26 protein-coding genes and 5 pseudogenes are annotated in these 42,590 nt (G+C 64.3%); 14 read left to right on the top strand and 17 right to left on the bottom strand.

Features of this window, described 5'->3' with window-relative positions; genetic code table 11:
• Positions 1-375 (top strand): hypothetical protein (locus HNR01_RS27400; protein WP_210313650.1); only part of this gene is annotated, 375 nt, incomplete at its 5' end.
• Between the two features lie 341 nt (positions 376-716).
• Here the strand turns inward: HNR01_RS27400 and HNR01_RS26355 are convergent.
• The 3 genes and pseudogenes from HNR01_RS26355 to HNR01_RS26345 form a co-directional block, all read right to left on the bottom strand.
• A pseudogene (locus HNR01_RS26355) lies at positions 717-824 on the bottom strand (IS630 family transposase); the annotation flags it as partial.
• Between the two features lie 334 nt (positions 825-1,158).
• The gene (locus HNR01_RS26350; RefSeq protein ID WP_183670861.1) at positions 1,159-2,856 is read right to left on the bottom strand and encodes a methyl-accepting chemotaxis protein; all 1,698 of its coding nucleotides are present in this window, start codon (positions 2,854-2,856) and stop codon (positions 1,159-1,161) included.
• A gap of 144 nt (positions 2,857-3,000) precedes the next feature.
• Positions 3,001-3,816, bottom strand: coding sequence for a GAF domain-containing protein (locus tag HNR01_RS26345; protein WP_246417679.1), 816 nt, complete (start codon positions 3,814-3,816; stop codon positions 3,001-3,003).
• Between the two features lie 519 nt (positions 3,817-4,335).
• Between HNR01_RS26345 and HNR01_RS26340 the strand changes: the two genes are divergently transcribed.
• Positions 4,336-6,648 carry a putative bifunctional diguanylate cyclase/phosphodiesterase gene (locus HNR01_RS26340; RefSeq protein ID WP_183670859.1) on the top strand — a complete coding sequence of 771 codons (2,313 nt, stop codon included), beginning with the start codon at positions 4,336-4,338 and terminating at the stop codon, positions 6,646-6,648.
• A 241-nt stretch (positions 6,649-6,889) separates the two neighbouring features.
• Here the strand turns inward: HNR01_RS26340 and HNR01_RS26335 are convergent, their stop codons facing one another.
• Together HNR01_RS26335 and HNR01_RS26330 are read right to left on the bottom strand one after the other, a co-directional pair.
• Positions 6,890-7,933, bottom strand: a complete 1,044-nt coding sequence (locus HNR01_RS26335; protein WP_183670857.1) for a YihY/virulence factor BrkB family protein — start codon at positions 7,931-7,933, stop codon at positions 6,890-6,892.
• A 325-nt stretch (positions 7,934-8,258) separates the two neighbouring features.
• Positions 8,259-8,483 carry a DUF421 domain-containing protein gene (locus HNR01_RS26330; protein ID WP_246417678.1) on the bottom strand — a complete coding sequence of 75 codons (225 nt, stop codon included), beginning with the start codon at positions 8,481-8,483 and terminating at the stop codon, positions 8,259-8,261.
• Between the two features lie 314 nt (positions 8,484-8,797).
• Here HNR01_RS26330 and HNR01_RS26325 point away from each other — a divergent pair, with 314 nt between their 5' ends.
• Positions 8,798-9,613: a hypothetical protein gene (locus HNR01_RS26325; protein ID WP_246417677.1), complete on the top strand. Its 816-nt coding sequence runs from the start codon at positions 8,798-8,800 to the stop codon at positions 9,611-9,613.
• Here HNR01_RS26325 and HNR01_RS26320 read toward each other — a convergent pair.
• Positions 9,598-9,813 (bottom strand): hypothetical protein, encoded by a 216-nt coding sequence (locus HNR01_RS26320; RefSeq protein WP_183670853.1) that lies wholly within the window; start codon positions 9,811-9,813, stop codon positions 9,598-9,600. The genes HNR01_RS26325 and HNR01_RS26320 overlap by 16 nt on opposite strands.
• Positions 9,814-10,256: 443 nt before the next feature.
• Here HNR01_RS26320 and HNR01_RS26315 point away from each other — a divergent pair, with 443 nt between their 5' ends.
• A complete protein-coding gene (locus HNR01_RS26315; protein ID WP_183670851.1) occupies positions 10,257-12,125 on the top strand; it encodes a GumC family protein in 1,869 nt (622 codons plus the stop codon).
• A gap of 178 nt (positions 12,126-12,303) precedes the next feature.
• A complete protein-coding gene (locus HNR01_RS26310) occupies positions 12,304-13,635 on the top strand; it encodes a polysaccharide biosynthesis/export family protein (RefSeq protein WP_210313646.1) in 1,332 nt (443 codons plus the stop codon).
• A gap of 205 nt (positions 13,636-13,840) precedes the next feature.
• Here the strand turns inward: HNR01_RS26310 and HNR01_RS26305 are convergent, their stop codons facing one another.
• From HNR01_RS26305 to HNR01_RS26295, 3 genes are read right to left on the bottom strand one after another with little or no spacing between them, the layout of a single operon-like run.
• The gene (locus HNR01_RS26305; protein ID WP_183670847.1) at positions 13,841-15,028 is read right to left on the bottom strand and encodes a glycosyltransferase; all 1,188 of its coding nucleotides are present in this window, start codon (positions 15,026-15,028) and stop codon (positions 13,841-13,843) included.
• Positions 15,025-16,509, bottom strand: coding sequence for an oligosaccharide flippase family protein (locus HNR01_RS26300; RefSeq protein ID WP_183670845.1), 1,485 nt, complete (start codon positions 16,507-16,509; stop codon positions 15,025-15,027). Before HNR01_RS26300 ends, HNR01_RS26305 begins: the two co-directional genes overlap by 4 nt.
• 19 nt (positions 16,510-16,528) lie before the next feature.
• On the bottom strand, positions 16,529-17,323 hold the full coding sequence (locus HNR01_RS26295) for a glycosyltransferase family 2 protein (RefSeq protein WP_183670843.1): 795 nt from the start codon (positions 17,321-17,323) through the stop codon (positions 16,529-16,531).
• A gap of 854 nt (positions 17,324-18,177) precedes the next feature.
• Here HNR01_RS26295 and HNR01_RS26290 point away from each other — a divergent pair.
• Positions 18,178-18,798, top strand: a complete 621-nt coding sequence (locus HNR01_RS26290) for an FkbM family methyltransferase (RefSeq protein WP_183670841.1) — start codon at positions 18,178-18,180, stop codon at positions 18,796-18,798.
• A 135-nt stretch (positions 18,799-18,933) separates the two neighbouring features.
• Here HNR01_RS26290 and HNR01_RS26285 read toward each other — a convergent pair whose 3' ends face one another.
• A complete protein-coding gene (locus HNR01_RS26285) occupies positions 18,934-26,355 on the bottom strand; it encodes an RTX toxin (protein WP_246417676.1) in 7,422 nt (2,473 codons plus the stop codon).
• Positions 26,356-26,808: 453 nt separating this feature from the next.
• On the opposite strand from HNR01_RS26285, the gene HNR01_RS26280 reads away from it, so the two are divergent.
• The 6 genes from HNR01_RS26280 (at position 26,809) to HNR01_RS26255 (ending at position 33,045) form a co-directional block, all read left to right on the top strand.
• Positions 26,809-27,636, top strand: a complete 828-nt coding sequence (locus HNR01_RS26280) for a CDP-diacylglycerol diphosphatase (RefSeq protein WP_183670837.1) — start codon at positions 26,809-26,811, stop codon at positions 27,634-27,636.
• A 153-nt stretch (positions 27,637-27,789) separates the two neighbouring features.
• Entirely contained in the window at positions 27,790-28,872 is a 1,083-nt protein-coding gene (locus HNR01_RS26275; RefSeq protein WP_210313644.1) for an acyltransferase family protein, read from the top strand.
• Between the two features lie 116 nt (positions 28,873-28,988).
• Complete coding sequence (locus HNR01_RS26270; protein WP_183670833.1) at positions 28,989-30,380, top strand: O-antigen ligase family protein; 1,392 nt, start codon at positions 28,989-28,991, stop codon at positions 30,378-30,380.
• A 175-nt stretch (positions 30,381-30,555) separates the two neighbouring features.
• Positions 30,556-30,858 carry a hypothetical protein gene (locus HNR01_RS26265; protein WP_183670831.1) on the top strand — a complete coding sequence of 101 codons (303 nt, stop codon included), beginning with the start codon at positions 30,556-30,558 and terminating at the stop codon, positions 30,856-30,858.
• A gap of 411 nt (positions 30,859-31,269) precedes the next feature.
• Positions 31,270-31,965 carry a serine O-acetyltransferase gene (locus HNR01_RS26260; protein WP_183670829.1) on the top strand — a complete coding sequence of 232 codons (696 nt, stop codon included), beginning with the start codon at positions 31,270-31,272 and terminating at the stop codon, positions 31,963-31,965.
• 108 nt (positions 31,966-32,073) lie between these two features.
• The gene (locus HNR01_RS26255; RefSeq protein ID WP_183670827.1) at positions 32,074-33,045 is read left to right on the top strand and encodes an NAD-dependent epimerase/dehydratase family protein; all 972 of its coding nucleotides are present in this window, start codon (positions 32,074-32,076) and stop codon (positions 33,043-33,045) included.
• A gap of 165 nt (positions 33,046-33,210) precedes the next feature.
• On the opposite strand, the gene HNR01_RS26250 is transcribed toward HNR01_RS26255, so the two are convergent.
• Entirely contained in the window at positions 33,211-35,511 is a 2,301-nt protein-coding gene (locus HNR01_RS26250) for a calcium-binding protein (RefSeq protein WP_183670825.1), read from the bottom strand.
• A 444-nt stretch (positions 35,512-35,955) separates the two neighbouring features.
• Between HNR01_RS26250 and HNR01_RS26245 the strand changes: the two genes are divergently transcribed.
• Positions 35,956-36,582, top strand: a complete 627-nt coding sequence (locus HNR01_RS26245; RefSeq protein ID WP_183670823.1) for a hypothetical protein — start codon at positions 35,956-35,958, stop codon at positions 36,580-36,582.
• A gap of 104 nt (positions 36,583-36,686) precedes the next feature.
• Here HNR01_RS26245 and HNR01_RS26240 read toward each other — a convergent pair.
• The 6 genes and pseudogenes from HNR01_RS26240 to HNR01_RS27785 form a co-directional block, all read right to left on the bottom strand.
• Positions 36,687-37,103, bottom strand: a pseudogene (locus HNR01_RS26240) (integrase core domain-containing protein); the annotation flags it as partial.
• 10 nt (positions 37,104-37,113) lie between these two features.
• Positions 37,114-37,593, bottom strand: a pseudogene (locus HNR01_RS26235) (IS5 family transposase); the annotation flags it as partial.
• Between the two features lie 5 nt (positions 37,594-37,598).
• Positions 37,599-38,792, bottom strand: coding sequence for a glycosyltransferase family 4 protein (locus tag HNR01_RS26230; RefSeq protein WP_183670821.1), 1,194 nt, complete (start codon positions 38,790-38,792; stop codon positions 37,599-37,601).
• 103 nt (positions 38,793-38,895) lie between these two features.
• On the bottom strand, positions 38,896-39,564 hold the full coding sequence (locus tag HNR01_RS26225) for an exopolysaccharide biosynthesis polyprenyl glycosylphosphotransferase (RefSeq protein WP_183670819.1): 669 nt from the start codon (positions 39,562-39,564) through the stop codon (positions 38,896-38,898).
• Between the two features lie 903 nt (positions 39,565-40,467).
• Positions 40,468-41,064: pseudogene (locus HNR01_RS26220) on the bottom strand (IS3 family transposase); the annotation flags it as partial.
• Positions 41,065-41,646: 582 nt separating this feature from the next.
• Positions 41,647-42,199: pseudogene (locus HNR01_RS27785) on the bottom strand (DDE-type integrase/transposase/recombinase); the annotation flags it as partial.
• 259 nt (positions 42,200-42,458) lie between these two features.
• On the opposite strand from HNR01_RS27785, the gene HNR01_RS26210 reads away from it, so the two are divergent.
• The coding region (locus HNR01_RS26210) for a 2-dehydropantoate 2-reductase N-terminal domain-containing protein (protein ID WP_376770937.1) at positions 42,459-42,590 on the top strand (132 nt) is incomplete at its 3' end.

Genomic DNA, 42,590 nt, shown 5'->3' with positions numbered 1-42,590 from the left:
GATCTCGGTGCATGGTCGGTTGGGGATGAAACCGTCTCCCCGGTCCGTCTGCCTCATGCCCGCCCTTCAGCGGGTTTTGACTTACATGGCAGACTTACCCCGCCCGGCTCAGCCGCGGCGGGGTTTTTCGTTTCAATCTCCCCGCGCCGCCGCGAGCATCCGCTTCCGCACCTTGGCCATGCAATCATCATTGCTGGCGCCTGTCGCCATGCCTCTGTCCTCGCTGAAGGATCCGCCTATCCTTCGGATGTCTATAGATCAGTGGTGGTCGGGCTCATTACTCTGTACTTCTTCCGCCTCCCCCTCATCTGCAAGCCGGTCCTCGAGAACGCTCGCGTTCTGCTCAAATTCGTCAGCCATGCTGCGAAGTTTTGAAGCAACGTGATTTCGTTGGTCGGATAGGATATCTGCCAACTCCCGGCAGAGCTCGGCCTTTGCTCGAAAATAAGTCGCGAGGATCTTCATATCGCTTAAATGCCGACACTGGCGGCAAATGCGAGTCACAAGATTGCGTAGCACCGTCTAGGTCCAGCAGTCGGGCCGAAATAATGCAGCCCCTGCCGTGCGCTGGCGGATCCCTCGGCGCTTGGTCAGCGCACCTGGATCTCGCGCTCGCCGACGATGATCTTCGCCGCCTCTGTCGGATGCCGCTCGACGATCCGCTTGATTCCGTAGGGCCGCAGCTTGTCCCAAGCCGCGTCGCTGCCCAACATCAAGGTGGACACGCTAACCCCGAACCGGGCTGCCGCCGGATGACAGGACGCGCCCTCCGAAACAGCAGAGACGACACGCTGGCGGAGATCGACGGACAAGGGTGAAGGCATCGGCATCCCCCTTCACCCCTCGACATCCCGACTCTCCAACCGTCCCAAACCGCTCGGGCATGGCTCTAGGGGTCAAGAGTTTGCATGTCGGTTGTTCGGCTGTGCGCCATCAGCAGACATTCGCCCTCGTGCGGCAGGTCCGCTGTTGCTTCGTAAGCAGACTTATCTGCGGAAGTGTGGCTTCCAAACGTTTAAACTCGCGGCTGAGCGATAGGCCGGCGACAGCCCCCCTAGCGCCTCAGCACTCTGAGCGTTCGCAGCCGATATGGAACTCTCAACGGCGCGCGGCAGAGGCCACAAGGCGCCGCAAGCATGTTCCTGGTCTTAAACTCCCTCAGCCCGTCAGGGCCTGCAGGCTGGTGTTGATCTCGCTGACACCCTGGGCGGCCGTCTGCATGCTGGACGAAATCTCCTGAGTGACGGCGCTTTGCTCCTCGACCGCCGAGGCCACACCGGTCACCGTCTCCCGTACCGACTCAAGCGCTTGTACAATCGAGAGCAGAGCAGCAACTACCTCTTCCGCGATCCCCTGCATCCCATGGATGTCTTGGGCAATCCGACTCGTCGCCTGCGTCACCTGATTCGACAGGTTCTTCACCTCGCCGGCAACCACAGCAAAGCCGCGCCCGGCTTCGCCAGCCCGCGCCGCCTCGATCGTTGCATTGAGGGCCAGCAAATTGATCTGCTGCCCAACACCCTGGATGAGTTGCACGACGCCGTTCATCGAGGCTGCGGCGTCCTTCAGCTTCGCTGTGGAGCGGTCCGCGACGATGGTCTGATCGTGGATGGCGTCCACCTCGCCGCGCGAGCGAGCCAGGCTCTGGGCGATCTCGCCAATCGAAGCACTCAGTTCCTCCGCTGCCGAGGCGACAGTCTGTACGTTCATCAGCGTCTGGCCTGAGGCACCAGTCGCCGCGTGCTGAGCCGCCGTCTTGGCGGTGATGTCAGTCGCGTACTTCACGACCTTGAACGGCTGACCATCCGCATCGAAGATCGGGTTGTAGCTGGCCTGGATCCAGACGGCTCGTCCGCCCTTGCCAAGGCGCTTGAACACGCCGGCCTGGTACTCACCGCGCCGGAGCGCCTCCCATAGCTGCAGGTACTCCGCTGACTGGGCGTGAGACGGCTCGACGAAGGTCCGATGGTGCTGACCACGGACCTCGTCTAGGCGGTAGCCGACGACGCCGAGGAAGTTTTCATTGGCGTCGAGGATCGTGCCGTCCATGTCGAAGTGGATGACGCCCTGGGACCGGTTAATGGCCGCAATCTGTCCTGCCACGTCTGCGCGGCGCAGCCTGTCCTGCGTGACATCGGTCGCGAACTTCACGACTTTGTAGGGCTTGCCCTGGCTATCGCAGATTGGATTGTAGATCGCCTGCAGCCAGATCTCCCGTCCGCCCTTGCCGAAGCGCTTGTACTCGGCGCGCTGGAACTCACCGCGCGCCAGCGCTGCCCAGAAGTCGCGATAGGCTTGGCTGCCACACTCAGCGGGGTCGACAAACAGGCTGTGGTGCCGGCCTTGGACCTCCCCTAGGCTGTAGCCCACGGTGTTGAGGAAGTTGGCGTTGGCCGTGAGGATGGTGCCGTCGAGAGCGAACTCGATCGAGGCCCGCGAGCAGCTGATGGCCTGAAGAACGGCTGCCTGATCGGCACTGCGCTGTTGCTGTGCGGTGACATCCACCGAGAGCTGGATGATCTTCGTCGCCCGGCCGGCACGGTCGAGGACCGGGCAGTAGCTGACCTGCAGCCAGACCTCGCTGCCGTGTTTGGTGAGGTGCCGTGAGCATGATGTCCGAGCTTCACCCTGAACGACGGCCGCCCAAAGTTTCTGCTGGTCCCCGCTTCTTGCCTCGTGCGGATCTAAAACGGCTTCGAGCGAGCGGCCACGCAGCTCGTCGAGTGAATAGCCGAGTAGATTGAGATAGCGCGGGTTGGCGCCTGATACTGTGCCGGCCGGCGTCAACTCCACCATGCCCTGCGCACAGCCTACCGCGTGCAGCACGGCATGATCGCCGCGAGAGAACAGCGACATGCATCCATCCTAGAAGCGGCGTTTTCGATTGAGCCACGCCCCTGTGAGGGACCGGAGCGCCGCTCTGCCGCCAGGCGGTCTGCTGTTGCCTAAGATGGGCAATCAGGCCCTAAAAGGTAGTTAACTGCCAAATTGATCTTTGATCTAATCAAGTTTTCGCACAAGTTGTACACCTGGGGCGGCTGCGCCGTGGCCGATAAAGAGAACTCCTTCGCCTTCCAAGACCTCCTTAACTTTAGTTGTCGTGGAGCGGCTGCTCGGCCGGCTTTGATCATCAGCCTCTACTCGCTTGATCGTGTTTGCTGAGAGACCGGTTTTCAGGCTGAGCTCGTCGATGGACCAACCGAGCATCGCCCTGGCGGCACGAACCTGCACGCCGGTGATCACAGAAGATACTGCGGAACTGCGTTCGAGCTGCCGGGAATCAGGCGGTATCCGACCCTGTCCAGATGCAAGACTTGTCAGCCAGATTTCATCTGTAACAATTTGAGCCAGTCGCGCTAGCAGCCACCGATCCTCATCGCTGAAGGTGCGTGGCTGTCTGCCGATAATGCACAGTGAGCCGATCCTGATTTCCGGTGCGACGACGAGAGGCGCGCCAGCATAGAAACGGATGAACGGCTCCCCGGTCACCAGCGGGTTCAAGGCGAAGTCAGCATGCGCGCGGGCATCGGAAACCACGAACACGCTGTTGTGCAGGATTGTGTAGTTACAGAACGCCTGCTCCCGCGGTGTGCCAGGGACGTTCAGGCCGCATTTGGCCTTGAACCATTGCCGGTCTTCATCAAGGAGCGAGATGAGTGCGATCGGGACATCGAAGAGCGACTGAGCGAGCTGAGTGATGCGGTCGAAGGCCGGAGCGGGCGGTGTGTCGAGCAACTGGAGACGATGGAGCGCTGCAAGGCGCCGGCTCTCGTTCTGCCTCGGCGGCATCGGTGATGTGAATGCGGTCTTGATCATAACATGCACAGCCGGTCCGCTTTGACGGGCGGCTCTGTGTTAAGGCCGCTGCTCAAAACGGAGAATGGGTACGATCAGACGCGGGAACGATGTCCCTCCGCTGACAACGAGCGGGTCCTTGTAGATGGAGAAGCTTGGCTAAGTGACGCCTAGGGCCGCATGGCAGTGATGCGGAGCAGTCGGCGTCACAGCAGATTGTGCGAAAAACATCCAGAGGCAGCTCGACGCGTGTCACTTATTGGCGCGAAGGCTCGTGAGTTTGCCACCGCACAAATTTTAGTACCTGTTCCGCAGCCTGCAGCGGCCATGGCCCTTCGCGGCGTCATCATCGTTGATATAATACATAGATCAAGACTGAACAGCCTTGCTTGGCTCACTGCGTCATCATGCACTATAGAGAAGCAAGTTTTAACCAATAAAACAGACTCTCTTTTAAGGCTGCGGCTATCACGATCTCCAGCGGAGGTCGAGATGCAGTCAATACTAACCTGTGTTACGCAGGCGCATGACCCTCGGCTGATGCTTGTGGCAGGTTTTATCTGCGTCGCGGGCATCTACGCCTCCTTCGCCGTCGCCAACCAAGCAGGTCGGTCGGAGGGTGCGGCACGCCGCAACTGGGCCGGCATCAGCATCGTCGCCGCCGGCTGCACTGCTTGGGCGACCCACATGATCGCGCTACTCGCGTTCGATCCAGGCATGGCGGCAGGCTTCGAGCCGATCATGACCACCTTGTCCCTGCTGGCCGGAATCGGTGGAATCGGCCTCGGCATGGCGCTCGTCGTCGGCCGGCGGCATCGTCTCAGGCGGCTCGCAGCCGGGCTGATTCTCGGCCTCGGTATCACGGCCCTGCACTATCTCGGCCAAGCCTCCTACCAAGTGACGGGGCAGGTTGCATGGGACATGTCCCTCGTTGCCGGATCCTGCCTGATGAGTCTCGCACTGTTCGGCCTCGCGCTGGTGCTGGCAGGTGAACGCAACCGCGGCCTGCGCCGATTGGGCGCTCCGCTGCTGATCGCTGCCATCGTCGTCCTGCACATCGGCGGCATGTCCGCGGTAACCCTGATCTTCGATCCGGAGGTTGCGCTTCCGGTGACCGCCGTCGCGCCCGCCACGATCGCGCCGGTCCTCGCGGCCATCTCTCTCGCGTTGGTGATCTTGGCTTTCGTCGGTCTGCGCTTGACCCTGCATGCGCGGGCGCAAGCGCGGCAGGATCAGCAGCGCCTGCGCAACCTCGCCAACATAGCTCTGGAAGGCCTTGCGGTCTGCAACGGCGAGGTCATCGCGACCGCCAACCACAGCCTCGAACGGCTGTCCGGCCTGACGCAGGCCGAGCTGACCGGCCGCCACCTGTCGGCGCTGCTGCCGGGCCTCGTGTTGGCCGATCTTCCGGAGCAGGAAGAGCGTGACACTGAACTAGCCGCCGCCGACGGCCAATCCCTGCCTGTGCGCGTGCTGCGCAAGGACGTGCTGCTCGGCCGTAAGTGCCAGACCGTGGTTGCGATCCGCGATCAACGCGAGCGGCTACACACCGAGGCGCGCATGCGCACACTGGCCTTCACGGATGCTCTCACGGGGCTCCCGAACCGAGCCCGCCTCGGCGACGTGCTGGCGCAACGCGCGGCCGTCCTCCGAGAGAGTGGGCGAGGCTTTGCCGTCCTCATGCTCGATCTGGACCGGTTCAAGTTCGTCAACGACGTCCTCGGCCACGCCATGGGCGATGCCCTGCTCCGCAAGGTCGCGGAACGGCTGCGGTCGGTCATCTCCGAAGTCGACATGGTCGGGCGCCTAGGCGGCGACGAGTTCGCTGTCCTTGCGCTCAGCGTGCAGGAGCGCGGCGGACCGCAGTGCTTGGCCGCGCGCATCGTCGAGGTGATGGACCGTCCCTTCCTGTTGGACGGGCAACTGGTCAATGTCGGCGCCAGCGTCGGCGTCGCCCTGGCGCCGCAGGATGGGTCCGATCCGGAACAACTCCTGCGCAATGCTGACCTCGCGCTCTACCAGGCCAAGGCGGAGGGCAAGGCACGGTTCAGGATCTTCGAGCCCGCCTTGGCCGAGCGGGTCGAGGCGCGCCGGACCCTAGAGACCGACATGCGCCGTGCCTTGAAGGCTGGCGAGTTCGAGCTGCATTATCAGCCGCTAGTCGATGCGCATTCCGGGCGAGTGACGGCAGCGGAGGCCCTGGTCCGCTGGCGCCATCCCCGCCGCGGGCTTGTCTCTCCGGCCGACTTCATCCCGCTCGCCGAGGAGACGGGCCTCATCATGCCACTCGGCGCCTGGGTACTGCGAACCGCGTGCAGCGATGCGACGCGATGGCCGAATGCGATCAAGGTCGCGGTCAACCTATCCCCTGTCCAGTTCCGCGATGACAGGCTGCCGGAGGCTATCGAGGACATCCTTCGAGAAACGGGTCTGCCCGCCCGTCGGCTGGAACTCGAGATCACGGAGGGCGTCATGTTCGACGACGAGGAGCGAACGCTGATGATGTTGTCCCGCCTCAAGGCTGCCGGCGTCGGCCTTGCCATGGACGATTTCGGCACCGGCTACTCCTCGCTAAGCTACCTGCGCCGGTTCCCCTTCGACAAGATCAAGGTCGACCGCTCGTTTGTCCGCCAACTACCCGCCGACGCTGAGAGCGCTGCCATCGTTCGGGCCATCATCACCATGGGCTCGTGCCTTGGCATGACGACCACAGTCGAAGGCGTCGAGACGGCCGAGCAGTACGCGTTCGTGGCGTCGGAACAGTGCAGTCAGGTGCAGGGCTACCACGTCAGCCGCCCGCTGCCGTCAGCGGACTTCGTCGCATTCCTAGTTGGCCAAAAAGCAGCGGCTTAGGTCGGTTTGGAGTGTCGTGATGTCACCACGAGTCGAGCCCGCACGTCCGACGGCGTCCAGCTCGCAAACAGTGCAACAGACGAAATGGTCGCGGCCGGCTGCGTCCGCTGCCTCCTCAGGCGACATCCCAACTGGCAGAGCAGAAGGTCCGGAAGGGGTCAGGAGTAGGGGTGGGGCATAGCTAACGTCTCATGAGAGGTCCGCACGTCCCAACACACGTGCTGAGTGCCAGCGAACGGCCTCACCCCTGCGGTGGACCTACGGTGTCAGCCGCAAATGCACGCCGTGATCCGAGCGGCTTGGGTCGCCCCGTGGTGCTGTCGCGGGCCGTCTGACGCTCCATCTCGGCGTTCAGCTCCGCTCCGAGAAGCGCGATCACGACCGAGAGCCAGATCCAGGTCATGAAGCCGACACCGGCGCCGAGCGAGCCATACACACGATTGTAGCTGTCGAAGCTCGCCACGTACCATGAGAACAGGACGGAGGCGCAGACCCAGGAGAGTGCGGCGATGACGCTGCCCCAACTGATCCAGCGCCATTTTGCCTCGCGCCGGCTAGGGCCGTAGCGGTAGGTCAGGGACAAGCTGAGGCTGACAAGGATGAGCAGGGCCGGCCAGCGCACGACGCGCAGCGCGGTATCGGCGAGTCCTCCCAAGCCGATGCGGTTCAGCACGACCGGCAGAACCACCACCATGCTGGTCGCGGCGAGTACGAACATAACACCGCTCAAGGTGAACAGACAGGTCGTCGCGTAGAAGCGAGCCAGCGAGCGCTTCTCGCGCTCGCGGTAAATCACGTTGAGCGCGTCGAACAGCGCGCTAACGCCTGAGTTTGCACTCCAGAAGGCGGTGATCAGGCTGAGGAGAGAGGCAGTGCTGAGCGCGCCGGTACTCTGCCGGGCGATGCGCACGAGTTGTTCGGACAACAGGTCGAGCACGCCGTTCGGCAACACGCCGGTGAGCAGACTCAGGTGTTGCGCGATGGCTGCCGGATCCGAGAACAGGCCGTAGAGCGAGACGATCGTGGCCAGTGCCGGAAAGATCACGAGCAGGGCGAAGAACGCGACGCTGCCGGCCGTGGCCAAGACCCGGTCACGCGGCAGGGAAAGAATGACGCGCCAGACGATGTCACGCCAGCCGAGAGCCGGGATCTCACTCGGCTGCTCCGCCATGCGGCCACGGCCGGGCTCCTGCGATCGCATGCGTGCGATGCCGATGCTTCTCTCGTCAGGCAGTCGCGTGCTGACGGAGCGCCAATCCTCGCCGTCCGCCTCGTCCTGGTGCATGAGGCGCCTCTTCGAGCCTGCAACTCCTCAAGTTCATCCTGAGCCAAGATAGAGGCAAGCGCCTGCCGCATCGGCCTCGGTGTAGCCTATCAAATTGCCGGCGCGTCAGTCTGATTTGCGCCATGAGCCGACCTTGGGCCGACAGGGGCTGAGTCGCCGCTTTCAACCCCATCCGGACCTTCGAAGGCAACCCTTCGAAGGTCCGGATAGGATCGAGAGCTCGCGCACCGTTTCAATGGCAACGCTCCAGGAGCCGACCCTGTAACCTCGATCTACAAACAGCTGTCTATCAGTCGACGACAGCCATTCTGAGTTGCGCGCCGTCTCACGTCATCGCAGGTTGATCCCTGAGCCTGCCGTTCGGCTGTTCATCATGGCGGATCATACTGATGGAGCCGTCGTCTCCCAGTGAGGCAAGCCGCACGTTGGCTGGATTGTTGATGCCTTGCTGCCGGAGCGGGCTCACCAACTCGCCATGCGTGATCGGTCCACGCAGGGCGAACTCCAGCGGGGAGCGCTTTGGTATGAACAGCGGGCGCGAATCGGGCATTAAGACGTCCGCGATGCTCAACCGCCTCTGGTCGCCGGATCCTACCATCGCGCAGCCATGCGCATCCGGGTAAGCTCCAATCCGATGAAGAACGCACCACGAGGCGTCAGCGTGCGATGCCAAGCTCCGTCCGTCACGGCTGCCCGTGGGCTCGCCTTGGCAGCTTCACTGGCATTCACGAGCGCGGCCGCGGCACAGGACGATCCGATCACCCTCGCGGACGATCCCTTCGAGGTCACCGACCCGCGCGCCACGCCTCCCGCGAGACAGCCTACTCCATCGTGGGATCCTACGAACGTGCCGCGACAGGCCGCGTGCGGAGCACCTGGGGCGCCGAAACCGAACTGAGCTACGGCTTGGCACCTAACCTCGACGTCCGCATTGGGCAGACGGGTGCGTATGGCAACCTCGACGTCCGGCGCCGCCTTGAAACAGTGTCGAGCGACGTGGGTGGAGACAGCTCGGAGCAGGAGCGCGCAACTCTCGGTGGAACGGCCAGGCTGGGTGCGCTCTACCAGCTTACGGATGAGACCACCTCCATGCCGATCGTCGGCCTGCTCGGCCGCGTGCGCTCCCTCTACGGACCGGGTGGTACGGCGTACGAGACCGAAGCCACAGCCCTCTTCGGCAAGACGCTTATCGGCGGTGCGCGTCCGCTCGGCGTAAATCTGAACGTCGGTACTGTCTACCGCTTTGATCCGGCACCCGGTGAGCGAGCGACACGGTATCTCGTCAATGCCTCAGCCGGACAAGCTCTCACCCGCGACACGGCTTTGGTTATTACCTACGCGCGCGAGCAGCAGGAGAAGGGTCAGCCCGACTACAGCTTGGTGCAGGTGGGTGTGCGACACCGCCTGAGAGATCAACGTGCGATCCTCGGAGCTGGTGTCGGCTTCGAGCTCAACCGGAACACACCGCAGTTCCAATCTGGACCTTGCAATGCAGCTCGGCTTGCAGTCCGGCCGAGCTCATCGGCTTCCATAAGGCCACTCACCGGATGGTGTTTGGTCCGAAACAGCTTGGCTGCAGGTTTAGCTGGGCTGATCTTTACTGCCCCCGAAGATCAGTCCGGCAAGGCAGGCAGCAGCATCTTCAGCTTGCCTCGCCGGCTCTGTCAGCCGGCGCCGTAGCCGCCCTTGGCATTGTCGGACGAGCGATCCGGGGATTGTTCATCGTACCCGCCGGTCTGCGGGCCGGACTTCTCACCCTCTACCGTCGCCGGTCCAGTCGGCCCGAGGTCCACTTCCTCATCTGGTTTGCTGTCCTCACCTAGCGGACGGCCGGGCGGCACCGAACCGGTCGCATCTGTATGCACCTTCGAACCCGACACGGCGATCCTCCTTGGCTTCAATCAAGGAAAGGCCGCGATCTGCTGCGGAGTTCCGGTCCACAGATGGGCGTCGAAATTACTATAGAGGCCCGCAAACTCGTCCACCGCCAGCCGCCGTCTGGGTCACGTAGGCGGAACACAGCGTCGACAAACCCCAGAACCGCAACTGCCGCTCGGCATAGGCTCAGTCATCGGCATGGATCGCATTCAGCCAACCTATCTCGCGGCGACGCGGATCGGGCCTTTCGGCAACCGCCCCAGCAAACGGCCTGGTTCCTGCATTGTGGAACGACAGCACTCACCAGCTGAGGGGACGTTTGCAAACACGTGACTGGCAAGAGCGTGTTCGAGTTCGCCGAAAGCCTCCACGGCCGCGAGCTTGAGCAGAGGACCCGCACAACTATGCGTAGTCGGCCTATGGTATGGTTAGAGAACTCGACTGGATGGGCGATATGCGAAAGAATGAGGTCGAATTCAAGAAGATACCTTCTGGTACGGAAGGCATTGATCTTCGACAAATCATGCTCGCTGTTCAAAGCGGTAAAACGACGATCATCGTGACGACGGCTGCCTTGTTCCTAATGGCGCTGCTGTTCTGTCTTGTAGCGCAGTCCTACTACACCGGATCCGTCGATCTCGTCGTCGATCAACGCCGACTGCAGGTATTCGGACTCAATCAGAACAAGCAGGACAATTCCGTTCTGAGCGATGCTGTAATCGACAACAATACGGTCGACAGCCTCGTCTCGACCATTTCGTCAGATACGGTGCTCGCACGGGTTGCCAAGAAGCTTGACCTCGCTTCAGACCCTGAATTCAACGGTTCCAACAAGAGCCTCCCCCTCGTCGCTCTGGCGAAGGTCAAGTCTCTCTTCTCAACCGGAACGCCTCGATCGGACGAACAGAAGCTTCGCTCGATCACGACGCTGATGCAGACCCGCCTCAAGGTGCTCCGGGTCGGCACTTCCTACGTCATCAAGATCAGCTACGACTCAACGACACCCACGAAGGCAGCCACGATCGCCAACGCGATCGCCGATGCCTTCCTCGAAGACCAGTTCCTGTCGAGCACGGAAACCTTGCAGCGGGCGAGCGTGTGGCTGGAGGACCGATTGAAGGAGCTTCAGGCGAAGTCCGCGGTCGCCGACCTCGCCATCCTCAAGTTCCGGCAGGACAACCAAGTCGAGCTGTCGACGCGTCCGCGTGAATTGCAGGTCCAGCTCAAGAACCTCGACAGCACGGCTCAAGCCTATCGCACCTTGTACGACACGCTGCTGCAGCGATACAATTTCGCGATCGAGCAGCAATCGCTGCCGTCCGCGACCGCCCGCATCGTGACGCGGGCCGTCCCCCCGGTCGAGAAAAGCTTCCCGAAGACGCTGATCTTCCTTGGAATCGCGATCTTTCTCGGCTTCTGCCTGGGCGCCTTCATCTGCATCGTCCGCTCGATCTTCGACTCCTCGGTGAAGACCCGCGCGGCCCTGAGCGAGGTGACGGGCGTCGATTGCGTCGCCGTAATCCCGCGGACCGACAAGATGCCCGGTGCGCCGCGGCGCTTGATCGGCGCGAGGCACAGGCGCGTCGCCCCGATCGATGTCGCTTCGGTGATCTATCCCGAAGCGCTGGAACGGGTGAAGCTGCTGGCGAGTGTGCGCATCCTCGGGGGTGCGAAGGTCATCACCTTCGCGTCGTGCTCGCCCGGCGAGGGCAAGACGTCTTGCTCCCTGGCCTTCGCCCGTCTGGTCGCGCGGCGCGGTCACAAGGTGCTATTCATCGACGGCGATCTCCAGAACCCGAACGCGACGCGGACGATCCTCGGCGCAGGGCAGGGGGCCCAGGATGGTGGGCGAGACACGTCGTCCAGCCCGCGAAACGTCGATCTCGCCGGTGACGTCTTCGCATTCCTGACCCTGAGCAAGCCGTCGGGCAACGACGGCGCCAACAGTCAGCCGATGCTGGCGGATCTGGCAAGCCTGATCGCCGAGGCGCGCAAGTTCTACGACTACATCGTCGTCGATCTCGCACCGCTCAGCCTGTCGACCGACGTCACCGCTCTCGAATCGTCGATTGACGGCGTTTTCCTCGTCGCCGAATGGGGCAAGACCAGCACCGAGACCCTGGAACTTTGCCTCGCGATGTCGAGGTCGATCGACAAGAAGCTGTACGGCGCGATCCTGAACAAGGCCGACGTGACTTGGCTCGCGCGAGCGGAGCGCGATCCAACGGTGCTGATGCACTATACCTACGGCCGCGGCTTGGCTCCCCAACCGGAGGAACGGCGGCGACTGCTGCCGGCCGAATTCGTGGGCTAGTGCATCGTTCTGAATATCGGATCTAGGACGATGCTCTAGCCTCTTGTTCTTGCATCGTCTTCTTACGAAATCCGGCAACCACCTTTCGGGACGATGCTCTAGGACGCACTCCGACGACGCGAAGACCGGCTTGCACGAAATGCGTCGGCACAGGGACGGACTGGCGTGCCCCGATCCGATGGGGTCGGCTCCGGAAGGTCGTCGAGCGACGCATTTCCGATCCAGATGCCATTCAGATGAACGGGGACCGACGATGGCGGGACGATACCTTGGGCTTTTCTGTGCGACGCTCAGAGCCTGCTTGGTCCTGTGCGCGGGCCCGACGTCGGCACGCGCGGACGATTACCGGCTGAAGCTCGGCGACACGCTGACGTTCTCGGTCCCAAGCCTCAACATCGAGCGCAAGACCACGATCGGCCCGGACGGCAAGATGGCGATCCCGCTCATGGGCAGCATCGACGCCCGGAACAAGACGCTTGAGGAGCTGCAGGCCATCGTCAAGCAAACCCTGCCAACGAAGGTCTATTCGCAAAGGCTTTCGGACGGCCGCGAGGTCGGCACCGTCATCGCGGCCGATGAAATCTCGCTGTTCGTCTCCGAGTTCCGCCCGGTCTACGCGTCGGGTGACGTCCTGTCTCCGGGCGAACGGGCGTTCCGGCCGGGCATGATCGTCGAGCAGCTTCTCTCGATGGTCGGAGGCCTGAGTCTCACGCAGATGCGGCTGGAGAACCCCTATCTCGGCTACGCGGATCTGCGAGCCGACTACGACGCCGTCTGGAACGACGTGGTCCGGCTGCGCGCCCGGATCGACTGGCTGCGCCGGACCCTCGATCTGCCCGTCGCGGCGCCAGACACCACAGCGCTGAAGTCGCCGCTCCCTCCCGCGCTCGTCAAGACGATCAAGGATCTGCAGGACAGCGAGCTAAACGCGCGCGCACAGCGCTACGCCAAGGAGCGCGACGATCTTGAGCGGATGATCACCAGCTCGCGCAATCGGATCACCGTCGTCGAGAAGCAGCGTGAGAAGGAGGAGGAGGGCGCGCGCTTCGACGCCAGCGAGGAGCAGCGCATCAACGAACTGGTTCGCCAGGGTGCGGCGGCGGCGAACCGGGCAACGGAGATCCGGCGCCTCAGCCTCCTCTCGGCCACGCGCTCGCTGCAGGTCCAGGTTCAGGCCGAGGCCGAGCGCAAGAGCTACGCCGAATTCATCCGCCAAGCTGGCGTGCTCGAGCGGGACTATCGCAGCGCGCTGAACACAGAGCTTCAGAGTGTCTCGACGGACTATACCAAGGCGCAGTCCCGGCGCGAGAGCGTGTGGGAGAAGATGTTGTACACCGGCGCCACCAAGCTGTCCCTCGCCAACGGAGAGGCGCAGCAGGTCAAGCTCGTCATCAACCGCGACACCGGCTCGGGTTGGCAGCCGATCGATGCGGAGCCCTCGACCGAGCTGCAGCCGGGCGACGTTGTCCACGTCCAGATCAAACTCGGCCAGCCCTACGGTTCGCAATAGGAGCGCGGGCGCCCTCGGACGCATTGGACGGAGCGCCTCAAAAGAAAGCGCAGCAGAACAAGGATCGTGAGATGCGTCCCGAGCCGACGTGGTCGATCGCAGCTCCGGCGACGGGTCTCCTCGGCTCCCGGACCCGCGGTGGTCTTGCTCTCCGAGCACCGGGGCTTGTCGCGGACGGTAGCGCGGCGCCATCTCGGCGTCGCGGTTAAACGGCGTCGATCACATCCCAGTACTGCCGCATCGCACCGGCGACGTCGTAGCGCTCGACGCGCGCGCGGGCTGCCTGCGCATAGCGCTCGCGAAGGGCCGAATCCGCCAGGGATCGCAGCGCCTGGGCGAGCGCGTCGACATCGTCGACCGGAACGAGGATGCCGTGCGCGGCATGGTCCAGGCCGGTGACGGCGCTCCGGGGCTTCTCCGCGAGGATCTCCGAGGGTCCCGAGGGGCAGTTCGAGGAGATCACCGGCAGGCCCACGGCCATCGCCTCCACCAGGCTGTTCGGAAAGCCCTCGCTGCGGGACGCGCTGACGTAGGCGAGCGCCCCGCGCATGATCGCGAATGGGTTGTCCCGGAAACCGGCGAGGATTACCCGGCCTCCGAGCCGACGCTCGGCGATCTGCCGACGCAGCGTGTCCTCCAGCGGCCCCTGGCCGAGGATGACGAGGCTGGGTTCGATCGTGGTCCGCGCATAGGCCTCGATGAGGGTGGCGAAGTTCTTGTTGGCGGTCAGCCGACCGATGGCGACGATGTAGGGCGTCGTCACCGGAGGCGCGACCGGACGTTCGGCCATGGCGCGGATGGCGGCCACGTCGACCGGATTGGCGATCACGGAGATCCGGCCGGCGGCGACGCCGAAATTTTCGACGAGGTCCTCGGCGACACCGGCCGACGGCGCGATGACGGCCTGCGCGCGCGGATAGCTCATCCGCAGGCTGAGCTTCGACAGGGCCGCCTTGGCGCCCGTCCCGAAATGCGCCGAGGAATTGACGCGCTCGCTGATGACCGCCTTGTGCCCGAACCACCGCACCGTCATGACGTTGCAGAGGTTCGCGCGCGTGAGGAAGCTCACCGTCGCGTGCGGCCGCACCGTCCGCAGGGTGCGTGCGAGGCCGGCGACACTCCGGGCGAACTCGCCCCGGCTGTCGAGCTGGATCGTCGGAATCCAGTCCGGCGGTGCGTAGGCGGCGGGCTCGTCGTCGAGCAGCACGAGCCGGATGTCGGCGCGCTCGCGCTGGGGGGCCGATGCGGCGAGAAGCGTCGCCATGACCCGCTCCGCGCCGCCACCGGCCATCGAGTTGATCACGAACAGGACGCGCCGCCTTTCGGTCGGCACCGGCGGCCTGCCGGGGTTCCGCGGCCGGTCGAGCAGACGATCCTCGGTTGAATCGCTCATTCGGCTGCCTTCGGCTGGGGTATCCGCGATGCGACCGCTCTCGGGAGCAGGGGGGCAACGTCAGCGAGGATGCGCATCAGGTGCCGCCGCCCGCCGAGCAGCATCAGTACGGCGTAGATCGCCGCCCCGGCCGCGACCACGATCGCCGTACGGGGGAAGACGTCAAGATGGGCCAGGGCGTGCCGCTTGAGGGCATAGACCGAGATCCCCATGAGGCCGGCCGCGATGAGCGGTGCGGCGAGATCGGCGCACACCTTCCGCGGCGAGAGGCCGAGGAAGCGGTTGAGCAGGTGGAGGTTCTGTGCCGCGAGCAGGTACTGGGTCACAGCAAGCCCGATCGCGGCCCCGAGGAGGCCGTAGGCCGAGCCGAGGACGAGGACGAATCCGAGATTGCTCGCCAGGGCCACGCCGCTCGCCTGCAGCATCGCCTTCGGATGGCCGGCCGCCAGATAGGCGGCGAGCGTGAAGTAGACGATGGTCGAGGGCATCGCCCCCAGCGCCAGGGCCGAGAAGACGGGCCCGCTCTCGGCGTATTTCGCGCCGAAGACCAGGAACACGATCTCCGGGGCGATCGCCGCCGCCCCGATCTGGAGCGGGAACATCAGGATCGCCGCGGTGCGCGTGACCCGCAAATAGGCGTGGCCAATCGCCCGTGCCTCGCCGACCCGCGAGAAGGCGGCGAAGGCGGCATCCTGGAAGGGCTGGATCGCGAGGCGGTTGATTGCATCGATCCCGCGGGCGCCGACCCGGTAGTAGCCGACGCCGACCGGGCCGAAGAGGGCGCCGACGACGAGATCGGGCACGCGGCTGCCGAGGAGGTCGAGCGTGCGGGAGATCGTCACGCGCAGGGTAAAGGGGGCGAGTTCGCGCATCACGGCCCGGTCGAGGACGAGGCTGGGCGTCCAGCGCGCGGACCACCACGTCACCCCGTTCATCACCGCTTGGTAGACGAGCCGCTGCAGCACGAGCGACCACACGCCCCAGCCGTTCAGCGCGAGCAGGATCGCGCCGGCGCCCGAGAGCAGGCTAGCGACCGTTCCGCGCGCGGCGATGTCGCGATACTTGAACTCGCGCCGCAGCTTGGCCGAGTGGACGGCTCGGCTCGCCTCCAGTACGAAGATGGCCGAAAGCGCGGCCACCGGTGCACCACTGCCGGCCTGATAGAAGTGCTCGAAGGCGAAGCTGCCGAGCGTCGCCATGGCGAGCGCCAGCGCGACGCCGAGGGCCAGGTTGATCGTGAAGCAGACCGAGGCGACGTGTTCGTCGAAGGTCTCGCGCCGGACGATCACCTCCCCGTAGCCGCTGTTGACCACGACGCGCCCGACCTCGATCACGACGATTGCGAGCGCGACGACGCCGACCTCCGACACCGCCAGGATGCGCGCGAGCACGACGAAGATGACGAACTGGATGACGTAGTCCGACCCGGTTCCCAGCAGCATCCAGCCCGAGCTGCGGACGAACTTCGACTTGATCGACATTCCGGTTCCCGCCCGTTCGTCAGATCGCGCCGAAGACCTCGAGGTTCGGCGGCGCGGTGATGTCGCTGGTCTCGCGGCCGGTCTTGGAGAATTGCGAGGCGCGATTCTTCAGCTGTTCGATGGCGGAGACGCCGAGGCGCGTGCGCGACACCGCCCGGTCCCTCCCGCTCATATGCTCCAGCCGCAGATCGTTCGAATGCTCGATCGCGCGCCCCCAGAACGGCTCGGGCAGGGTGAGGCAGGTCAGGCCGTTGTCGCGCGCCTTGAGCATGAACTCGATGTCGTCGCCGCCCCAGGCCGACATCGTCTCGTCGTAGCCGCCCAAGCGCAGGAAGTTGGCGCGCGACACGGCGACCCGACCGCAGATGCCGGATGTAGGCGTCGCCCGGCCGATGAAGCGATTCAGCCAGCGCTGCTGCACGAAGCCCGGGAGCGAGAGAATGCGGGGGGAGGCGATGAAGTCCGGCATCGCGGCAAAGGTCTCTCGCAGCCAGAGCGACTTGTCCTTCGCGATCAGGTTGTCGGCATCGACCGAGCAGAGGATGTCGCCCGAGGCCGCGAGATGGGCCATGTTCTTCGCGTGCGCCATCCGGAAGGTGGGCGCCGGAGCGAAGCGCGCGTAGCGGATGCGGCCGGTCTGGATCAGGTCGCCGTAGGTCCCGTAGAGCCACTCGCGCAGGCCGTCGGCACTGTCGTAGTCGAGGATGACGAACTCCACGTCCGGATTGCCGCTCTCGGCCTCGAGGTTGCGCGGCAGCGTCTCGGCGACGAAGGACAGCCTGCCCTTGCAGGTCGTGCAGTAGGACACTTTCATCGCCGCTCGGTCCCTCGCGCTCACGCCGGATCATGGCTTGGCTGCCCGCCGCGACGCCAACCTTAAGATCCGCCGCGACGGCGAAGTCCGCTCAAGCACGCCTCGTGCCGAAAGCAGACCGGCAGCCGGTTCGGCCCGTTCGTCTTCGTTTCGTATTCGCCTCGCGTTGCCGACGTGCCGTGCGAGGAGGCCGTGCGAGGAGGCCGGGGCGGCGGCAAGACATGAAGCAAAACATGCCGCATTCTTGAGCATGGCTCTGGGGCGATCCATCACCGGCCACGACGACGATGCTCTAGGTCTCTGATGTTGCATCGTCTTTTTTCCGAAAGCCGGAAACCACCTTTCGGGACGATGCTCTAATTCCAGGACGACGCGAGAGGCGTTCGTCCGTCAGCTGGGCGGAACCGGACGACTGTCATCATTCATGTGCCGCTTCATCTTGCGCCGCTTGGCTCCCATTTCCGGCACTCACCCCGACCCCTGTCGAGAGAGCCAGACCGGTCGTCCCGGTGAGGATCTCTGTTTTCACGATGCAGGCTTCGATTCGAGCACTTTGCTGCAGCGGCGGCTGAATTGGCACAAAAATCGCCCTCCGTAGAGGTTACTGCCCCCGAGCAGTCACCGATCTGCGCGGTGCGACGATCATCAGGCCAATGATGCAGGATCATCATGTCTCTTGTCGGTCAAGCCACCCGAAAGCTCCACGCGAACGTCAGGGATCTTGAAGAGTTTGGATTTTCGATCCTTGCCCGTCGCTTGCAGGACAAGTTACTCGGAAGAAGGCGCTCAAAGCCGCATTTGGAGAGATTTCGACCCGAATCGGGCAGATCAACCTGCGTCCGGGCAATTCCGACATGGCCGTCCTGAGGCAGATTTTCGTGCATCGGGAGTATGATCTCGACAGCCGTCCCCAAGGGAGGACCGTAAGGGACGCCTACGCCGCCATTCTCCGGCGAAACAAGACGCCTCTCATCATCGACGCGGGCGCCAATGTCGGCTTCGCCGCCCGTTTCTTCTCGCGGGCCTATCCGCTCGCGCGCATCATCTGCGTCGAACCCGATCCCGGGAACGTCGCTCTCTGCAAGGCGAACACGAAAGCGCTCGGACAGGTCGAGGTCATCGAGGCGGCCATCGGCTCGACGCCCGGCTTCGCCTCGATCGAGACGAGCCAGAGCCAGTCCTGGGCGACTCGCACGCAGCGCTCGGAGAGCGGGTTGCCCATCGTGACGATCAACGATCTCGCCTCACGATCGGACGAGACCGAGTTGCTTATCGTCAAGATCGACATCGAAGGATTCGAGAAGGAACTATTTTCCCGGAACACGGAGTGGATCGACCAAGCGCACGCGGTAATCGTCGAACCGCACGACTGGCTCCTTCCGGAGGATGCGTCGAGCCGGACAATGCAGACCATGATGATGAACAAGGATCGAGACCTGCTCATCATTGGCGAGAATCTGGTCTGGATCAAATGACCGGCCGGCGGACGGTCGACCTCCCTCCCGCGAGATGGCGGCCGGCTCGCGGGACGGCGACGGTATGAGCGCGCGGCGACCGGCCCCCGGGCCGGTCCGGATGCCGCTTCATCGCTCCGTTTCTGAATCATCTCCTCACACGAAGACGATGTCGTTGTGCTGACCGCCCGTGAGGAGGTCGAGGTTCGTCACGCCCGTGATCTGGATCGTCTCGGCGGCACCACCATGGGTAGCATCGGGGGTGATGATGTAGTGGTCCGGATGGGCGGGATCGGTGCTCCGGGTGATCGTCGCGTTGCCGTAGCCGACGAACATGACGACATCGCCCCTGGTGAGGCCGGCCCCGGTGAAGTCGGTGACGACATCGCCGTCGGCCTGCCCCAGCCTGAAGACGAAGGTATCATTGTTGCCGAGGCCGGTGAGCACGTCGTGTCCGGCGCCGCCGTCGAGGACGTTGAGGCCGGCATTGCCGACGAGGGTGTTGTCGAGGCCGTTGCCGGTGGCGTTGAGGGAACTCGTCGTGGCGAGCGTCAGGTTCTCGACATTGTCGGACAGGGTGTAGCTGACGCGCGAGAGGATGGTGTCGATGCCGCCCCCCGATTCCTCGACGACGCGGTCGGCGGCATTGTCGACGAGGTAGGTGTCGTCGCCGCGGTTGCCGACGAGGATGTCGGCGCCTGATCCGCCGTCGAGAGTGTCGTTGCCGGCGCCGCCGGTGAGGGTGTTGGCGACGGTGTTGCCGGTCCCGGTGAAGCTGTCGGAGCCGGTATAGGTGAGGTTTTCGAGGTTCTTGGCGAGCGTGTAGCTCGACAGGCCGGTGAGCACGGTGTCGGTGCCGGCGGACGTGCCCTCGACGACGCTGTCGCCGACATCGTCGACCAGGTAGGTGTCGTCGCCCATCCCTCCGGTCAGGGTATCCGATCCGAGGCCGCCGTCGAGGAGATCGTTGCCGCCCTTGCCGTCGAGGAGATCGTTGCCGCTGCCGCCCGTGAGGGTATTGGCGAGCTCGTTGCCGCTGCCGACGAAGGCGCCCGTACCAACGAAGCGCAGTTGCTCGACATGGGCCGCGAGCGTGTAGCTCGACAGGCCCGTGACGACGACGTCGGTGCCTTCGCCGGTATTCTCGACCACGATATCGCGCGCGTCGTCGACGAGGAACGTGTCGTCGCCGAGCCCGCCGATCATCCTGTCGGCGCCGGCTCCGCCGTCGAGGGTATCGTTGCCGGATTTCGCGTCGAGCGTATCAGCGCCCGCACCACCGGTCATCGCGTTGTCGAGTGCGTTGCCGACGCCCGAGAAGGACCCAAGGCCGACGAAAACGAGGGTGTCGACATTGTCGGCGAGCCAATAGCCGGCGAGCGTGGTACGAACCGTGTCGATGCCGCCATTGACCAGCTCGACCACGACGTCGCCGGGATCATCGACGATGTAGGTGTCGTTTCCGGCCGCACCTGTGAGGGTGTCGGCGCCCGCGCCGCCGTCGAGCACGTCCTGGCCCGATCCGCCGGTGATCGCGTTGGCCAGCGCGTTGCCCGTCCCGGAAAAGCTCACGGGGCCACCGGCGAAGCTGAGGTTCTCGACGTTGTCAGGCAGAACGTAGCGGTTCAGCGTCGTTCGGATCAGGTCGGTTCCCTCACCGGCCGCCTCGATGACTCGATCGTCCGTCGATTCGATGCGGTAGCTGTCGTCCCCGGTCCCGCCGTAGAGCGTGTCGTTGCCGTTGCCCGCGAAGAAGCTGTCGTTGCCGGCTCCGCCGTAGAGCGTGTCGTCGCCATCGCCGCTGTTCAGGAGATTATCGAGGTCGTTGCCGTAGCCGACGAAGCTGCCGGCTCCCGTGTACTGCATCCGCTCGACATTGGCCGACAGGCGATAGGTCGTTGCGGTGACGCGAACGTAGTCGTATCCGGCGCCGGTATCCTCGACGATGACGTCGTCGGGTGAGTCGACGTAGTAATTGTCGTCGCCGAGGCCTCCGATTAGCGTGTCAGCGCCGGTCTCGCCGTCGAGCCAGTCCGTCCCGCTGCCGCCGACCAGCACGTTGTCGAGATCGTTACCGAAGCCTGTGAAGCTGGTGCCGCCGATATACGCGAACTTCGAGATCAGGTTCTCGATATGGGCCGAGAGGGTATATCGGCTGCGCGAGACGGAGACGGTGTCGATCCCCTCGTCCGCCCGCTCGATGATCTTGTCCGAGGCGTTGTCGACGTCGTAGCTGTCGTTGCCCGCGCCGCCGATCATCACGTCTTCGCCGGTGCCGCCGATCAGGACGTCGTTTCCGGCGCCGCCCCGCATCACGTTGTTCAAGGTGTTGCCGAGGCCGGTGAAATCACCCGTTCCGGTGAAGGTCAGATCCTCGATGAAGGCATCGAGCGTGTAGGCGTTCAGCGTCGTCCGGAGGATGTCGTTGCCCTGTCCCGCGAGTTCGACGATCGTCACCCCCGCATTGGCGACGATGAAGATGTCGTCGCCAATGCCGCCGATCAGCGTGTCGGCGCCGCCGTTTCCATCGAGGATATCGGCTCCATTGCCTCCGGCGAGCACGTTCACGCCGCCGTCTCCGACCAGCACGTCGGCAAGGTTCGAGCCCGTCAGGTTCTCGATGCCCGACAGGGTGTCGCCCGCCGCGTCGCCGCCGGCACCGGTGCCGGCGGCGACGCTGACGGTGACGCCGGCTGTGCTGTTGGCGTAGGTCGCCGTGTCGGTCCCCTCGCTGCCGATCAGCGTATCGGCACCCGCGCGCCCGTTGAGCGTATCGTCGCCGATTCCGCCGTCGAGGCGGTCGCTGCCCGCGCCGCCGTCCAGGGTGTCGTTTCCGGCGAGCCCGTTGAGCGTGTCGTTTCCGGTTCCCCCCACGATCGCATTGTCGAGCGCGTTCCCCGTCCCCGCGAAGCTGCCCGCGCCGCCGGTGAAGGTGAGGTTCTCCACATGGGCGGTCAGGACGTATCCGGCGAGCGCGGTCTGGACGAGATCGGTGCCCTCGCCAGCATTCTCGACGACGACGTCGCCGGCATTCTCGACGACATAGGTGTCATTGCCCGTGCCGCCCGACAGCGTGTCGTCGCCGCCTTGACCGATGAGCGTGTCGTTGCCGCCGAGGCCCGAGAGCAGGTCGTTGCCGTTTCCGCCGCGCAGCGCGTTCGCGCCGTCGTCGCCGGATAGCGTGTCGGCAAACCCCGAGCCGGTTAGATTCTCGATGCCGGACAGGATGTCGCCCGCCGCGTCCCCACCTGAGCCGGAGCCGGATTGCAGGCTCACCGTCACGGCCGACGCGCTGGCGACGTAGGCGGCGGTATCCGAGCCGGCGCCTCCGATCAGCGTATCGGCGCCGCCGCCGCCGGTGAGCGTGTCGTTGCCGGCGCCGCCGGTGAGGATGTTGGCGAGGGCATTGCCGGTGCCGGAGAAGGCGACCGTGCCCGTATAAGTGAGGTTCTCGATGTTGGCGCCGAGGGCATAGCTGGCGAGCCCGGCGAGGACGAGATCGATCCCTTCCCCCGCCGCCTCGACGAGCGTCGCGCCCACCTTCGTGATCTCGTAGACGTCGTCTCCCAGTCCGCCGACGAGGCGGTCCGTGCCGCCGCCGCCCATCAGATAATCGTTGCCGGCGCCACCGGTCAGGGTGTCGTTGCCGGCGCCGCCGGTGATGACGTTGTCGCGCTCGTTGCCGGTCCCGGCGAAGTTTCCGGTCCCGACGAAGGTAAGGTTCTCGACGTTCGCCGCAAGCGTGGCGCTGCCCAGGGTTGTCCGGACGAGATCGGTGCCCTCGCCGTCGTTCTCGACGACGACGTCGCCGGCATCGTCGACGTCGTAGGTGTCGTCTCCGGCACCACCGATGAGGCGGTCGGCGCCCGCGCCGCCGGTCAGGACGTCGTTGCCGCGGCCGCCGTCGAGCGTGTCGTTGCCGGCGCCGCCGACGAACAGGTTGTCGCCGTCGTTGCCGGTGCCAGCGAAGGCCGCGGTGCCCGTGTAGACCAGAGCCTCAACATTCGCCGCGAGCGCGTAAGCCGCGATCGCGACCCTCACGGTGTCGGTGCCGCCACCGGCATACTCGATGACGACGTCCTGGGCCGAATCGACGATGAAGGTGTCGTTGCCGGCGCCACCGACCATCGTGTCGTCGCCTGCGCCGCCGTCGAGCGTGTCGTCGCCGGCCTGTCCATCGAGCGTGTCGCTGCCGACGCCGGCCACAATGGTGTTGTCGAGGCCGTTTCCGGTTCCGGTGAAGGAGGCGCTGCCCAGCCCAACGAGGCGCTCGATCTCCGCGCCGAGGACGTAGGAGGCGCCCGTCGTCACGACGGTGTCGATGCCCTGGCCGGCCGCCTCGACGATCGTGTCGGGTCCGTCGCCGTCACGCACGAGGTAGATGTCATTGCCCGCGCCGCCGACGAGCACATCCGCGCCGGCGGCGCCGTCGAGGGTGTCGTCGCCCGCCCCACCGGTGATGGTGTTGTCTAGGGCGTTGCCCGTGCCGCGGAAGGCTCCGGTCCCGACGAAGACGAGGCGCTCGACCTCGTCGCTCAGCGTGTAGGTCCCGAGCGTGGTCCATACGAGGTCGGTGCCCTCGAAGGCCCGCTCGACGATCACGTCGCCGGCATCGTCCACGATAAACTTGTCGTCGCCGGCGCCCCCGATCAGGGTATCGGCACCCTCGCCCCCGTCGAGCACGTCGTTTCCATCGAGACCCAACAGGGTGTCGGCTCCCGCACCGCCGGTCACACAGTTGTCGAGGGCGTTACCCGTGCCGGAAAAGCCCGACGAGCCCGTCGCGACGAGGTTCTCCAGATTGTCGCCGAGGGTATAACCGGAGAGCGCAGTGCGGATCGTGTCGTTGCCCTCCGATACGGCTTCGACCACCACGTCTCCCGCCGAGTCCACGACGTAGGTATCGTCGCCCGTACCGCCGGTCAGAACGTCGTCGCCGCTGCCGCCGTCGAGGACGTCGTTCCCGGCCAATCCCATGAGCGCGTCGTTGCCGGCCCCGGCGGTCATGGCATTGTCGAGGGCGTTGCCACGGCCTACGACGTTTCCATCCCGCGTGAAGGCGAGCCCCTCGACGTCGAGGCCGAGGTCGTAGGACGACAGGCTGGTGCGGACGATGTCCCATCCCCCGCCGGGGCTCTCGGCGACGACGTCCGACGCGTCGTCGACTACGTAGATGTCGTCGCCGAGGCCGCCGACGAGAAGGTCGCCGCCGCCGGCCCCGTCGAGCGTGTCGTTTCCATCACCGCCCGTCAGGACATTGTCGAGTGCGTTGCCGGTCCCGGCGAAGGCACCCGTTCCCGTGAAGGTCAGACGTTCGAGATTTGCTCCCAGTGTGTAGGAGACGAGCGCTGTCCGGACGAGGTCGCTCCCCTCGCCGGGCGCCTCCACGACCGTGTCGGCGGCGGAGCCGACCTCGTAGGTGTCGTCGCCAAGCCCGCCGATCAGCTGGTTGCCGCCGGCCCCGCCGACGAGCGTGTCGTTGCCGCCGAGCCCGAGCAGCGTGTCGTTGCCGCCGCCACCGACGAGACGGTTGTCGAGATGGTTGCCGGTGCCACCGAAATCGCCGCTGCCGATGAAGGTGAGATTTTCGAGGTTCGCGCCGAGAGTGAAGGCGGCGGCGCTCGCCAGCACCAGGTCGAAGCCGCCGCCAGCATCCTCGACGATGGCGTCCGATGCCGTATCGACCCGGTAGGTGTCGTTCCCGCTGCCGCCGACAAGCAGATCGGCCCCCGCGGCGCCGTCGAGCGTGTCGTTGCCGTCGAGGCCGACGAGCGTGTCGCGACCCGCGCCGCCGATGATGAAGTTGTCGAGCGCGTTGCCGGTGCCGGTGAAGTCCCCGTTGCCCGTGTAGAGGATGGCCTCGACCTGATCGGGCAGCGTGTCGCTGCTCAGGCCGGTGCGGATGGTGTCGGTGCCGCCGCCCGGGCGCTCGATCACGACGTCGCCGACATCGTCGACCACGTAGACGTCGTCGCCGAGGCCGCCGGTCATCCGGTCCGCGCCGCCGCCGCCGTCTAGGGTGTCGTTGCCGGCGTCGCCGGACAGCGTGTCGTTGCCCGAGCCCGAGGAGATCCTGTTGTCGAGCTCGTTGCCGTAGCCGGCGAAACTGCCGGTGGTGGTCGCCGTGAGGTTCTCGGTGTTAGCCCGCAGTCGGTAGCTGTCGAGCGAGGTGACGACAAGATCCGTGCCTTCGCCCACCAGCTCGGCCATCAGGTCGTTGACCGAGTCGATGATGTAGGTGTCGTCGCCGCTCCCCCCGTAGAGGAGGTCCTCACCACTCCCGCCGTCGAGGAGGTCGTTACCGTCTCCGCCGATCAGCTGGTCGCCGCTGTCGGCGCCGAAAAGTCGGTCGTTTCCGCCCGCACTGTGTATGATGTCCCGCAAGGCGCCGCCGACGATCGTCTCGTCGCCCGCACTACCCGGGCGATAGGTCGTCAGTCCCGATCCCGGCTGAATCGCGACCGTCGATCCGCCGGCCGCGACGACCGGCACCGCGCCGACCGTGTAGACGTCCTGCAGCGTCAGCGTCTGGTTCCCATAGCGCAGGTCGAAGATCGGCGTCGTCGGATCGGACTCGATGAAGAAGCCGTCGCGGACCCAGTCGGATGCCCCGCGGCTCATCCAGATCGAGGCCGGCAATCCGGACCCACCGTGCAGGTTGGTCTCGCCGGCGATCACGTTCTCGATCGAGACGGCGTAATCCCACAGCCTGAAGCTGTGACCGTTGTCGAGCGAGATGACGTCGCGGATCGTCGTCGACTGGGACTTCAGATCGAACCCACCATCGGTGTTGCCGGTGGCGACCACCTGCTCAAAGGCGATGTCGTAATTGCCGAGCTCGGTCACGAACCCGTCACCGTTCCAGTAGCCGATGCTGGCCGTGTCCCTGGAATTGAACATCTCGACCCGCTGGATCAGCGCGTCGTGGGCGGTCCCATCGAAGGCGAGGCCGATGGCGAACATGTCGCCGTCCTGGGCGTCGCTGTTCCCGATCACGTCGCGGATCAGAATGTCGGACGAGTCGTACTGGACGCGGATCGCGCCCTTCGAGTAGCCGCGGATCGAGACGTCGTGGATTGTCAGGCCGGTGATTGTCGCGTCCGACCGCCCGGAGCTGGCGAAGTTCTCGAAGAAGCGCTGGACGTTGGTCGCCTCCATGTTGCCGACGGTCAGATCCGAGATCGGGGCGCCGACGCGGATGGCGCCAGCACCGATATTCTCGAAACTCATGTATTGTAGGCTGAGGTGATCGGCGCCTTCCAACAGGCGGAATACCTCGAGACCCTTGTTGCCGTTCACGTCGTAGGGTGCCGTGCGCGTGCCGACGATCTGGGCGTTCATGGGATTGCCGGCGCCGTCGACACCCATCACGGTCACGCTCGCGCCCGCGGCGCCGCCCGAGGTGACGTCGACGCTGGAGTTCATCGCGTAGGCGCCCTGGTCGGCGCGCAGGAGCACTGTGCCGCCCGGACCGGCGGCCGTGATCATCGCGTTGAGGTCAGTCAATCGGGCCGCATTGCCCCAATCGGCGCCGCTCCCGTTTCCGGAGCCTGTCGGCGAGAGGTACATCGTCGGCATCGGCGCCTCGCAGATTCTCGTACACGGCGCGCTGCGGACCATTGCGCTTGCAACCCCGTCATTGGTGGTTGCCGAGCTCCTCTTCCATGAGCGGCACTCCCGAGGTTCGCTTCCGCATGCGCGGCGCGATGGGACCCGATCGATGAATTCTGCTTTGATCGCGAAGGTACTTGCACGCGTGCCGAAAACCTCTTTCGGGCATCACAACATAGAAAGATAAAATTTGATGCAATTCGGCATAAATTTTGCGCATTTGCGTGGAATGCGACTCACGTACTCTGTTCCGGGTGTTGATGATCGCCCTTCCGTCTCCCGCCCGCGCCTCAGGGCTTTATGACCGAGCCGATCGATGAAGACGCTTCCGCCGGATCCCGCTTCGCTCCGCGTGCCCGCGCCTGACGGCGGCAGACCCCCCAATCAACGATCGCGCGACGACGCTGCCGCGGATCACCGATGGGCCGCCGCAACCGGGCGATCGCCGAGGCCGTGATCCGCCTCTCTAAGCGGGCTGTCATCCTGTCGGTAATCGCGGCCGCCCTCGCCAGTACCCTGCTGCCGCGGGCGATCAGTGCCGGTCTGCCGCGGACCTCGCTGCGGGCGGTGGTCGAAGGATGCATCCTGGCGAAGCGCTTCGCCCTGACGTTTCCCTGCCTGCGCATCGGGACCGGGGAAAAGGGAGCGACGCCGTACGTCGTTCTACGCGTTCCGGGAAGCCGGACGCATCTTCTCGTCATGCCGGCGGAAGCCATCCCGGGCCTTGAGGATCCGCGTCTGCAGGGAGCCTCCTATGGCAGCCTCTGGGTGGAAGCGCTCGCAACCCGTCCGCTCGTGTCCGAAGGGGCCGGTTTCGCGATCTCGAACGCCTTTATCGGGCTGGCCGTCAATGCCGACCGCGTCAGGAGCCAGGACCAGCTTCATATCCATGTGGAATGCATCCGCCCCCGCTACCTACAATCGATCCGGGCGCAGGCGGCGGGTCTCGATCGGGACGGCGGCGTGAAGTCCATGATCGTCGCGGGCGAGCATTTCACCGCCCGCCGGATAGGGCGGACGGATGTCGAGCGCGGCAATCTCTTCACGTTGCTCGCCTCCGCGTCGCCTGCCGGCGCCGGCCTCTCCAGGGTCGGGGCTCTGCTCGTCTCAGAGGAGGCGTCGCCGCAAGGCTCCGTCGCGGACGACGGCATGCTCCTGCTGGCCGCCCCGCACCAGGAGCGCACGGTCGAGAAGCTTCTCGACAATGGATGCGAGCGGACCGGCCGACTCCTCCGGGTGGTCCGCTGAGCCACCGGGCCTGACCCGTGCGGTCCGAGGCGGCCCCGACGATTGCGCCGGCCCCGTCTTGGCGCGGCACGTGCATCGTGGCGGCTCTCCAGGGCGCGGCGGGGCCGTCGAGGCTTGCTGCATCCGATAAAGCGGAGCGTCGGAAGCGGCCCCATGCGGATAGTGTCGATCCAGTACCTGCGCGGACTGGCCGTGCTCGCGGTCCTTCTCGCGCATTCGGTGCAGTACCCGATGAAGTCGCCCGACTTCGACTGGATCCGCGTCGGTCGGCTCGGCGTGATCTTGTTCTTCGTCATCAGCGGCTTCGTCATGGTGTTCGTGACCGGATCGGGCCGGTTCGACAGCCGCGACTTCCTGCGGCGGCGCGTCGTGCGCATCGTGCCGCTCTACTGGATCGCGACCTTCGCGACCGCGGCCCTGGCGATCAGCGCACCGAGCATCTTCAAGACGTCGGTCTTCTCGCTCGACCACTTCATTCTGTCGCTGCTGTTCGTGCCGCACGTCTCGCCAAGCGGAGACACGGCGCCGCTGCTGAAGCTCGGATGGACACTCAACTACGAGATGTTCTTTTATCTTGTCTTCGCGATGCTGTTCTTCACCACAGCGCTGCGCCGAGTGACGGCGATCAGCCTAACCTTCGCGGCATTCGTCATCCTCGGGTTGCTCTTCGAGCCGCGGGCGGTCCTGCTCGACACCTACAGCAACTACATGCTGCTGGCCTTTTGCGCGGGCGCCTGGCTCGGCCTGCTCCGGCTCAACGACGTTTGGGACAGAATGCCCGATAGGGCCGCCCCGCTCCTCCTCGCGCTGGCCGTGCTAGGTTGCCTGGGCGGGTTCCTGCTCGAGCGCGGGACCCGTGGGGCGGAACTCGCCGGCGCGTCCATGATCATCGGCAGCACGGCTCTCGTTGCTGTCGGACTGCGGGCCGAACGGCGGCTACCGCATTGGAAGGCGCTCGAAGGCCTCGGCAATGCGTCCTACTCGATCTATCTTGGGCACATATACTGTATAGCGGCCGTGAACGTGCTCGCCAAGCGTTTGTTCACCGATGCGCAGCCGCTATCCCTCCTTGTCCCGGCCGGGCTGTTCGCCGGCCTCGCGGGCGGCCTGCTGTTCTTCATCGCGGTCGAGAAGCCGGTCTTGCGCCTGTTCGGCGTGAGGCTGGCGAGATCCGGACCGGCGGTGCCGAAGGCCGGTCCGACCGTCCGTCTGCGCGGGTCCGGCGCCACCGGATAAGGCGTCCCTCGCGCCGCGCCGTCGACCGGCGCGGCGCGACGATCTCCTGGTGCGAGCGTCCGATTCGGGCGGTCGCCTCTCAGGGTTGCGAACCGACGATCCCCTTCGAGGCTCCGATGGCCCCAGCCGTCGCCATTCCCGTCCCCCCGATGCCGGCCCCGATCCTGATTGGGACAACGGGCCTGTCCGGAGCCCTTCTGCTCGCCGTCTGCCTCTTCGTGCGCAACAACTACGTGCGCGCCTTGGCGTTCGCGTTCTGGTTCCGCTACGTCCTGTCCGCCTGGCACCCGATTACCTTCCCGCCGTCGGTCGGCGGATTGTCGATCAACGCGATCGGCTCATGCGCTGTGATCGCGCTGACGGTCGTGCTGCTCGGCCCGCGCGCCCTCTTCCACCGCTATGCCTGGGCCTTCCTCGTCTTCTTGCTCGCGATCGTCCTGAGCGCGGGCGTGAACGGACGCGCGGCCGGCGGCATCAACGCCGTGATCAAGCTCAGCTATCTGCTCTGCATCGCCAACCTGACCTATCACGCCATCCGCACCGCCGGTGTCGAGACCACGATGAAGGTCGTGGCGACGTCGTTCTTCCTGCCGGTCGTGGAGCAGTGGATCTCGGTGGCGATCGGGCTCAAGAAGATGTCAGAGTTGGACGGCTCGGGCAGCTTCATAGGCGGTTTCGCGCACGAGGCCGCGTTCTCGATCATGCTAGTGACGTTCCTGTTCGCGGCGGTGTTCCTGCGGCGCCCCTCCGTGAGCAGCCTGCTCTGTCTGATGATCGGCCTGGTCGGTCTGGTCCTCGCCAATTATCGGACGGCGATGCTCGCGGTCATCCCGATCCTGATCTGCTACCTGATGACAACGTCGACCGCACCGATCCGCCGCGACCAGCGGCCTGCCGCGCTCGTCATCGCACTGCTGATCGTCGCAGCGGCGGGCTCGGTGCTCGTGCTCCTGGCGGCCGATCGCCTCCAGGACATCGCGACCGCCCTGTCGAAGGGGGCGAGCCTGATCAAGCCGCCGGAATACTTCACGCGTGACGAGCAGCAGCTCTTCTCGGGCAGGGCCTATATCTGGTCGGCCTATCTGACCGCGTGGCTGCGCGGCGACGTCTGGGCCACCCTGTTCGGCTTCGGGCCGGACGCATGGCAGGGTGTCTTCGTCATTTACGCGCACAACACCTTCGTCTCGATCCTCTACGAGGACGGACTGCTCGGCCTGATCGGCCTCTGCATCGTGTTCGCGGATTACGTCGCCAGAGGCATCGCCTCGCGCGGGCCCGAGCGGACGCTCGCGGTATACGCGTCGACGAGTTTCCTCCTACTGAATTTTGCCACCATGCCGCTCTGGCAGGTGGAGGGAAATCTGCTGTTCGGCATCCTGCTCGGACACAGCTGGTATCTGCATGCCGCATCGGCACGCCGGAGCCTCGGCCCGCTCGGATCGGCCCCGATGGGGCGGCGCCTCCCGAACCCCTCGGAATACGGCGCCCCAGACATCGCAGCCCGGTAACGCCTCGCCCTCTTCGCATCGAGCTCGTCCACCGTCAGAGCGTCCGCCTCCGGCGTCGGATGCCTCACAATATCCCGAATGATGGTCGCGTCGTCGCCCCTTACGATGGCGCAGCGTGGGCGGTGCGAGGGGCGGGAAACCCCCGACTTCCCGGCACGCCGTCGCAGTGCCGGACGTGGCATGGAAGACTTCCTACACCATACCCGTCTACAACCAGATGCTTCGACGCCGTTCTGCGCGAATGGCCGTATGGCGGGACGACACGATGTTGCTTTATCTTCTCTGCGGCGTGGTGACGTTTCCGTTGATCGCAGCCGCTCTGTGGAGCCACGGCATCGTCATCGCGCTGCTGAGCGCCTCCCTCGGCGCCAGCGCGATCGCCGGTGCCGTTGCATTCGCCGTGAACCTGCGCCGCACCCGTCGTCGGCGGGCGGCCGCACGTGGGATGGCGCGAGCTAAGACGACCCTGGCGGACTGACCACAACGGACCAACTCCGGCGCGCATCGTCTCGCCACCGCCGCATGGCGGTCGGGCTGGTGCAGGCGGGCTTCATCGACATCTCGGGCACCCGACGCGCCGGGATGGACCGAGACATCGCCGCTGCCGTCGAGAACCTGTTCCGGGATTTGCAGCCTGCTCTGCGATGTCATACGATATTCGGCTGCCCCCTTCGGGATGTCGGCTTCGCTCAAGCGCCGCGCGGGCTTGCTGATCCGGTTCCCGCTCTGATCAAGCGGAAACCGGATCAGCCGCCGTCTGCAAAGAGGCGCAGGAGATCTTGCACGGAACTTGCTGCACCCGGCGGAGCGCACCGGGCAGGACCGTGGCTGCATCCGAACCGTTCCTGCCTCCCAGTGCCGAAACCCGACAGGAGCGCTTGGCTCTGACATGACAGACTCCTCCGAGCTGCGACATTTCCGAGGCTGCCCGCGCTCCGTCCAGGAGCTGATTTTCCTGCTCTCTTCTGATCTACGGCGGTACAGCGGTAGGCCGAGCCCGAAGAACTTTCTCAAACATTATCTCTTCTCGCCCGGCTTTAAATGCACCGTTTGGATCAGATTGTGCGGGCTGCTCCTGTACAAGAAATGGACGAGATACTCTCTCTATATTCCCGCGAAACTCATCCTGCTCCGCCTGCGCGTCAAGTACGGCATCGCGATCCCGGAATACACGGTCATCGGTCCCGGCCTCTTCATCAACCGCTTCGGCGGCATCTACGTCCATGGGGACGCGGTGATCGGCAGCAACGTCAACATGACCCACGGCACGGTGCTCGGCATGATGAACCGCGGGAAGCGCCCCGGCGCGCCCACCGTCGGAGATCGCGTATTTTTCGGTGCGGGGGCGATGGCCACGGGCGGCATCCATATCGGCGACGATGCGGCCGTCGGCGCGCGCGCGCTGGTCACGCGGGACGTCGAGGCTCACACCGCTGTCGGCGGCAACCCGGCGGTCGTGATCTCGCAGCACGGATCGGAGGGCTACATCAACAATCAGGTCGATCCCCGCCCCTACGCGAAATTCGCCGCGAGCCGCGACGGGAGTACCGGATCGCACCGAGGGTTGGATGTTGCGCCGACCTGACGTCACGCCAGATCGCCGGCGGATGCGCCGCCGGTCAGCGGCGGCACGACGCCCGCCGGAGCCGAGCCGGTTCCTGTTTACCCATTTGATCGAAGAAGAACGCAAGCCATGAGAACGGTTCTCGTCACGGGTGTGGCCGGCTTCGTCGGCTCGCATGTCGCGCATCGGCTCCTCCACGCGGGTGACGCGGTCGTCGGTGTCGACAACTTCAACGCCTATTACGATCCGGCGCTCAAGGAGCACCGGATCTCGAGCCTCGAGCCCCTGCCGGGCTTCACCCTCGTCCGCATGGATTTCGCGGACGCCGAGGGAATGTCGCGGGTAGTGCGCGAGCACGGCATCCGTCACGTCGTGCATCTCGGCGCCCAGGCGGGCGTCCGGTACTCGCTCGAGAAGCCGTTCGAGTACGAGAAATCCAATTTGGCCGGCCATCTCTCGGTACTCGAAGCGTGCCGGCACGCCCCCGACTTCGAGCACTTGGTCTATGCCTCGTCGAGTTCCGTCTACGGGCACCGGCCAGCCTCCGGCGTCGCCTTCCGGGAATCGGATCGCGTCGACGAACCGGTGTCACTCTATGCGGCGACCAAGCGGGCCTGCGAACTGATAAGTTCGACCTACGGGCATCTCTACGGCATCCCGCAATCGGGATTGCGCTTCTTCACGGTCTACGGTCCGGCCGGCCGGCCGGACATGGCGTATTACTCCTTCACCCAGAAGATCCTGCGCGGCGAGCCGATCGAGATCTTCGGCGAAGGCAACATGGAGCGCGACTTCACCTATATCGACGATGTCGTCGACGGCGTCGTCGGCGTGCTCGACAGGCCGCCTGAGCGGGGGGTGAACAACATCCTCAACATCGGAAACGATCGTCCGGAGCGGCTCCTCGATTTCGTAAGGCACATCGAGGAGGCCGTCGGCCGAGAAGCCAGGATGATCCTGCGGCCGATGCAGCCGGGGGACGTCGTCGCTACTTGGGCGGACATCACGAAGATCCGCGCGCTGATCGGATACGAGCCGAAGACGACCTTGGCGACCGGCCTTCCGAAATTCGTCGAGTGGTATCGGAGCTACGCCCGGTAAATCCCCGCCGCAACGACCGGACCCGGGACGAGCGTTCGGACCGGACCGAACGGGGTTCGCCGAAGGACTGCGTGACACGACGATGATCGCGCTCCGCCCACCCGATGGCATCAGGCCGGCCGAGCGAGGGCGGGCGGCGGACAGGTCAGGTCAGGTCAGGTCAGGTCAGGCAAAGAGGATATCGTTGTGTCCCTTGCCGATCAGCAGGTCAAGATCGGTCACACCCAAGATCTGGATTGTCTCGGCGGCGGCCGCTCCGCCATGCGCCGCGTCCGGCGTGATGACGTACCAATCCGGATGCGCTGGGTCGGCGCTGTGCGTCAGGGTCGCGTTGCCGTAGCCGATGAACTTCAGCACGTCGCCCTTGGCCGAGCCGGCTCCGGTGAAGTCCGTGACCACGTCTCCGTCCGCCTGCCCGGCCCGGAAGACGAAGGTGTCGATATTGCCGAGCCCCGTCAGGACGTCGTGGCCCGCCCCGCCGTCGAGCACGTTGAGCCCGGCATTGCCGACGATGACGTTGTCGAGCCCATTGCCGGTACCGTTGATCGAGGCGGTCGTGGCCAGGGTGAGCTTCTCGACGTTGTCCGACAGCGTCAGGCTGACCCGCGACACGATCGTGTCCGTACCGGCGCCGGCGGCCTCGACCACGGCGTCGCCGGTATTGTCGACCATGTAGGTGTCGTTGCCCTTACCGCCGACCAACCGGTCGGCGCCGGAGCCGCCGTCGAGTGTGTCGCTGCCCGCGCCGCCGGTCAGCGTGTTGGCGGATGTGTTTCCGGTGCCGGCGAAGGCGGCCGTGCCGGTATAAGTCAGATTCTCGACGTTCTTGGTCAAGGTGTAGCTCGACAGGCGGGTGAGCACGCTGTCGTTGCCCATGCTTGTGCCTTCGACAACGACATCCCCGGCGTCGTCGACGAGGAAGGTGTCGTCGCCCAGCCCGCCAGTCAGCGTATCGGCTCCCGCACCCCCGTCGAGGATGTCGTTGCCCCCCTTGCCGTCGAGCTTGTCGCTGCCTGCCCCGCCGGTCAGGCGGTTGTCGAGGTCGTTGCCGTTGCCCGTGAAGCGGCCCGTGCCGGAGTAGACGAGGTCTTCGACGTTGGCCGCCAGCGCGTACTGGCTCAGGCTGGTGCGGACCGTGTCGTGGCCGCCCGCAGCATCCTCGACGACGATATCCTTGGCGTGATCGACGACGTAGGTATCGTTGCCGAGAAAGCCCCTCATCGTGTCGGCTCCGGCGCCGCCGTCGAGGCGATCGTTGCCGTTGCCGCCCTCCAGCCGGTTGTTCGCGTCGTCACCGAGGAGGGTGAGGTCCTTCTCGAGCTTCTCCTTGAGTGAGACGATGATGCCGTTCAGGACGCTCGTGGCGGAGAGATGCGTGGCGCCCGCCAAGGCGTTGGTGACGGCATTGATCAGGTTGAGCGTCGCATTGGGGTAGTACAGGTCCACGAGCGGCTCCACGCCGTCATCCTCGATGAGCGTGAGGCCGTCGATCGACACCTTGGCTCCCGTATTGAGCCACACGCCCGACGATGTGCTCGACCCACCATGATAGTAAGGATTGATCGATTTGAGATCGCTGCCTGCGGTATCGGTGGCCCAGAAGCGGAAATTGCGGGTGTTGTTCTCGGAGACGGCATCGACCAGTACGGTACTGCTCGATTTGATATCGTAGCCGGAATCGGTGTTGTTGAAGGCGTAGGTTCTCTCGAACCGCACGTTGTAGACGTTCTCCTCCGTCGCGAAGCCGTCGCCGTTGCGGTAGCGGTTCGTCGTATCGGTGATGTTGCCCATGCTCGTGTCGCGGATGACGACGTCATGCACCGTGCCGTCGAGGGCGACGCCGATCGCGAAGTTGGCCCCGTCGATGTGCCGGCTGTCGCCGCTGACGCGCTCGATGACGACGTCGTGCGAGTCGTATTGCAGCCGGACGACGCCCTTGGCGAAACCGTCGACGGTGACGTCGCGGATCGTCAGGTCCGACACGTTGGCGGCTTTCGCCGAACCGGTCACGAGATTGTCCATGAACCGGCTGACATTTGCGGCCGCCATGTCCTCGACGGTGATGTCGGTGATGGTGCCGGCGAGGCGGAACGCGTTGCTCACGTTCTGGAAGCTCATGTTCTCGAACGTCAGGTGATCCGCACCATCGAGGAGGCGGAAGACCTCCGTTCCCTGCGCCGCGCTCGGGCTGTACACCTCGGCGCGGTTGCCGACGAACACGGCCTTCATGTCGTTCCCAGCCCCATCGACCCCGCGGATCGTAATCGGCTGATCGCCTGTGCCGCCGCCCCTCAGATTGATGGATTGCGAGACGGTGTAAGTGCCCGCATCGGCCCGGAGCAGCACCGTGCTGCCGGCCTCGGCCGATTCGACGATACCGGCCAGCTTGTTGATCGAGGCGGCGTTCGCCCAGCTGGTCCCGTCCTGCTTCCCGGAACCGACCGGACTCACGTAGAAGGTGCTCATAGTACTCACCGACAAGATTTTTCGTTCGGGTCAGTGCTAATACCTCCGGATTAATTGCTCCCGACTCGAGACCAGTAAAAATCGATCGAGTCCTAATTTTGGTGAAAATTCATGCAAATTCATCACTCGTAAATCGCTGGCGTGCGGCGGCGGCTGGCGAAGAGGTGGAAATCTAGGCAAGCAAGGGCTTGACTGCACTTTGCATGTGCGCCGCTATGCTTAGATAGGCGGTCTGGCCCAGCGGTTGCTTGATATGCTTCCGGTCGCGCCGCGAGGCGGAGCTGCACCCGGCCCCGGCGGGCGCCGCCGCCGACGTCGGGCGCGTCGGCGTCCGCTGGATTGCGAGAAGGTCAACCGATGCGGCCGATGCTCTACCTCCTGTCCGAGCCGAACACGCAGCTGAGGGAGAAGCATGCCTTCAACTGCGACCGCGAGTTCATCCGCGTGATCGGCGGCTCGGGGGTGATCGAGAAGGTGTCCGCGCGCGGTCTCGGCGACAACGTTCGACCAAGCCTTCCGACTGGGATCAAGTTCCAGGGAGGCGGAACCGACTGGACGGTGCGCGACGCGGTGATGTCGAACTTCAAGATGCGGCCGATTCCCGGCCGCTACCGCAACGGAGACGGATTCGCGTCGGAATTGCCCAACGCCCGCCTCACCTTCATCAATTGCCAGTCGAATGACAACGGTGATGCGGGCTTCGATCTGAAGGGGCCGGACTGGACGCTCGACCGTTGCAGCGCTGGGGGGAACGCGCACAACTTTCGCTTCTGGTCGTCCGGACACGCGAAATCGATGCGCAGCAGCGATCCCGTCCTCGACGTAAGCGCGAAAGGGCATCCTCTGCATCTGCATATCTGCCCGGCCGTCGAGCATAGGCAGCAGCAGGTGATCACGATCGACGCCCTGGTGGCGACGGGACCGGGCATACTCCTCTTCGTCGAGACGAAGAAGGACGCGATCGCCCCAAAGATCGTGATCGGGAAGTGCGAGGTCAGCGGCGTATCGCGCATCCTGCTGGCGAGCGGGCCGCCGCCGGAGATCGTCTGGCTAACGGGCGAGCCGAAATGATGTCGGACTCGGGCGCGATATTCTGTGGGTGAGGCATAGATGGTTGGTCCCGGCCTTTGGTGGAGCGGGTTGGCCGCGAACCAATCTGGTTCAGCGATCTATGCCTTGCAGATGGCTTCGTAGGGGGTGAGGCCCCGTAATGTCTTGAGCCGCCGATCGAAGTTGTAAGCGGCGAGAAAGTCCGCCAAATGCGCGTGCAGCTGGGCGTGGCTGTCGTAGTGGTTGCGCCTGACGGTCGCGTCCTTGATTGTACGGTTCATCCCTTCGGCCTGACCGTTCGTCCACGGGCAGCGCGGCTTGGTCAGTCGATGCTAGATCATGGGCTGCTCGCAGACCCAGATGAACGCATGCCAGCGGTAGATGCGTAGCTCGTCGCGCTCGGCCCAGTAGGCAGCAGCAGCGACTTCGGCCTCCTCGTTCACCGGTCTGTTGCCGGCGAACTGGATACCGTTGTGGGTCAGCACCGTGTGGACCGTGTAGGGCACGGCTGCGACCAGATTGCGAAGAAAGTCCGCTGCGATCCGCTAAGAGTTAGGGACAAAGCCGCTTGGCCTGTGCTCGGCAGATAAGGACGCAGGCAAGGGTCGTGAAGGCGAGGTGGAGGTCGGCGCGGCGCTCGTAGCGGATGGCGTGACGGCGGAAGCGAGCGAGCCACGCCAACGTCCGCTCCACGATCCAGCGGTAGCGTCCCAGGTGCTCACTGCTCTCGATGCCAGGGCGCGCGATCCGGGGCATGATGCTGCGGGCTCAGCACTCGCGTCGGCAGCGGCGATGATCCTAGCCCTTGTCGGCGTGCAGCTTGACCGGCCTGCGCCGCGGGCGACCGCGCCGGCCGGTGCGCACGCCCGGCACTGCGTCGAGGGTGCCCGCCAGCATGTGGCTGTCGTGGCAGTTGGCTCCCGTAAGGGTCAAGCTGAGCGGCGTGCCGTTGGCGTCCGCGACGAGGTGGCGCTTTGTACTCGGCTTACCCCGGCCCGTTGGGTTCGAGCCCGTCGCAGCGCCCCTTTTTCGCAGATTCAGGACAACACCGGGCTCCGATCCCCTTGCGAAACCCGATCGTAGACCTCGATCGTCCGCTCCGCGATCCGGTCCCAGTCGAATCGCGCGCTGATCATCTCCCAGTCGATCGCGTAAGTTTCGAAAGGCTGCTTAAGTCGCCGAGCGAGGGCAGGAATATCGCCGACGGGAAAGTAGTTGCGCCCGTCGAGGCCGAGCTCAACATTCGGCTTGATGTCGCTCAGCAGGATGGGACAGCCGGCGGATGCCGCCTCCAAGGCAGCGATGGGCATGCCTTCATGCGATGAGGGCAGCACGAACAGCCCGGCACCGCGATACAGCACTGCAAGAGTTTCCTGCGACTGGAAGCCGATGAAGCGAACGCGCTGATCGGCCTTCCTGAGCAGTTCAGCCGAATAGCGATCGCCGTGATCGGCGGCACCGGCGACGACGAGATCGCAATCGAGATTCGCCCGCTTGAAGGCCTCGACCAACATACCGAAGTTCTTTTCCGGCACGAGGCGACCGACCGCGAAGACGTAGTCCCGCTCTGCGAGCCCGAACCGGCTCAATGTCTCGCGATGTGCCGTCCGATCGGTCGAGGCATTGCAACGCGGCGCTCCATTGGGAACGTGGTGGATCTTGCCGCGATGCGCAGCATGCCTCGCCTTCAGCCGGCCGGCAACATCGTTGGAGACGACCAGGACGGCCTGCGCGTAGCGCACGCTCAGGAGTTCGCCACATCGCAGGACCGCCCGCGCGAGGCGGTTCCACTTGTCTCGGTTATAGTCCTCACCGTGGTGGGTTACGATAACTCTCAAGCCGGCCACGACGGCAAGCGGGGTGAGCAGGGACGGTCCAATGCCGTGGATGTGGATCACGTGGCATCCGAGCAGGAGGCGGGCGTAGAGGATAGAGACAAACGTATGGACGATTGCCTCCAGATACTTGTTGCGGATTGTGAACAGGCGCTTGACGCTCACGCCGCGGTAAGTCGAATCGCTCTCTAGATACGGGCTGCGTCCCATCACGACTACGTCGTAGCTTGGGCGGAGATTTTTGATCCGGGGTAGAAGCTGCTCGCAATGAGTCTCAATGCCTCCCATGACGTTCGGGATGCCGCGAAGACCGGTCACGCCGACCCGTATCGGCACCTTGGCATCCGGACGGCGAAAGGCCTGCAGGAGCCGAGCGTTGATCGCAAATGACGACATCGGAGAGCCTCACGGGACTAGGAAGCAGGAGTGCAGGTGTCTTTGCCCCACTGGCCAAGACTGCGCGCCCGATCATTCGTGATTTTTGCTTATTGAAGGAGACTCAATATGCGCTCGATCTCCTCATGATTTCGAGATATATAGTCATGGCCATAATCTTAAGATCCATAGCGAGGGTTCTACTTTGAATATACTGCAAATCCAGGCTGATGCGCCGCTCCATGTCGGCAACAGTCGGCGTCTCGCCGCGGGACCCGCTGATCTGCGCGAGCCCTGTGAGGCCGGGACGGACACCGAAGCGGTAGACATAATTCGGGATCTCGCGAGAATAGAGCCGGTCGTGCTCAAGGGCGTGCGGCCGCGGGCCGACCAGGGACATCTCGCCCCGCACGACGTTAAGTAATTGCGGCAGCTCGTCGAGGCTCGTTCGTCTCAGGAAGCGACCGACGCGCGTGATACGGGTATCATCCCGCGTCGCCTGAGCGACGATTCCGTTGGCGCTCTCGTGCGGGCGCATCGTGCGGAACTTGTAGATCCAGAACGGCTCATTGTTCAAACCAGTGCGCTTCTGACGGAAGAGGACGCTTCCCGGCGAATCGATCCGAATGGCGGTCGCGATGATGATGAACAGGGGCGCCAGCGCGACCAAGCCAAGAGCGGCCAGGACAATATCGACCGCGGCTTTAAGTCCTGCATCTGCGATAGGAACTAAGGGCTGGGCTCCCTGAGCCGACGGATTAGCTTCGACTGTACGCTGGCGTGCGAAATCCATAACGCGTGCCCCAGACAAGTAGCGTGCACCGCACTATCGCAGCAGCCTCTCGACTCCAAGACATCAAGTCAACGTTTCGTTAAGTTAATTCGAAGCGAGGACTACAATTTGATCAATCAGTGCGGTAGTGGCCACGAGCGTGGCACCGCTTGCTTGTTATGTAGGCAGACTCAGAGGCGATAGACTGCTGCCTAAATTTCGATTCAAATGAGACGCGATTGGCCGATTAGCTCAAAAATCGCCGTTCGTTACCCTGAATTGCCTTCGGTTTGGACAGTTTTGATACAGCGCAGCCGCCATTCAGAGCAAGCTGCTCGTGCGGCGCACAAAAATCGCCAGAAAGGGTTTTGTTGCCGCTGAATTCTACACAGCCAAGCAAATCACACCGATTCGGAGCAGGCTTGACCTTATTCAACTACGGCTCGCCCGCCATCCGAGCAGCAGGTGATTGACCTCTCAGGCTCTCCCCTCTGGGTTCACTGCGGAGAGGCTAAGACATGGCGGCAAGCACTGTGGCGGAGACGGGAAGGCGAAGCGAGCAGATGTCCCGCGTTGCTACTTCGACGCATTTCGAAACCAAGTTTTGGCAGGTCGGGACGCGCCGCGACGAGGGACGGGGCGCCCGCGAACGAGCGACGCGATTTCGATGACGAGGCTCGCTAACGGAATCAGTAGAAGCACGACGACAAAGACGATGCCGCTCAATACGAAGAGAATGGAGTGTCCGGCCCACGTTGCGGCCCGTCTGAGACGATCTGCGTTGAATTGGGACATGTCGGAAGTCCGGGGCTGTCGCTGGCGGGAGGTGAGCAAGTCATGAACCGAGGGTCGTGCCTTTTCCATTAAGCGCGGCTCCTTTTCAATTGTGATGGCTGGCCTGCTGCCGGTTTGGTGGACACCGACCTAAGCTAGTTTGTCTCGGCTCCCGAACTCGACGGGGCTGAAGCAGCCGAGCGTCGAGTGGCGCCGCGCCCCATTGTAGAAGCGCTAGATGTAATCGAGCACATTGGCCCGTGCCTCGTCCCGCGTGCGATAGGTCCGCCAGGCCAGCCGTTCGGTCTTCAGCGATGAGAAGAAGCTCTCCATTGCCCCGTTGTCCCAGACGTTGCCCGACCGGCTCATCGAGCAGACGATGCCGTGTTCTGCCATCAGCCGCTGGAACGGCTCGCTCGTGTACTGGCTGCCCCGATCGGAGTGATGCAGCAGCGCGTCGGGCTTGCCCCTGCGTCAGACCGCCATGACGGGCGCGTCCGCCACAAGTTGCGCCGTCATGCTTGCCTGCATCGACCAGCCGACCACGCAGCGCGAGAACACGTCCATCACCGCAGCGATGTAGAGCCAGCGTTCGGCCGTCCAGATGTAGGTGAAGTCGGCGATCCACTTCCGTTTCGGGCCGTCGGCTGCGAACTGCCGCGCCAAGCGGTTGGCAGCGGCAGCGGCTCTCACGCCCTCGTCCTTCGGCAGCCCGCGCCGTCGCCTCGGACGAGCCCGCATCGCGTTCTTCAGCCGAACCACCTCAACCTTCAACTCACGTCCGAGCTTGCGACGCTGTATCCTGTACCTCCGGTATCATCATCACACCCAAATTAGGTGCTCGTGGAACCGGCAATAGGCCAATCCGCCATCCGGAAGGGATCAATAGGATGTCTTGTGACCTCGTCGCATCCCTGACTCCTTCAGTCCTGGCTAAACCTCTCAATCAGCCCGGTCTAAAGCCAGCCGGCCAGGCCAGGGGATTGGTCCAACACTTGCGTAGTTCCTACGGAAGCAGTGGGAGGGGCTGATGAAACAGCTTGACGATACAAACCTTGGAGCGCTTCGCAGAGTCGCCAAAACGATTGTGATCAGCTTGAAGTTCTGGATCTTGCTGTCGGCTGAGATGTTAGGTCCCCGGCTGATCCCAAGGGCGGCTTCGCGTAAGCCTCGGGCCTTCTATCTAGGCAGCCGATACAGACGATCACCGGAGGCGCCTGTAGTCCCCACTCGATGGCGGGAGCTCGGCCGATGATGTGTGGGATCTGTATTAATTGCCTGATGTTTTGCGCGCCTGATCGGTCCCGATGTGGTGGTCCGGGTGCAAAGTTAATGCAAAATCGGCTGCCACTCTACCGCAGCTCGTTCAGTCGACGGAGTGTGTGGGGGAAGCGCAAAGGGGTTGGCTGGCCATGGCTGGCATGAAGATCTCTGGATCCGGCGGCCGTTAGTTAACGCGACGCACCGTACGGTTTGACCGTGTTGTCGTGGCGTCTCCGACTCTCGATCCTGATCTGCGCCTCCTTGCGCGTGTAAGTATCTGCCCATTGAGAGGTTCGTCACGGATCTGCGCATTGAAGCCCTCGACTTAGCCGTTCTCCCATGGCGAACCCGGAGTGATGCAAGTGGACCGAGAGCACACGCCGGCAATCCAGCTCTTGACAGACTTAGCGATGAACTTCGGCCCGTCGTCTGAACGAACATGAGCTGAAGTGCCGCACCGGTTGAACGGATCGGATAGCATGTCGGCCACATCCGCTGCTTTGAGCTTGCAAGCCACCCTGATGACTAAGCACTCGCGACTGAACTCATCGATGACGTTGAGCGCCCGGAACTTGCGCCCATTATGCATGCGGGCATCGGCGAAGTCGTAGGACCAGACTTAATTGCAATCTCGTCCGCCCTCCTGAGTTAAAGGATACATAAATGGCAAACCACTTTTGTGGCGCGGATTTAGTTCTTCATTTGACTCACGCGAAATCGTCAATCTTTGCATTTCACTCCTACAAAAAATCACAATATATAAGATTAATTTGTGGTTCCGCATACTATATATGCAACAGTGATAAAACGAGATTTGTGGCATACGATTTGCTCGATCGGAATGCACAGTTCACCCTCGCGTATGAAGGCCGCAATAGATGAAAATAGCGATGATAGGCTCCGGTTACGTGGGGCTGGTCTCGGGCGCCTGCCTGGCCGATTTCGGCCACGAGGTCGTCTGCATCGACAAGGATCCGGACAAGATCGCCGCCCTCAACGAGGGCCGCATG

It is taken from the genome of Methylorubrum rhodesianum, from assembly GCF_014199985.1.
Classification (GTDB): Bacteria; Pseudomonadota; Alphaproteobacteria; order Rhizobiales; family Beijerinckiaceae; genus Methylobacterium; species Methylobacterium rhodesianum.
This window is presented reverse-complemented; position numbering and strand designations above follow the sequence as displayed.

Excerpts from the sequence above, each read along its gene's own strand:
- HNR01_RS26350 (WP_183670861.1), bottom strand. The coding sequence starts at position 2,856 with ATGTCGCTGTTCTCTCGCGGCGATCATGCCGTGCTGCACGCGGTAGGC.
- HNR01_RS26345 (WP_246417679.1), bottom strand. The coding sequence starts at position 3,816 with ATGATCAAGACCGCATTCACATCACCGATGCCGCCGAGGCAGAACGAG.
- HNR01_RS26340 (WP_183670859.1), top strand. The coding sequence starts at position 4,336 with ATGCTTGTGGCAGGTTTTATCTGCGTCGCGGGCATCTACGCCTCCTTC.
- HNR01_RS26335 (WP_183670857.1), bottom strand. The coding sequence starts at position 7,933 with ATGCACCAGGACGAGGCGGACGGCGAGGATTGGCGCTCCGTCAGCACG.
- HNR01_RS26330 (WP_246417678.1), bottom strand. The coding sequence starts at position 8,483 with ATGCCCGATTCGCGCCCGCTGTTCATACCAAAGCGCTCCCCGCTGGAG.
- HNR01_RS26315 (WP_183670851.1), top strand. The coding sequence starts at position 10,257 with ATGGGCGATATGCGAAAGAATGAGGTCGAATTCAAGAAGATACCTTCT.
- HNR01_RS26310 (WP_210313646.1), top strand. The coding sequence starts at position 12,304 with ATGGGGTCGGCTCCGGAAGGTCGTCGAGCGACGCATTTCCGATCCAGA.
- HNR01_RS26305 (WP_183670847.1), bottom strand. The coding sequence starts at position 15,028 with ATGAGCGATTCAACCGAGGATCGTCTGCTCGACCGGCCGCGGAACCCC.
- HNR01_RS26300 (WP_183670845.1), bottom strand. The coding sequence starts at position 16,509 with ATGTCGATCAAGTCGAAGTTCGTCCGCAGCTCGGGCTGGATGCTGCTG.
- HNR01_RS26295 (WP_183670843.1), bottom strand. The coding sequence starts at position 17,323 with ATGAAAGTGTCCTACTGCACGACCTGCAAGGGCAGGCTGTCCTTCGTC.
- HNR01_RS26290 (WP_183670841.1), top strand. The coding sequence starts at position 18,178 with ATGGCCGTCCTGAGGCAGATTTTCGTGCATCGGGAGTATGATCTCGAC.
- HNR01_RS26285 (WP_246417676.1), bottom strand. The coding sequence starts at position 26,355 with ATGCCGACGATGTACCTCTCGCCGACAGGCTCCGGAAACGGGAGCGGC.
- HNR01_RS26280 (WP_183670837.1), top strand. The coding sequence starts at position 26,809 with ATGGGCCGCCGCAACCGGGCGATCGCCGAGGCCGTGATCCGCCTCTCT.
- HNR01_RS26275 (WP_210313644.1), top strand. The coding sequence starts at position 27,790 with ATGCGGATAGTGTCGATCCAGTACCTGCGCGGACTGGCCGTGCTCGCG.
- HNR01_RS26270 (WP_183670833.1), top strand. The coding sequence starts at position 28,989 with ATGGCCCCAGCCGTCGCCATTCCCGTCCCCCCGATGCCGGCCCCGATC.
- HNR01_RS26260 (WP_183670829.1), top strand. The coding sequence starts at position 31,270 with ATGACAGACTCCTCCGAGCTGCGACATTTCCGAGGCTGCCCGCGCTCC.
- HNR01_RS26255 (WP_183670827.1), top strand. The coding sequence starts at position 32,074 with ATGAGAACGGTTCTCGTCACGGGTGTGGCCGGCTTCGTCGGCTCGCAT.
- HNR01_RS26250 (WP_183670825.1), bottom strand. The coding sequence starts at position 35,511 with ATGAGCACCTTCTACGTGAGTCCGGTCGGTTCCGGGAAGCAGGACGGG.
- HNR01_RS26230 (WP_183670821.1), bottom strand. The coding sequence starts at position 38,792 with ATGTCGTCATTTGCGATCAACGCTCGGCTCCTGCAGGCCTTTCGCCGT.
- HNR01_RS26225 (WP_183670819.1), bottom strand. The coding sequence starts at position 39,564 with ATGGATTTCGCACGCCAGCGTACAGTCGAAGCTAATCCGTCGGCTCAG.